At 36.3% G+C, this 57,671-nt stretch carries 55 protein-coding genes and 1 other RNA gene (2 of these 56 cut by a window edge); 42 read left to right on the plus strand and 14 right to left on the minus strand.

Features of this window, described 5'->3' with window-relative positions; genetic code table 11:
• Positions 1-338, plus strand: the 3' portion of a protein-coding gene (locus M3175_RS09810) for a hypothetical protein (RefSeq protein WP_251518443.1). Its footprint begins 220 nt before the window's first position; the window shows 338 of its 558 coding nt (coding positions 221-558); the start codon falls outside the window, past its left edge; its stop codon occupies positions 336-338.
• A gap of 235 nt (positions 339-573) precedes the next feature.
• Here the strand turns inward: M3175_RS09810 and M3175_RS09815 are convergent, their stop codons facing one another.
• Positions 574-1,101 (minus strand): hypothetical protein, encoded by a 528-nt coding sequence (locus tag M3175_RS09815; RefSeq protein ID WP_251518445.1) that lies wholly within the window; start codon positions 1,099-1,101, stop codon positions 574-576.
• An 804-nt stretch (positions 1,102-1,905) separates the two neighbouring features.
• On the opposite strand from M3175_RS09815, the gene fosM reads away from it, so the two are divergent.
• The 9 genes from fosM (at position 1,906) to M3175_RS09860 (ending at position 8,060) form a co-directional block, all read left to right on the plus strand.
• Entirely contained in the window at positions 1,906-2,331 is a 426-nt protein-coding gene (fosM, locus tag M3175_RS09820; protein ID WP_251518447.1) for a FosM family fosfomycin resistance protein, read from the plus strand.
• Positions 2,332-2,567: 236 nt separating this feature from the next.
• Positions 2,568-3,146, plus strand: coding sequence for a biotin transporter BioY (locus tag M3175_RS09825; protein ID WP_251518449.1), 579 nt, complete (start codon positions 2,568-2,570; stop codon positions 3,144-3,146).
• 697 nt (positions 3,147-3,843) lie between these two features.
• Positions 3,844-4,281: a YhfM domain-containing protein gene (locus M3175_RS09830; RefSeq protein ID WP_251518451.1), complete on the plus strand. Its 438-nt coding sequence runs from the start codon at positions 3,844-3,846 to the stop codon at positions 4,279-4,281.
• Positions 4,282-4,319: 38 nt separating this feature from the next.
• A complete protein-coding gene (locus tag M3175_RS09835) occupies positions 4,320-4,874 on the plus strand; it encodes a helicase (RefSeq protein WP_251518452.1) in 555 nt (184 codons plus the stop codon).
• On the plus strand, positions 4,855-5,307 hold the full coding sequence (locus M3175_RS09840) for a hypothetical protein (protein ID WP_251518453.1): 453 nt from the start codon (positions 4,855-4,857) through the stop codon (positions 5,305-5,307). Before M3175_RS09835 ends, M3175_RS09840 begins: the two co-directional genes overlap by 20 nt.
• A gap of 60 nt (positions 5,308-5,367) precedes the next feature.
• Entirely contained in the window at positions 5,368-6,078 is a 711-nt protein-coding gene (locus M3175_RS09845; RefSeq protein WP_251518454.1) for a hypothetical protein, read from the plus strand.
• Positions 6,079-6,260: 182 nt separating this feature from the next.
• Positions 6,261-6,806, plus strand: coding sequence for a DUF3231 family protein (locus tag M3175_RS09850; protein ID WP_251518455.1), 546 nt, complete (start codon positions 6,261-6,263; stop codon positions 6,804-6,806).
• Between the two features lie 299 nt (positions 6,807-7,105).
• On the plus strand, positions 7,106-7,351 hold the full coding sequence (locus M3175_RS09855) for a hypothetical protein (RefSeq protein WP_251518456.1): 246 nt from the start codon (positions 7,106-7,108) through the stop codon (positions 7,349-7,351).
• A gap of 289 nt (positions 7,352-7,640) precedes the next feature.
• The gene (locus tag M3175_RS09860; RefSeq protein ID WP_251518457.1) at positions 7,641-8,060 is read left to right on the plus strand and encodes a hypothetical protein; all 420 of its coding nucleotides are present in this window, start codon (positions 7,641-7,643) and stop codon (positions 8,058-8,060) included.
• Positions 8,061-8,128: 68 nt separating this feature from the next.
• Here the strand turns inward: M3175_RS09860 and M3175_RS09865 are convergent, their stop codons facing one another.
• Complete coding sequence (locus M3175_RS09865; RefSeq protein ID WP_251518458.1) at positions 8,129-8,380, minus strand: hypothetical protein; 252 nt, start codon at positions 8,378-8,380, stop codon at positions 8,129-8,131.
• A gap of 198 nt (positions 8,381-8,578) precedes the next feature.
• Here M3175_RS09865 and M3175_RS09870 point away from each other — a divergent pair, with 198 nt between their 5' ends.
• Positions 8,579-9,004 carry a hypothetical protein gene (locus tag M3175_RS09870; protein ID WP_251518459.1) on the plus strand — a complete coding sequence of 142 codons (426 nt, stop codon included), beginning with the start codon at positions 8,579-8,581 and terminating at the stop codon, positions 9,002-9,004.
• A 95-nt stretch (positions 9,005-9,099) separates the two neighbouring features.
• Here M3175_RS09870 and M3175_RS09875 read toward each other — a convergent pair whose 3' ends face one another.
• Together M3175_RS09875 and ssrS are read right to left on the minus strand one after the other, a co-directional pair.
• The gene (locus M3175_RS09875) at positions 9,100-11,268 is read right to left on the minus strand and encodes a sensor domain-containing phosphodiesterase (RefSeq protein ID WP_251518460.1); all 2,169 of its coding nucleotides are present in this window, start codon (positions 11,266-11,268) and stop codon (positions 9,100-9,102) included.
• A gap of 256 nt (positions 11,269-11,524) precedes the next feature.
• Positions 11,525-11,721: non-coding RNA, 6S RNA (gene ssrS, locus M3175_RS09880), on the minus strand.
• 215 nt (positions 11,722-11,936) lie between these two features.
• Between ssrS and M3175_RS09885 the strand changes: the two genes are divergently transcribed.
• The 4 genes from M3175_RS09885 (at position 11,937) to M3175_RS24890 (ending at position 15,132) form a co-directional block, all read left to right on the plus strand.
• Positions 11,937-13,511: a histidine kinase N-terminal 7TM domain-containing diguanylate cyclase gene (locus tag M3175_RS09885; protein WP_251518461.1), complete on the plus strand. Its 1,575-nt coding sequence runs from the start codon at positions 11,937-11,939 to the stop codon at positions 13,509-13,511.
• A gap of 139 nt (positions 13,512-13,650) precedes the next feature.
• On the plus strand, positions 13,651-14,040 hold the full coding sequence (locus M3175_RS09890; RefSeq protein ID WP_251518462.1) for a thiol-disulfide oxidoreductase DCC family protein: 390 nt from the start codon (positions 13,651-13,653) through the stop codon (positions 14,038-14,040).
• A gap of 15 nt (positions 14,041-14,055) precedes the next feature.
• Positions 14,056-14,940: a TIGR01777 family oxidoreductase gene (locus tag M3175_RS09895; protein WP_251518463.1), complete on the plus strand. Its 885-nt coding sequence runs from the start codon at positions 14,056-14,058 to the stop codon at positions 14,938-14,940.
• A gap of 66 nt (positions 14,941-15,006) precedes the next feature.
• The gene (locus tag M3175_RS24890; RefSeq protein WP_285852233.1) at positions 15,007-15,132 is read left to right on the plus strand and encodes a hypothetical protein; all 126 of its coding nucleotides are present in this window, start codon (positions 15,007-15,009) and stop codon (positions 15,130-15,132) included.
• Between the two features lie 108 nt (positions 15,133-15,240).
• On the opposite strand, the gene M3175_RS09900 is transcribed toward M3175_RS24890, so the two are convergent.
• Entirely contained in the window at positions 15,241-16,167 is a 927-nt protein-coding gene (locus tag M3175_RS09900) for a LysR family transcriptional regulator (RefSeq protein WP_251518464.1), read from the minus strand.
• A gap of 132 nt (positions 16,168-16,299) precedes the next feature.
• Between M3175_RS09900 and M3175_RS09905 the strand changes: the two genes are divergently transcribed.
• Positions 16,300-16,878 (plus strand): LysE family translocator, encoded by a 579-nt coding sequence (locus tag M3175_RS09905; RefSeq protein WP_251518465.1) that lies wholly within the window; start codon positions 16,300-16,302, stop codon positions 16,876-16,878.
• A 91-nt stretch (positions 16,879-16,969) separates the two neighbouring features.
• Here M3175_RS09905 and M3175_RS09910 read toward each other — a convergent pair whose 3' ends face one another.
• A complete protein-coding gene (locus M3175_RS09910) occupies positions 16,970-17,476 on the minus strand; it encodes a VOC family protein (protein ID WP_251518466.1) in 507 nt (168 codons plus the stop codon).
• Between the two features lie 19 nt (positions 17,477-17,495).
• A complete protein-coding gene (locus tag M3175_RS09915) occupies positions 17,496-17,777 on the minus strand; it encodes a toxin-antitoxin system YwqK family antitoxin (protein WP_251518467.1) in 282 nt (93 codons plus the stop codon).
• Between the two features lie 382 nt (positions 17,778-18,159).
• Between M3175_RS09915 and licT the strand changes: the two genes are divergently transcribed.
• From licT to M3175_RS09950, 7 genes are all read left to right on the plus strand, one after another.
• Positions 18,160-18,990, plus strand: coding sequence for a BglG family transcription antiterminator LicT (licT, locus tag M3175_RS09920; RefSeq protein ID WP_251518469.1), 831 nt, complete (start codon positions 18,160-18,162; stop codon positions 18,988-18,990).
• A 254-nt stretch (positions 18,991-19,244) separates the two neighbouring features.
• On the plus strand, positions 19,245-21,188 hold the full coding sequence (locus M3175_RS09925) for a beta-glucoside-specific PTS transporter subunit IIABC (protein ID WP_251518471.1): 1,944 nt from the start codon (positions 19,245-19,247) through the stop codon (positions 21,186-21,188).
• Positions 21,189-21,257: 69 nt separating this feature from the next.
• A complete protein-coding gene (locus M3175_RS09930) occupies positions 21,258-22,736 on the plus strand; it encodes a glycoside hydrolase family 1 protein (RefSeq protein WP_251518473.1) in 1,479 nt (492 codons plus the stop codon).
• A 229-nt stretch (positions 22,737-22,965) separates the two neighbouring features.
• Positions 22,966-24,366 carry a glycoside hydrolase family 1 protein gene (locus M3175_RS09935; RefSeq protein ID WP_251518475.1) on the plus strand — a complete coding sequence of 467 codons (1,401 nt, stop codon included), beginning with the start codon at positions 22,966-22,968 and terminating at the stop codon, positions 24,364-24,366.
• Positions 24,367-24,455: 89 nt separating this feature from the next.
• Positions 24,456-25,337, plus strand: coding sequence for a DMT family transporter (locus M3175_RS09940; RefSeq protein ID WP_251518477.1), 882 nt, complete (start codon positions 24,456-24,458; stop codon positions 25,335-25,337).
• A gap of 562 nt (positions 25,338-25,899) precedes the next feature.
• On the plus strand, positions 25,900-27,069 hold the full coding sequence (locus tag M3175_RS09945; RefSeq protein WP_251518479.1) for a glucose-1-phosphate adenylyltransferase: 1,170 nt from the start codon (positions 25,900-25,902) through the stop codon (positions 27,067-27,069).
• 190 nt (positions 27,070-27,259) lie between these two features.
• Entirely contained in the window at positions 27,260-27,724 is a 465-nt protein-coding gene (locus tag M3175_RS09950; RefSeq protein ID WP_251518481.1) for a DUF3291 domain-containing protein, read from the plus strand.
• Positions 27,725-27,799: 75 nt separating this feature from the next.
• Here the strand turns inward: M3175_RS09950 and M3175_RS09955 are convergent, their stop codons facing one another.
• Both M3175_RS09955 and M3175_RS09960 read right to left on the minus strand, forming a co-directional pair.
• A complete protein-coding gene (locus tag M3175_RS09955) occupies positions 27,800-28,021 on the minus strand; it encodes a helix-turn-helix domain-containing protein (protein WP_251518483.1) in 222 nt (73 codons plus the stop codon).
• Positions 28,022-28,030: 9 nt separating this feature from the next.
• On the minus strand, positions 28,031-28,507 hold the full coding sequence (locus M3175_RS09960) for a DUF2975 domain-containing protein (protein ID WP_251518485.1): 477 nt from the start codon (positions 28,505-28,507) through the stop codon (positions 28,031-28,033).
• Positions 28,508-29,069: 562 nt separating this feature from the next.
• Between M3175_RS09960 and M3175_RS09965 the strand changes: the two genes are divergently transcribed.
• The 6 genes from M3175_RS09965 to M3175_RS09990 all read left to right on the plus strand — a co-directional run bounded on the left by M3175_RS09965 (position 29,070) and on the right by M3175_RS09990 (position 34,889).
• The gene (locus M3175_RS09965) at positions 29,070-30,068 is read left to right on the plus strand and encodes a hypothetical protein (RefSeq protein ID WP_251518487.1); all 999 of its coding nucleotides are present in this window, start codon (positions 29,070-29,072) and stop codon (positions 30,066-30,068) included.
• Between the two features lie 41 nt (positions 30,069-30,109).
• Complete coding sequence (locus M3175_RS09970) at positions 30,110-30,553, plus strand: SRPBCC family protein (protein ID WP_251518489.1); 444 nt, start codon at positions 30,110-30,112, stop codon at positions 30,551-30,553.
• A gap of 84 nt (positions 30,554-30,637) precedes the next feature.
• Positions 30,638-31,153 (plus strand): PD-(D/E)XK nuclease family protein, encoded by a 516-nt coding sequence (locus M3175_RS09975; protein WP_251518491.1) that lies wholly within the window; start codon positions 30,638-30,640, stop codon positions 31,151-31,153.
• 36 nt (positions 31,154-31,189) lie between these two features.
• Complete coding sequence (locus M3175_RS09980; RefSeq protein ID WP_251518493.1) at positions 31,190-32,017, plus strand: hypothetical protein; 828 nt, start codon at positions 31,190-31,192, stop codon at positions 32,015-32,017.
• 141 nt (positions 32,018-32,158) lie between these two features.
• Positions 32,159-32,413 carry a hypothetical protein gene (locus tag M3175_RS09985; RefSeq protein ID WP_251518494.1) on the plus strand — a complete coding sequence of 85 codons (255 nt, stop codon included), beginning with the start codon at positions 32,159-32,161 and terminating at the stop codon, positions 32,411-32,413.
• 559 nt (positions 32,414-32,972) lie between these two features.
• Positions 32,973-34,889 (plus strand): 3'-5' exonuclease, encoded by a 1,917-nt coding sequence (locus M3175_RS09990; protein WP_251518495.1) that lies wholly within the window; start codon positions 32,973-32,975, stop codon positions 34,887-34,889.
• A gap of 122 nt (positions 34,890-35,011) precedes the next feature.
• Here the strand turns inward: M3175_RS09990 and M3175_RS09995 are convergent, their stop codons facing one another.
• Positions 35,012-35,371, minus strand: a complete 360-nt coding sequence (locus tag M3175_RS09995) for an ABC transporter ATP-binding protein (RefSeq protein ID WP_251518496.1) — start codon at positions 35,369-35,371, stop codon at positions 35,012-35,014.
• A 121-nt stretch (positions 35,372-35,492) separates the two neighbouring features.
• Between M3175_RS09995 and M3175_RS10000 the strand changes: the two genes are divergently transcribed.
• From M3175_RS10000 to M3175_RS10010, 3 genes are all read left to right on the plus strand, one after another.
• Positions 35,493-36,362 (plus strand): hypothetical protein, encoded by an 870-nt coding sequence (locus M3175_RS10000; protein WP_251518497.1) that lies wholly within the window; start codon positions 35,493-35,495, stop codon positions 36,360-36,362.
• A 61-nt stretch (positions 36,363-36,423) separates the two neighbouring features.
• A complete protein-coding gene (locus tag M3175_RS10005; RefSeq protein ID WP_251518498.1) occupies positions 36,424-38,487 on the plus strand; it encodes an McrB family protein in 2,064 nt (687 codons plus the stop codon).
• Positions 38,459-40,927: a restriction endonuclease-like protein gene (locus M3175_RS10010; RefSeq protein WP_251518500.1), complete on the plus strand. Its 2,469-nt coding sequence runs from the start codon at positions 38,459-38,461 to the stop codon at positions 40,925-40,927. The genes M3175_RS10005 and M3175_RS10010 overlap by 29 nt, the downstream gene beginning before the upstream one ends.
• Before the next feature lie 617 nt (positions 40,928-41,544).
• On the opposite strand, the gene M3175_RS10015 is transcribed toward M3175_RS10010, so the two are convergent.
• Entirely contained in the window at positions 41,545-42,501 is a 957-nt protein-coding gene (locus tag M3175_RS10015) for an NAD(P)-dependent alcohol dehydrogenase (RefSeq protein WP_251518503.1), read from the minus strand.
• A 354-nt stretch (positions 42,502-42,855) separates the two neighbouring features.
• Between M3175_RS10015 and M3175_RS10020 the strand changes: the two genes are divergently transcribed.
• The 10 genes from M3175_RS10020 (at position 42,856) to M3175_RS10065 (ending at position 54,830) form a co-directional block, all read left to right on the plus strand.
• Positions 42,856-44,526, plus strand: coding sequence for a DUF2075 domain-containing protein (locus M3175_RS10020; RefSeq protein WP_251518505.1), 1,671 nt, complete (start codon positions 42,856-42,858; stop codon positions 44,524-44,526).
• A gap of 304 nt (positions 44,527-44,830) precedes the next feature.
• The gene (locus M3175_RS10025) at positions 44,831-45,148 is read left to right on the plus strand and encodes a nucleotide pyrophosphohydrolase (protein WP_251518646.1); all 318 of its coding nucleotides are present in this window, start codon (positions 44,831-44,833) and stop codon (positions 45,146-45,148) included.
• A 12-nt stretch (positions 45,149-45,160) separates the two neighbouring features.
• On the plus strand, positions 45,161-45,550 hold the full coding sequence (locus tag M3175_RS10030; RefSeq protein WP_251518507.1) for a YkvA family protein: 390 nt from the start codon (positions 45,161-45,163) through the stop codon (positions 45,548-45,550).
• 1,025 nt (positions 45,551-46,575) lie between these two features.
• The gene (locus M3175_RS10035) at positions 46,576-47,913 is read left to right on the plus strand and encodes an ABC transporter substrate-binding protein (RefSeq protein ID WP_251518509.1); all 1,338 of its coding nucleotides are present in this window, start codon (positions 46,576-46,578) and stop codon (positions 47,911-47,913) included.
• A 92-nt stretch (positions 47,914-48,005) separates the two neighbouring features.
• Positions 48,006-48,896 carry a carbohydrate ABC transporter permease gene (locus M3175_RS10040; protein WP_251518512.1) on the plus strand — a complete coding sequence of 297 codons (891 nt, stop codon included), beginning with the start codon at positions 48,006-48,008 and terminating at the stop codon, positions 48,894-48,896.
• Positions 48,897-48,914: 18 nt separating this feature from the next.
• Positions 48,915-49,802, plus strand: coding sequence for a carbohydrate ABC transporter permease (locus M3175_RS10045; RefSeq protein ID WP_251518514.1), 888 nt, complete (start codon positions 48,915-48,917; stop codon positions 49,800-49,802).
• 70 nt (positions 49,803-49,872) lie between these two features.
• Positions 49,873-51,216: a NosD domain-containing protein gene (locus M3175_RS10050; RefSeq protein ID WP_251518516.1), complete on the plus strand. Its 1,344-nt coding sequence runs from the start codon at positions 49,873-49,875 to the stop codon at positions 51,214-51,216.
• A 9-nt stretch (positions 51,217-51,225) separates the two neighbouring features.
• Positions 51,226-51,531, plus strand: coding sequence for a glycoside hydrolase family 32 C-terminal domain-containing protein (locus M3175_RS10055; RefSeq protein ID WP_371321681.1), 306 nt, complete (start codon positions 51,226-51,228; stop codon positions 51,529-51,531).
• A complete protein-coding gene (locus tag M3175_RS10060) occupies positions 51,524-53,272 on the plus strand; it encodes a cache domain-containing sensor histidine kinase (RefSeq protein ID WP_251518520.1) in 1,749 nt (582 codons plus the stop codon). Before M3175_RS10055 ends, M3175_RS10060 begins: the two co-directional genes overlap by 8 nt.
• Before the next feature lie 13 nt (positions 53,273-53,285).
• Positions 53,286-54,830: a response regulator gene (locus M3175_RS10065; RefSeq protein WP_251518522.1), complete on the plus strand. Its 1,545-nt coding sequence runs from the start codon at positions 53,286-53,288 to the stop codon at positions 54,828-54,830.
• Positions 54,831-55,090: 260 nt separating this feature from the next.
• On the opposite strand, the gene M3175_RS10070 is transcribed toward M3175_RS10065, so the two are convergent.
• The 3 genes from M3175_RS10070 to M3175_RS10080 all read right to left on the minus strand — a co-directional run.
• Positions 55,091-56,644, minus strand: coding sequence for an ABC-F family ATP-binding cassette domain-containing protein (locus tag M3175_RS10070; protein WP_251518524.1), 1,554 nt, complete (start codon positions 56,642-56,644; stop codon positions 55,091-55,093).
• A 383-nt stretch (positions 56,645-57,027) separates the two neighbouring features.
• Positions 57,028-57,555: a permease gene (locus M3175_RS10075; protein WP_251518526.1), complete on the minus strand. Its 528-nt coding sequence runs from the start codon at positions 57,553-57,555 to the stop codon at positions 57,028-57,030.
• On the minus strand, positions 57,552-57,671 hold the 3' portion of the coding sequence (locus M3175_RS10080; protein ID WP_251518528.1) for a hypothetical protein. The gene runs 363 nt beyond the window's last position; 120 of the gene's 483 nt are visible here — the last part of the coding sequence; its start codon lies beyond the right edge, outside the window — the gene reads right to left on this strand; the stop codon is at positions 57,552-57,554. The genes M3175_RS10075 and M3175_RS10080 overlap by 4 nt, the downstream gene beginning before the upstream one ends.

Raw genomic sequence — 57,671 nt, forward strand, 5'->3', positions numbered from 1 at the left:
TAAACGACGAATATAACCCCGTTAGTTCAACCTTTATCCCAAAACAAGCGGGAGTATATATGATTATTGGTAGCATTGGATTTCAAGCAGCAATGCCAGCTAATTATACTGTGAGAATATTGATTGTAGTAGGAGAAACCGCAGTAGTTTTTGATAACGATTTTTGGGGCGAAGAATTGACTTTTGGTAATATTGCAAGTGTTTCTGGTATCTTACGATTATCTGCGGGAGATGAAGTACGTATCTTTGCCAATAGTTCCACAGATGGAAATTCAATACCTCAAGGTACTATAACACACTTTGAAGCAGCAAGAATATCATCAATTTTTAACGATTGATTAAGCTCCATGTTCTTCCGTCAATCACCAAGCAGAAAAAACTATTTAAGCTTATTCAACAATAGGTAGCTTATAAAATACAGAGCTTGGAAAATTTCCGAGCTCTATTCTTGAAATTTCAACACTAAGCTTCACAGTTCAGGTTTACTAAATTCATTGGGTAACGCAACAACTATTGGCATTGATTCGTTTGGAGAATTAATGCCTATATTTTTTTACTTTTGAAATTAGTACCTCATGTATCCGTTTTATTAAAATAAATTAAATCTGAAAGTTTTGTTTGATGAAAAAGGGTTTTTATCCATAAATAGAATGCTATATATGCACTTTGAACTACAAGGTATATCGGAAAACTATAAAATAAATGCCAACCATCAAAGGTAAAAATATGTGCTTTTATTGTTATAAATTCAAACCCAACAGCTAACATCGAAGAAACAATGATGTAAATGAGTAACCCGAAACTTCGAAGGTTCCATTTATCAAAACCGTATAGAAAAAAATAACCAAAGGGAGCGTAAAAAAACCATAATAGAAAATCGAACAATTCAAATTTCGAAGTATCATTTATATCGTAAAAGTCAAATGGTTTTGTTGCTATCATGGTATCCAAGATAATTGGAATAACCATACAAAACATCAATATAAGAGTGGATATTGTATGGGGAAATCGTTTTGGCAGCAAAATTATTAATAGGATTGACACAAGCAGTCCAATGATGATAAACCATTCATTTATGTCATAGTTTTGAGGTGAATTCATTTTTTTAATACCTCTTGTTTAAATAATTTGTGAAAAAAGAAATAAGTAACATATACACAAAATGCCAACCCTGAATACAAACCAATGGAATAAGTCATTGCCCAAGAATTTGTATGGGTGACGATTTTAAATTCATCAAGAATATAATCTAAACTACACATATAAAGGATAAAACCTAGCATATTAATAACTTTTCGTCCTATAGAAGCAAGAGAGGAATTTACATCGAATAACCATACTATTGAAAGGGGAACGATTAACAGTCTGAAAATTTCGTACGCAAGAAATCCATGATTATGATCGGGTATTTTTATTAGAGAGTAATTTAATATAGATAAAAATGCTATGTTGTTATAAATGAAAATTGAACTCATCCATACAAGTATGATCTCTAACATGTGCATTTTTTTCTTTTTTAAGATAAACGCTACTGTTAGAATAACTCCATAAGAAATAATAAGAGACGTATACATATTCGTTTTTTATGCCTCCAATACCAGTAAACAAAAAAGCTTTTAGTTAGGATTAATAATATAAATAATAATTAGGTAATGGCATTAAATAATTAATATCTTATCCATTTATGGGATAGTAATAGCCCTTTTTTAACCTGTGTTCACAGCTTGCTATTAACTTTTCCATTTATTCTAGCTTTTATTAAATCACTTCTTATAATCCAATGCTGGTCCGTAAGTGTAGAAAGCATAGGTTTACAAATGTGTATAAAAATTATTATTGAACGGTATTAAAATTTGTTTCCTTTGTGTGATGGTTATATAAAAAAGTCTAAATGGAGGCGTTATGGTGTCGGTAAAAGGTCTTAATCATTTTTTATTTTCTGTATCTAATTTAGAGGATTCAATAGAGTTTTATACAAATGTGTTTGATGCTAAGTTGTTAGTTAAAGGGAGAAGCACCGCCTATTTCGATTTAAATGGTATTTGGCTTGCCCTAAATGAAGAAAAAGAGATTCCACGAAATGAAATACACCATTCTTACACACATATAGCTTTTTCAATTGAAGAAATAGAATTTGATAGTATGTACGAAAAACTCAAGGAATTCAATGTAAATATCCTAACAGGTCGTCCAAGGGACAAAAGGGATAATAAGTCTATTTATTTTACTGACCCAGATGGTCATAAGTTTGAGTTTCATACAGGTACTTTACAAGACCGGATGGAGTATTACAAAAAGGAAAAAACTCATATGGAGTTTTACAATGAATGATTTTTTGGGGCTAGAAACAGGTGTTTTGTAAGGAGTGTACTTTAAAGAGGCTTCCTTTAAGTGATTATGACTTTATATAAGTTATAGAGTGGATAAGTGAATCAATGTTCATTTCAAATTAAATCCTCGGAGGTGTAGACTGCACCTCTTTTTTTGTTGACAAATTTCCTGAATATTAATAAAGTTTTATTGTTAACTAAAATAAAATGTAGTTTACAATTAAAGGAGAGAAACAAATGAATGATCAACAATTGAAATTAAGAATGATGATTGTGACAGCACTTTTTGCTGCAATCATTGGCGTAATGGCTCAAATCACCATTCCACTTCCGCTCGTTCCAATTACAGGGCAAACCCTTGCTATTGGGTTAGCAGCAACCATTCTAGGTTCTCGTTATGGAACACTATCGGTCATTTTATATTTAATTATTGGTTCTGCAGGAGTACCCGTATTCGCTGAATTTTCAGGTGGGGTTTCAAAGCTTATCGGACCTACTGGAGGTTATTTAGTTGGCTTCATTCCAACTGCCTTCCTCATCGGGTGGTTTATGGAAAAAAGAGGCTTCAATTTCAAGAATGCTGTGATTGCCAATAGTATTGGAACGCTCGTTACTTTGGCATTAGGCACTGCTTGGCTAAAAGTGGCTGCCGAGCTTTCTTGGTCCGCTGCTTTGGCGGGAGGATTTACTCCATTTATTATTGTTGGGTTAATCAAGGCTATCCTTGCTTCGTGGATTGGTATCTTGGTTCGAAACCGGTTAATTTCTGCTAGACTATTGTTTTCAGAAATTAAAGACCAAACAAAATCAGCTTAAAAACTAATGAAGGGAATTAGTAAAAAACTTAAATAGCTTATACAATTATTTGTATAACACTAATTAAAATTACTTATTGAAACGCTTCAGCCCATTGATATTACAGGGTTTGAGGCGTTTTTTTTTTGTTAGTTTGATGGTGCGCGAAACGCCCGTTAACATTAAAGAACTGGTTTTTAGAAAACCACGTTTTTCTTTGGCTGGCTCTGTAATTATTCATTGTTGTTTTCGTATAGGTAAGAGAATGAATAGGCGGAGAATTTCCGGCTAATGTATCTAGAGGAAGCTTAAGAAGCAGAAATAAGCGGAGGAATTCCGGTTATCTTCTCTAAATAAGCCCAAATTCAAAGATTTGACTTACATAAGCGGAAAAACTCCGCTTATTCTTAAGGAAATAGGGGTATTTCCCAATTTAGTCGGAATTTTTCCGGTTATTTTTCAACCATAGTGAAATCAACATCAGTTTTGTAAAGCCTGGGCTTAAAATTCATTATACATAAGGTGGCACATTTAATTGCAGAAAGAGCAGTAACGGCAAAAGTAATCCATCCAGTCAGTTTGATCGTTATAGGGATTAGAGCTATTTAGATGCTAACAGAGGACTAGTGGAAGCAGAATTTATCCAAAAGTAACATTTAAATGGTTTCACTCGTCTAATGAGTAAGATGTGAATAACAAAATTTGGAGGTACTATACGTTGAGAAAAGTTATTCTTAAGGCATTACCCTTACTTTTTATATCTGTACTTCTTTATGGCTGTCAATTTAACGAAAATATATCTACTAATTCGGCAACCGAAAATTTATTATCAATCGACAGCGATGTTAAAAGCGTCAGTATTTCAAAAACAAAAGGCTTCCATGAAATCACCTTTTCTGATCAAAAATCCCTAGAAGCCTTTCATGACATCTTTTCAAGTGCAGGAAAAGAACCAGGAATAGTAAATATGGCTGACCCTGAATTTTACTTGAAAGTCAATTATGACAATGAAAACCACCAAGATTTTTATGTGTGGATAGGTGAAAAAGGGCAAAGAAGTACATTTATGAAGACGGAAGATACACACACCATTTATACGGTTTCAGAAGAGAAGACCGATCATTTGATTGAGTTAGTTCAACTTTTACTTAAATAGATTAGATGACCAAAGAATTTGGTGAGGAGTGATGGCAAATGCGTAACCCAAATGAAAAGACATACCCTGACTGCTCGTTTATCTCGAGAACAATCGAGGTTGGCGGCCTTCCAAAAGGGGAACTTATTGAGAAATTGCATCAATCCTCAATCTTAATTAATGAGTATGGAAAGAGGCTGTTGGCTGATGATCAGTTTACGACGTCCAAAACAAAGTACTGCCTGGAAACCGTTGAACTAACCATAGGGAATCTTGGCTTTCCTGAGGGAGCTACAACGGATCAGATCTTTAAAAGAGCGAAGGAACTGGGCTTAGAATTGTGTCCAATTGAACTAGGCCCTTACCTAAGATTACAGTATCTGGATCAACCTGAAGAGTTGTCAGGAAATCCATTACAGAAACATCAAGCGCCATCAGGCTCGATCACCATCGCATCTGAGAAACTTACTGATGATGATGATTTTCCAAAAGGCTTTTATTTGAGACGAATAAACGGTGTATTTTGGTTACGTGGATATCTGGCAGACCATCTGCATGTTTGGAATCCAGAGGACCATTTTATCTTTGGAAGAAGTGAAAAATCATCAAGGTGAGGTGAATGAACTGAGGAAGATTCTAAATCTATGCTTTCTCTTGTTATTGGTTTCCTGTCAAACGGTAAGTGATAGTTCTCATATTACGGAAAGTGACGTTGTACAGGTACTACAAGAGAATGGTATTCAATTAGTTGAAGTAGATTTTCCAAGTGGGAACGCTTACGGGTCTGAATTAAGAAATGTTCTACCAGGAACCTATCTGCTAAATGAGAAACCGTTTTTTATTTATGAATTCGAAAATGAAAAGGACATCGAGAAGGGGATCAGGGAATTTGCTAAGAAAACCGAAACAATGGAATTGGTTTCTTCAAGTCTATTTGAAAAGAGAAATATTTTAATTTTTTATGTACATGAGCAAGATTTTGATTCGGGAGAAATTCCATTTGAAAAAGAAATACAAGAATCATTAGATCGAATAAGTGAGGGATAAAAAGATTTAAAGATTTTATAACGACCTTTCTAACGAATAATTTTTTATAGGAGAATAACGATGAAAATTCTCAAAAATTTGGTCATAATTATTTTATCTACTATCCTTCTCAGCTCTTGCAATGATGATGTACATTCAAATCAAGATTGTCCTGATGGTGTCATTGAGTGGGTTGATATGATCATGATTCAAGATATAAAATATCAACATCATATCCCGGAACCTGCTGACGCGGATACTCCTATTACCATTGAAAAGGGTAAAAAACTTGGAGAAGTGACCTATAAAATGGGTGATAGTGCTTGTAGTAATCATGAGATGGGAAATGGAGATGCCACTTACCTACATGCAGGTACAGCCATTTATGAAATAAAAGGATATCCTTCTACACTGGCTATTACTGCAGATGATAAGGTGTATATTGTTGATACAAACGAGAAGGCAAAAACAGCAGGCGAACTTTACCCATTAGAAGAATTAGTGAAAAATATATACTTTGAAAGTACGGAAGATGGTCGTCGCATACATACTTTCTCCCAATCTTCTAAGGATAACTTCCTCAATGCATGGTCTAATTTAAAATTAGAAGATAAAGAAACACTCAACATAACGGGACAACAAGATGGTAGTCGAGTTTTTCTAGAAATCGAACTTAACAATGGTGTTACTTTTAGAGAAGTCTATTGGGCGGAATCCAACACATTTCGTTCGGGTGTGGTGGGGAATAAACAGATTAAGGATCTTATTGAATATGAGTTATCGAATCTATAAGTAAGTAAATGAGTAAATGGGTCATGGGGACAGGTACACTGTCCCTTTAAACTTTAAACGAGTCAGGATAGAAACTAAACATTTCTAGATTAAGCATATCAAGTAGCTGTCCGTTCCCCCTGAATAATAACGATTAAAATGACAAAAATTATGGAGGATGTAGGAGTTCAGGAGGGAATATCATGTTAAATATCATAGAAACCATCATGGATGCTATGAAATCACAATCAGACCAGGACAAAGACCAACCTCTTCACGTTGGAGAGGTGATGTCTTGCTGGATTTATTTATCAGGCCTTGAATTAGCCAAAGTATCTGTTCAAGCAGGGATCAATACCACATCTGATGAGGAATTAAAAACCATTCTTGAAGAAGATATGAAATTAGGGGACAGTCAAAGACAAAGACTCCATGATTTCATGGTGAAGGAAGGGATTCCGTTACCTTCTGCCCCGGAAGATATGCCAAAATCAGATTCTAACAGTATTCCTCTTGGCGTTAAATTAACGGATGATGTACTGGCAAATGAATTATCTTTAAAAATTGTTAGTTTAATTATGCAAGCTGCAACGGCTGCATCCCAATCCATACGTACGGATGTAGGGTTAATGTTTATTCAGTTTCAAGCAGAGAAATTTGCATTTGCAACTAGACTTAAACATTTAATGCGGAAGCGCGGTTGGATCAAAGTCCCACCTTTTTACCTTCCACCAGGTACCCAGAATTAATACAAGCTTATTTAAAAGAATTTATGTCTTGAAGCCTGTTCTGTTTAAGAATGGGTTTTATTTATTGTTCTTATTCTATTGAATGGGAAAAGGTCAAAAAAAGAGGGAAGGTAGTCAATAAAATATTATAAACATCGAACCCGCCTATGAAAAAATGAAAACGCCAACAGAACATTCAGTGGGAAAGGAGGTTACAAGTACGTAATCATTTTCATTCTGATGACATCTTCTTAGAACAACCTTTAGGCAGCTAAATTTATTGTACGAAGGGAAGGGAAGAGTATAAACATGACTAGAAAATGAAAAACGTTAAAAAAATCATCGGAAGTATCTTTGTGACTAGCATGCTGGTTGGATCTGTGGCATTTGTGGATACCACCGAGACTAAGGCGGAATTGACGACAAAATCCTTTACGATCGACGGGAACAAGGTAGATCAATTCAACCGTTTTAAAGGATTTGGGACCGTAACAGCCAATAACACCTCACGTCTCATCTCATGCTGGATTACAAGGAGGAGCATCCGAAAGAATACTGGGAAATGATGCACAAGCTGTTTAATAAAGATACCGGTGCAGGACTTACGCATGTCAATACAGATCTTGAACAAAACAAATACACCGAAGATAGTTGGAAAACCTTCCACAAATCCCTACGAGGATTGGGTTATGGGGACAGGTTCACTGTCCCGTTTTTTGTTCAGAATGATTAGGGAATTTTGTTGATTATTAATGTCTCATTTGAAAAGTTGCTTGGGTATATGTTGTAGTCGTTGATAAGAATTCATGAGGATGCAAAGTCTAACTGTAAAAAAAATTTATGGGAGTGAGCATCGTGAAGAAAGTGATAATTGTCCTGTCTATTTTATTATTGTTTACCATTGATAGCTTGGTGCATGCTAAACCTCCAGAACCAAAGGAGGTTAAGCCGTATGAAGATGATTGGTATGTTACACCAGAAGATATTATTCGAGATATTATTTTTCCAGCTATTGATAAAAGGGTAATAGAAGAGTATGGAGGAAAAGACGCTTCTGGATTTGGCTGGCAGCAACGGAGGATTGTTAATATTGTTTATAACAACAATCATTCTTATGATATTTCCTTAAGAATCCAAGTCCCTGATAGTGAAAATAATCCATTTCAATATACAGAAGACTTCGTTAAAGTAAGAGTATCTCCATCTTGTGATAGTCCTAAGATTGGATGTAGTCATGGCTTTAAGGTAGAGGTTTTAGATTATGAACATAAGTAACAGGAAATGGTGTTGCCTTTCATTGGTAGCACCATTTTCGAAACGACCTCCAACTTAAGAAGACATCGTCAGTGAATGCTATTATACTCACTTCCAGCTTTAGGTTTCGTAAAAATCTTCCCATTGTTTAACTCACACCAATTGTCTAACTCATCATACGTTTCCTTGTTTCCGTATTTTGCTATAAAATCATCCTTTGTTTCAAAAACTTCCATAATTCCTTTTTCTATTAATGTGACCATTCGAAAAGGATTTAGTTCAAAAACCTTAGAGACAGCTATTAATTCACCTATATGAACAATATTAGCTATATTTTCCATGATTGCATCTCCTTTTAGGTTAAAGATTTTGACTTTGGTTTACCTAATTTATTCCGTATAACAAGATGATAATTAAATAATATTGGTATAACTTTAGTAAATTATTCAAGTATTTGTTACGTTTAGCCATGGAATTTATTAAGGTTTGTGTAATATTTTTACATTTTCCTTGTACTATGAATTAAGGAGGGGAATGATATGAAGCGCCTTACTAAGTACCTTTTTGTGACAGTCCTATTTGCGATTATTTTATTCATCGGAGCATTCATTCAGCTGGAAATACAAGAGTACCAACGTTCGAATTATAGGATGGTTCCATTGATGTCGTTTGTGAGCTTTTTTCCGATACTAATAGGCATGTTTCTTCGTGTACCCGGTTTGATCAGAGATATAAAACAAAACAAGTGCAGGGGAATCGATTGGGTTAAAGTACTCCTTATGGGTATTCCATCTTTATACATTGCGTTGTACCCATTTTTCTTTTCTATAGGTATACCCGTAACGTTTGTCTTTTTGACTAATCTTCTCCTTGGAACGAGTTATGTTACGACAACGATTGCTGGAGTTGTATCTGGTTATATTTTGCTAGGAAGTCTCAAAAGGAGTGTTAATTCGAACAAATAAGTCTAAATATTCCAATACACAAATCGCTCATCTTAAAAAAGAAAAAACCCGATCAAGTGACTTTAGTAAGTGTCAACTTTATTCGGGTTAATTGTTTATTTTTCACGTAAATAACTGAGAAGCTCGTCCTCACTAAGAGGATAGCTAAAATAGTAGCCTTGAAGCATGTCACACCCGTTATCAGTTAGGAATTTTGCTTGTTCAGATGTTTCTACACCTTCCCCAATAACCTTTAACCCTAATTTATGCGCCATAAAAATAATCATGGTGGCAATATCTTGATCCTCTTTATTTTGGGAAATATCTTTAATGAAAGAACGGTCGATTTTTAACGTGTTAATAGGAAAAGACCTTAAATAACTAAGGGAGCTGTAACCTGTTCCAAAATCATCAATGGAAATAGAAACACCGAGAGTCTTTAATTCCTTAAGGATCGCCGTGGTTAGTTGGACGTCTGCTGTCATACTCTCTGTAATTTCGAAATGCAATCTTTCAGGGTTAATCCGCTTGTTTCTTATGATGTTAGCTACCATTGACACAAAATTTGGTTGATAAAACTGGCGGATGGATAGATTCACGGCTACGTTGATATGGTGATATCCTTTTGACGCTAACATCTGCAATTGTCTACAGGCTTCTTCCATAACCCATGTACCAATTGGGATGATCAATCCATTTTCTTCTGCAATAGGAATGAATTTTGCAGGCGGAATCCAGCCCATGACGGGGTGATTCCAACGCAACAATCCTTCAATTGAAAGGACTTTATTAGACTGTAAATCAATAATTGGTTGGAAATAGAGTGATAACTGATTTTTATAAAGAACCTTACGCAACTCGTTCTCTATCTTGAGTTGTTCTTCTTGCTCTTTGTCCATATTCATATCATAAAACCGAAATGTGTTTCTACCATCCTTCTTGGCTTGATACATGGCAACATCGGATTTTCGAATTAACTCACTTTCATGTTGTCCATCCTCTGGATACATACTAATCCCGATACTTGGAGTCACAAATATTTCTTTCCCATTGATCTGAAAAGGGGTAGATAAAATATGGAGTATACGATATAAAATTTTCTCTACTTCATTTCTTTTGATATTGTCGAGGAGTACGATAAATTCATCTCCTCCTTGTCGTGCAGCTGTATCATGAAGACGGATACTAGATTTAATTCGGTCGGCTACTTCCTTTAATAGGAGGTCTCCATAGTCATGACCGAGTGTGTCATTGATGACTTTAAATCGGTCCAAATCAATGAATAAAAGTGCTGAGTTTTTATTCTTCCCAAGGGCGTACGAAGTTTGCAGATCAAACAGTCGGCGATTGGGAAGACCTGTTAATTCATCATGATAGGCCATATAGTTGATTTTTTCTTCTGATTCATAATGTTGGATGGCTAGACTGGTTAAATATGTAGCCTTTTCAATAACCATCATGTCCATATGGTTGGGTCTTTTTGATTCGTGATAATACACGGCAAATGTTCCTAATGTTCGAGAATGATTGTCTAATACTGGATATGACCAACATGCGCGTAAATTATTTTTAAGGGCAATGTTTCTATGTTCATTCCATAGGGAATCTTTTTCTATATCTTCCACTATTACGGGTCTTTGACTATAGGCAGCTGTACCGCATGACCCGCTCGCTGGACCCACACCTACTCCGAGATGAATGAAATGGTTATATTCAAGAGGCAAATTAACGGCTGATCCTTTTTTAAGGATTCCGAGATCATGATCCATTAATAATATCGAACACAGACTTCCAGTCAGTACATCCTCCATTAAAAGTACAATGGAATCTAACACGTCCTTAAGCGAGAAGCCTTTAGCCACCATTTCCAACACTTTATTTTGACCGTCTAGAAGTTTTTTCGTTCTCTTTTCTTCTGTAATGTCCTTTGCATATCCAACCACACCTTTTATTTCGTCATTTCTAATAATCGGTATAGCTGCTACGAAAAGGTTAACAACATGACCATTTTTATGAATAATGGACGTCTCAAATCTGGATCTTTCACCGTTTACAGCTGCTCTACTAACATGATGCACGGTGAGAGGCAGATCCTTTTCTCTAATCAAAACTTGAAAGGGTTGACCAATCATTTCTTCTTCTGTATAACCAGATATCTCTACAAAGGCATCATTAATAATGGTAAATCTTCCTTCAAGGTCCATACCGTAGCTGGCATCTTGGTTATGTATAAATAAAGTATTATACACTTCAATGGCAGCCTTACTATCGATTAATTTCTTCATTACTCTCATCCTTTAAATAATCTAAGGCTATTTTACTACAATTCCTTTTTCGTAATATAGGGTATGAGTTGACATTGTTGTTATATTATGGAAAAGGGAATGTTGAATGGTTAAGGAGTTAATGAGTATCAATGGAGCGTTATGTGTATTCGTGTGGAGGCTACTTCAGTCATAAAGTGAAGGTTAGGAGAGTCGAGGGGAAGAACTTTTTAATAGAAAAGAACCAGTATCCAAAGGGAAGCTGGTTCTTTCATATGTATCTGCCGCATTTGCCGTATAAAGGTATAAGAAAGTTTTAAACCACCACTCCTCAAAGTGGGTGTTCGCAGAAACATTCCTGCCTGTCCTCCTTGTCTTATAGACGGAGACTTGTCATTCGTGTTTCGATGTTAAACTCCCTATTACAGCTTAAAGGTTAAAACTTTATTATGAATACGAACAATGCAGCTGATGTCATTATATTACTATTAATGGTCACCATAATCAATGGTAATCCTTCCCCATACATCCTCAAATTTTCTCTTGAATTCGTGCGAAAGATCACCCTAAAGTCCTGTATATCAGACTTCAATTAGATACATTTTTTCAACTGGATGATAAAAAGTTACGCCATCTATGGTTCTTTTGTGCTACATTATAGGGAAAATACTTTTCTAAGAGGTACACCAGTGAATTCGGAATTAACCGCTTATATCACTCTTATTGCTACATCCAGTGTATTAAATTTATTTCTATTTTTTTATGTGTTTTTCAATCGTCATAAGTATATGAAAATTGCTAAATTGTTTTTATTTTATACCGCAGCCACTACGATTTATTGTTTGGGTGCTGCCTTTGGCATGATGGGTACAACCGTAGGACAATTAAAGTTTTGGACGACGATTCAATATGTTGGTATGCCATTTTCTCCGCCTTTGAGCTTATTGTTTACGATGCAGTTTTTGGGTATGAAAGTTACTAAAAAAAGGGTGATTTCTTTTCTGATCATTCCTTTGATAAGCTTAGTGATGGTGGCGACAAATGATTGGCATCATCTTCATTATCGAGTGTTCGAAGTCGATCCAACGCTCGGAGCACCTTATATTCATTTGGAGATTGGTCGCTGGTATGTGGTTCATGGTATTTTTACCTTCTCATGCTTATTTGCGGGATTTGTTCTCATACTTGCCCATTGGAAGGAAACAGCCAAAACGTATCGTCCTCAATTGATCGCTCTTATGTGCGGACAATTAGTACCGATGATCACAGCTTTTGTTTATTTGATCGGATTAACACCTCCAGGGGTGGACCCAGTGCCAATGGTCAGATGGCTGGCGACGCTCTTTTATTTATGGGCCATAAGCTCCTCACGCCTATTTACGATTATGCCGATTGCTAAAGATGAGATTTTTAATAGCATTAATGATGGGGTCATGGTGTTGGATGATTCCAATCGATTAATAGAGTTTAATACAGCATGTAAAAAGATGTTTCCTCAATTAAATAAGTCCATGTTTGGAAACGACCTTGAACAGGTGTGGCATGGGCTGTCGGGAACATCGATTCCTTTTAAACTAGACGGAACGGAGCTTCACCAGGAAATCGAGGTTATAACGGATGAGAATTCCAAGAGAATCTATCAAGTACGTACCTCCATGTTGCAGAATTCGAAAAATCACGAGGGATTATTGATTATTTTTACGGATATAACCGAAGTTAAAAGATTGCAGCTTCAATTGGAGCACCAAGCGTATTATGACGAACTCACACAAATCTACAATCGACGTGCGTTTTTTCAGAAAAGCGAACAAGACTTTGAAACAGCCATGAAAGAACAGGTTGATTTTACGGTAATCTTAATGGATATTGATTATTTTAAAAAAGTGAATGACACCTTTGGACATCATGTGGGGGATCAATTACTCATTCATGTTGCAAAGGCTTGCCAAATCCAATTACAAGAAGGAGACATCTTTGCCCGTTATGGTGGGGAAGAATTTGTCTTTGCACTGAAGGGACGTACAAGCATAGAAGGGGAAGTGTTCGCCAATAACATCCGGGGCTATATAGAAGCACACCCGCTAGAATCAAATGAAGGAGAGATTCCTGTTACGGTCAGCATGGGAGTGGCTGAAGCAATGAAGGAGACGGGGACGACGCTTTATCAGCTATTAAATCAAGCGGACAAAGCCTTATATTCGGCGAAAGAGAAAGGGCGAAATCGGGTTCAGCTGTATTTAGAACACTCGCTTGTGCGAAATTGAGCATTAGAAAAAGAAACTACATTGAAGACATATAGCTAGTAGAGGAAGGCTAGGTGAATATATTCACCTGGCCTTTTTCTTTTATGTTAAAATATTCCTATCAACCAAAATGATCCTTCTATTGAAAAGAGGTGAGGGGATGAACAACATTATTTTGTTCGATGGAGAATGTAACTTTTGTGATCATAGCGTTCAATTCATCATCAAAAGAGATCAAAATGCCGTATACAAATTCACCTCGCTACAAAGTGAAATAGGGCAAGAAATCAAAAGAAGGTACCAAGTGCCGGAACATATCGATAGCATAATCTTAGTAAAAGACGATAAGTGTTACTTTAAGTCTGCAGCAGCTCTTCAGATCAGCAAGCACTTATCAGGCGGTTGGAAGCTCTTATACATACTTTCCATCATACCAAAACCCGTACGTGACACTTTCTACGATCTCCTTGCCAAGAATAGATACAAATGGTTCGGAAAAAAGGATCGTTGCATGCTACCGACACCAGAGATAAGAAAACGCTTTTTATAGAGAGGGAGAGGGCCTATGAAAAAAGTGGTGATAGCCGGGGGAACTGGTTTTATTGGCGAATACTTTCAAAAGAAATTCAAAGACCAAGGATACGAAGTGAAGGTTATCTCGAGGCAAAAACAGCATATTTCATGGGAAGACAAGGAAGACATTGTGGAAGCTCTAGAGGATGCTGAACTTTTAATTAACCTTGCAGGTAAATCAGTCAATTGCCGATACAACACGGTAAACAGGAATGAGATCATGAACTCAAGGGTGAAGACTACAACGATTCTTGGAGAATCAATACAAGCGTGTACCAATCCACCTAAGACATGGGTAAACTCCAGTACAGCAACGATTTATCGACACGCAGAAGACCGTCCGATGACGGAAGAAAACGGAGAAAAGGGTTCAGGTTTCTCGGTAGATGTTGCAACCACTTGGGAGAAAACGTTCTTCTCCTTTGACCTTCAGAACACACGACAAGTTGCCCTACGTATAGCCATCGTGTTAGGGAAAGACGGTGGAGTCATGACTCCTTACAGAAATTTAGTGAGGTGTGGTCTAGGAGGACACCAGGGGAACGGAAAGCAAAAGTTCAGTTGGATTCACGTTGAAGACTTATTCCAAATTGTCTTATTTATAAAAGATAGAGAAGATCTAAGCGGGGTGTTCAATTGCTCATCCCCAGCCCCTGTTAGCAATGACGAGTTCATGAATACCCTTAGAAAGACCATGGCAGTCCCGTTTGGATTACCTAGTCCAAAATGGATGTTAGAAATTGGTTCCATCCTCATCAAAACCGAAACAGAATTAGTGTTAAAAAGCCGTTGGGTGCTTCCTGAGCGATTACAAAGTGAAGGCTATACATTTGTCTACCCAACCCTTGATAGGACTTTACAGGATATTTTGAACTAAGGGTAAGTAAAGAGGAGTCGATTCCATGAGTAAAGGTTCCACACTATCATCCACCATAGGTGAGGCATGAAAAATTTACTGATTATCGCTTTAGTAATATTGGCTAGCATCGGACTCGGTAGTTGGTTTCTCACTTCTGATTTTGAAATCGGTACATTCGACGCTAGATTGGGTGAAATAATGCTAGATTAATAAAATAACTACCTGAAAAGGTGTCATTAGCATCGGATAAATATAAAACAAGTCTATAAGAAGTGGATTTCACAACTGAAATCGCACGGCTTTTAGACTTGTTTACTATTAATTGATTAGTTCTGCTATATTATTTCCCAATGACATTATTTTTTTCGTTTCCGTAGTCGAATGTAAAACCAGTTCAACAAATGCTTCTACTGCCGGAGAGAGCCATTTTTTCTTTTTTATCAGCATATGAGAATAAATAGGATCGAACTTTTCGTTATGACTAACCATTTTTAGTTTTCCACTATCTATTTCTTCTTTGACCGTAATGTAAGGTAATACGGCAAACCCGATTCCACTCATAACAATCTTTTTGATTGCTTCTATACTCCATAACTCCATTGTTTGAAAGTTATACAGATTCTGCGTTAAAAGATAGGTTTCAAACATGGTTCGATAACTACACCCTTCTTCATTGGTGATAAAAAAATGGGTCGTGTTCTTTTTTTTATATTCGTCAAAATGATCTGGACCATCCGTACTAGTCACAAGGACGATTTTTTCCTCAGATAATAAATAATGCAAGCATTTTTCTGGCTCTATTTCTGGATAGACCATGAAAGCAACATCTGCTCGTCCACTAATTAAGTCAATTTGGTTTTGCCCGCATGTGCCATTACTAAGTATGATTTTGACACGAGGATATTTTAAGGAGAATTCCCTAATGATGGGACCTAATCTAGAGATAGTCAAAGACTCTGGTGCAGCTACTTTTATTACTCCTTTAATCTCTTGTGTACTTCGCATGTTTTTTATCTGTTCATGAGTAGCAAGTAAATCTTCAGCTAGAGGTATTAGCTCTCTACCAATGTGAGTAAGCTGTAATTTCCTTTTTACATAAGTAAACAGTTCTCCGCCAATTTCGTTTTCAAGCGCCTGTATATGAGATGTAATCGTGGATTGAGTATAACCTAACTTCGAAGCAGCTCTTGTATAACTTCCTATTTCTACAATGGTCATAAACGTGATTAAATGCCTAATTTCCATATCGGTACTCCTCAAGTGAAGGTATTATCGAAAAAAATGATAATGAATTTTGCAATTTCAATTTTATTTATCGTTAATATCATCATACAATAAAGGCTGTTCCATAGTAAATTAGTAAATGAAGGTGGGTCTATGAATATATTAGCGTTTCTTTCGTATGTAATTATTACATCCATTACACCAGGTCCAAGTAATATCATAATGATGAATGAAGGTCGTAGATTTGGTTTTATAGGGTCATGGAAATTCAATAGCGGCATCTTGGCAGGGTTTGCGGTACTAGGAATTTTGAGCGGTGTATTTACAACAAGTGTATACAATTGGATACCATTAGTAGAGCCATATTTTAAAATAGCTGGTGCGGCATATTTGCTCTACTTGGCATGGATGGTGGGATTGCAAAAAAGTTCAGGGGAAGATTCTAGAAAGGTGAAATCTTCTTTCTTTTCTGGATTTATCTTTCAGCTCATAAATGTCAAAAGCATTCTGTTTTTCTTAACAGTGATGAGTGCTTTTATATTGCCGTTTTATCATTCTTATAAATCAATTGGCCTTTACTTAACTGTAGCTATTTTTCTAGGTTGGGTAGCGCTACTACTGTGGTCAGGCTTCGGCTCGATTTTTAAGAAATTCTTTGCTAAATATGACAAGTCATTTCGAGTGATCATGAGTTTGTTGTTGATATATTCAGCTGCAAGTATTTTTATTTAAACATTAAAATGAGGTTAAAACAGTGACAGGGTTCAATTGTCACTGTTTTGTGTGGCATATTCGATTAGTGTCCCTGTTTATCCAAACCAATTCAGTAAGAATTCCCTTCATATGCTTGTCTCAATTTCTCCATATCAATTTTAGTCTTCGTTTGGAGAAGGGCTTTCATAACTCTTTCCGATTTTTCAGGATTTTCATCACTAATCATCTCGTTAAGGGAAGCAGGAATGACTTGCCAAGAAACTCCGAACTTATCTTTCAACCATCCACAAACCTGTGCTTTTTCGTCTCCACCTTCAGAAAGTTTTTCCCAATAATAGTCTAATTCTTCCTGTGTTTCACAGTTTATAATAAACGAGATGGCTTCTGTAAATGTATAGGTGGGACCGCCATTTAACGCGACAAAAGGCATACCTTCCAATTCAAATTCAACAGTCATTACCGCTCCTTCTGTACGGCTTTCATGACGTTCATTTCCATAGCGGGTGATTCTACGAATGCTTGAATTCTTAAAGATGGACGTATAAAAGGTGGCTGCTTCTTCGGCTTTATGATCAAACCATAAATTGGTAGTAATTTTTTGGATTTTATTTTTCAACCCATTCACCCCTATGACATTATTTTTTATCTCGATTGGTGGTTTTGTATTTTTGACCTTTGCTATCATAAGTGATCCATTCACCAACAGGCTCACCCATTTCAAAATGCCCCGAACGCTTAATCGTTCCATCGGTCCGATACCATTCCCAATAGCCATCTGGCAACTCTTCAATGATTTTTCCTTTTGACCATATCGTTTTTCCGTTTGCATGGTATTTGATCGTATAATCATCATTCACTTCTAGTTTCTTTTCCTTCACACCGTTAGGGTGTATTATGTCACATTTTTCATTTTCCATGACGAACCTCCGATACTAATTTTATAAATTATGATTACAATGATACCGTTATCTATTATACAATCTAAATCATGTTGTTCGCTCATTCTATGCTAGGAGGGAATAGAAAGGCGTATTCCTTATCGAGAAGTTGCATCTTTCCTCTATCAAAGATTCTCCTCACTCTTCTAAATCGATCGATAGAGTTCAACGGATACTATACACTTGTGAAATAATTATATAAATATAACTTTCCCTAGGGGTGCCACAACTGAATTACGAATGAACGGCTTATATTACTTTTAATTATAATTGACACTACATTTCAACCTTAATTATACTTAACAATTAATAAATACCTGAAAATAGATTAGTAATTTCACAGTGAAAGGTGGTGTCAGTAATGAAAGTAGCTAAAGTCATTAATAACAATATCATTAGCGTGATCAATGAACAAAACAAAGAATTGATGATCATGGGAAGAGGAATTGGATTCCAGGTAAAAGCTGGTGATCCTGTCAATAAGGGAAAAATTGAAAAGATCTATACGCTTGACAGCAAAGAAGTGTCGGAAAAATTTAAAACCCTTCTTCGCGAAGTCCCGATTGAAGTAATGGAGGTTTGTGAGGAAATCATCCGATATGCCATAACGGAGTACAATAAAAAACTAAGCGACATCATCTATGTGGCTTTAACCGACCATATCAATTTTGCGATTGAACGGAAAAAGGAAGGCTATGAAATCAAAAACGCTCTTATGTGGGAAACGAAGAAATTGTATAAAGATGAGTTTTCTATCGGGTTAGAAGCGATCAAGATGATAAAGGAAAAGCTTGATATTGAACTTCCCGAAGATGAAGCAGGTTTCATTGCCCTTCATATTTTAAATGCTGAGTTGAACGATGATGTGTCGAACATCATGACCATCACTAAAGTCACCCAGCAGATTTTAAGGATTGTAAAATACCATTTTCAGATCGACTTTGATGAAGATTCATTAAATTATTTTCGTTTTATCACCCACTTAAAGTTCTTTGCTCAACGAATGCTGAATCAAACCTATATTGAAAATAAAGATGATTATTTATTTCATATCGTAAAAGAAAAGCATCCAAATGCATTTTCTTGTTCGGTAAAAATTAACGATTATCTTCAAAAAGAATATCAATACGCACTTACCAATGATGAGATCCTTTATTTAACGATTCATATTGAAAGAGTGACTCAACGTTAGCTTGTTCAAAATATAGACATGTTTTTTTGGAAAAGTAAGGGTTTACATTTTGATAGGATTATATTATATTAGTTTCAACAGCAAAATATTCGACCGTAATAGGGTTGTTACTGGTAAAGCAGGCAAAACCTAAGTCACTTATACCATAAGACAATTGTCTTATGATGTAGGAGATTTAGGTTTTTTTTTATTAATTTCTTCACGGTCTGAAGCATTTGCTCGATAAACAAAAATATCTTGGGGGTGTAATGTTCATGAGGTATGAAAAATTAGCAAAAGACATCATTCAAAATGTTGGAGGAAAGGAAAACGTAAAAAGTGTTGTTCACTGTATTACACGTTTGCGTTTTAAGTTAAAAGACGAAAGTAAAGCAAACACAGAAGCTTTGAAAAGCATGGATGAAGTTGTAACCGTTATCAAAAGTGGCGGACAATACCAAGTAGTAATAGGGAATCATGTACCAGACGTTTACAAAGTAGTTGTGGCTGAAGGGGGATTCGCATCAGCAGCTCAAGTAGATGCAGACGATGAAAACGAAGAAAAACAAAGTTTGTTCAATCGGTTCATCGATGTGATTTCAAATATTTTCTCTCCTGTGTTAGGTTTGCTAGCAGCAACAGGTATTGTTAAAGGTTTAAACGCTGCATTTGTTGCACTAGGTTGGATCAGCAATGTACCAGTTAATGCTACAACTGGTGCGGTGGAATCTACATATGGTATCTATGCATTATTAAATGCAATTGGTGATGGTTTCTTCGTATTCTTGCCCATATTCTTAGGTTATACAGCAATGAAAAAGTTTGGCGGAACTCCGTTTTTGGGTATGGCCATTGCAGCGGCGCTTGTTCACCCAAGCCTTGCAGGTATTAAAGCACTCGAGCCGATCATGACAATTTTTAAAGGTACGATGTTTGAATCACCTATCCAAATTGAATTTATAGGAATTCCTGTCATTTTAATGAGTTATACATCTTCTGTTATTCCCATCATTCTATCAACCTTCTTCGCTGCTAAAGTAGAAAAATGGGCAGCAAGAGTGATTCCAGCAGTTGTAAAATCCTTCTTTGTACCACTTCTCACATTGTTAATTATTGTTCCTTTAACCTTCTTAGTTATTGGTCCTGTGGCTACTTGGGTCGCAAATGGTATCGGACAAGGGGTATTGTCAATCTATAATACCGTTCCGATTGTTGCAGGACTTATCTTAGGTGCGTTCTGGCAAGTATTTGTAATCTTTGGCGTTCATTGGGGACTTGTTCCTATTTATTACAATAACTTAGCTGTAATGGGTTACGATTCATTCATTGCCTTAACGTTTGCAGCATCTTTTGCTCAAATCGGTGCAGTGTTAGCTGTTTGGTTAAAAACTAGAGACCAAAAATTAAAATCTCTAAGTCTTCCAGCATTTATCTCAGGTATATTTGGTGTAACAGAACCCGCTATTTATGGGATTACATTACCACTTAAAAAGCCATTTATCATGAGCTGTATCGGTGGTGCGGTCGGTGGAGCAATCCTTGCAGTCATGGGTTCAAAACTATACGGTGCAGGCCCGCTTGGAATATTTAAAATACCTTTGTTCATTGATCCAACAGATGGTCTTACAACAGGTTTCTGGGGTTCCATTATTGCGATGGTTGCAGCATTCTTCGTTGCTTGTGTTCTTACTTTACTGTTTGGCGGAGTGAATAAACAAGCAGATCAACAAGTGTTCAGTGAAAACAAAAATGCAATTAAAGGTTTAAGAAGCGAAGAAATCGTAAGTCCGATTGCCGGTGAAGTAATCGCTCTTACAGAAATTCCAGACCAAGTTTTTGCATCTGAAGCGATGGGGAAAGGGGTGGCCATTGTCCCTTCAAATGGACGTGCTGTGTCTCCAGTAAACGGTGTTGTTACGACTCTTTTTAAAACGAAACATGCCATCGGAATTACCTCTGACAATGGTGCTGAAATCCTAATCCATATCGGTATGGATACGGTCCAGTTGGAAGGTGAACACTTTACAGCTCATGTAAAACAAGGCGATAAAGTAAGTGTGGGTGATTTGTTAGTAGAATTTGATATAGAAAATATCCAAAAAGCGGGGTACCAAGTCGTTACTCCAGTTATTATTACAAACAGTGCAGATTACAGTTCAATCGATGCGATAAGAGAAAAGATCGTTAGTGAAAAACAAGTTTTAATTCGAGCTGTCTAGTTGAAATGAAAAGACAATATAGTACCGACCGAACGGTATCATATTGTTTTCCTACGGGAGGTTTAAACGTTGAAAAGTTATTCTGACTTAAAAAAATTCCCTGAAAATTTTCTTTGGGGCGGGGCAACTGCTGCCAATCAAATTGAAGGTGGTAGTGATGTTGGGGGCAAGGGGCTTTCTGTTGCCGATGTATATACATTCGACGGAAGCATACCGAAAGAGCGCTGGACCGACCAATGGCATATGATGACTCAAAAGCAAGTAGAGGAAGCACAGGACCCTTCAAGTCAAAAATATTACCCAAAACGTCACGGAATTGATTTTTATCATCATTATAAAGAAGATATTGCCTTATTTGCTGAAATGGGATTTAAAGTGTATCGCATGTCACTGGCTTGGACTCGTATTTTTCCAAATGGCGATGAATTAGAGCCGAATGAAGAAGGACTGTCATTTTATGACCGAGTATTCGATGAATTGAATCATTATGGAATTGAACCGCTTGTGTCGTTATCCCATTATGAAATGCCTTTACACCTCGCAACAGAATACGGAGGTTGGGTCAATCGAAGAGTGATTGAATTTTATGTTCGGTTTGCCACCACCGTATTTAAAAGATATAAAGATAAAGTGAAATATTGGATTCCATTCAATGAAATAAATTGTGTGAAACACCATCCTTGGACAAGTATAGGGGTTGTCGAAGAAAATCACCCGCATCTTGAACAAGCAAAGTTCCAAGGTGCCCACCATCAATTTGTTGCTAGTGCAAGGGCGACAAAAGTATGGAAAGAGATGAATCCAAACGTTCATGTAGGAACGATGATTAGTTACCAATTACTTGTTCCTTACAGTTGTGACCCGGACGATATCCAAAAAACAGTCGAAAAACAGCGCGAATCCCTGTTCTTTACTGATGTTCAAGCAAGAGGCTATTATCCAGCTTACACAGCGAGAATGTTGGCAGAAAAGAATGTTGTACTTGAAACAGAGCCAGAAGATGAACCAATTATGAGAGAAAACCCGGTTGATTTCATTTCATTCAGTTACTATATGTCAAGTGCTGTCAGTGCACATCCAGAAAAACTAGAAGGGGCGGTAGGAAACTTAATCACCGGTGGAATTAAAAATCCCTATCTCCCAGCAAGTGAATGGGGATGGCAAATTGACCCTAAAGGCCTGAGAGCAGCGTTAAATCAGTTGTATGATCGTTACCAAAAACCGTTATTTGTTGCAGAGAACGGGCTTGGTGCGGTTGATGTGGTCGAGGAAGACGGTTCAATCCATGACGATTACCGGATTAATTATCTGCGAGCGCATATTGAGCAAATGAAAGAAGCCATTCAGGACGGCGTCGATGTATTTGGTTATACCTCTTGGGGATGTATTGACATGGTCAGTGCTTCAACGAGTCAGATGTCCAAACGTTATGGCTACATCTATGTTGATAAGCATGACGATGGTAGTGGAACATTAAAACGCTCGAAGAAAAAGTCCTTCCACTGGTACAAAAAAGTAATTGAAAGCAATGGGGAGAATTTGGATTAACTTTTTATTAAAGGAATGTAAGTAGAGAAGATCATACATCAGGATTGTTACTGTTCAATCAGGCAAAACCTAAATTTTCTGGAGCGGGGGTTCGTTTACCCTTTTTCAAGATCATTTAGGTTTTTGTTTTATCATTCGATTGGTACCAAAAAGTGATAGCTACAAACGACGAAGACCTAGAATGAAAATTTCGTAGATACATAAAATGGCCCTATTGGAGGAATGTCAAATGACAACTAAAAAAGCAAGCTTTCCAGAACATTTCTTATGGGGGGGAGCGATTGCTGCTAACCAAGCGGAAGGTGCCTATCAAGAAGATGGAAAAGGGTTAAGCATTGCTGACCTTATGCCAGGCGGTCTTATGAAAGGGATCCAAGAAAATAGCAGTGAATTTAATCTATACCATGAAGCCATCGACTTTTATCACCGTTACAAAGAAGATATTGCTTTAATGGCTGAAATGGGATTTAAAGCATTCAGAACATCCATTGCTTGGAGCCGAATTTTCCCAAATGGCGACGAACGAACTCCGAACGAACAGGGACTCCAGTTCTATGATCAATTGTTTGATGAATTAATCAAAAATGGAATAGAACCGGTTGTTACCATTTCCCACTATGAAACACCATGGCATTTAGTCAAACATTATGATGGTTGGAAAAATAGAAAGCTTATCGAATTTTATACACGCTATTGTGAAACCATCTTTAAGCGATATAAAGATAAAGTGAAAATATGGATGGGATTTAATGAAATGAACAATGCGCATACCATTACTACCGCAGCTGCTGGCATTGTAATAAGAGAAGATGAAAATCGACTGCAAGCAATCTATCAAGCTAGTCACAATATGTTCGTAGCAAGTGCAGTTGCAACAAAACTATGTCACGAAATTATTCCTGATGCTAAAATGGGTGCAATGTTATCACTAAGTGGGGTTTATCCAAATACTTGTCACCCAGATGATGTCTTTGAAGCATATGAATTAAGACGCCGTTCCCTATTTTACAGCGACGTACTTCTACGCGGACAATATCCAAATTATATTAACCGTATTTGGGAGGATCATCATGTTCATGTTCAGATGGAAGAGGGAGATTTAGAATTAATCAAAAAGTATACGGCTGACTATCTAGGATTCTCTTATTATCGTACGACAACACACAAAGCAGGCACGCCATTTATCGGGCACACAGGAGGAGTTCTTGGTACTCCAAACCCTTATTTAGAATCTACTCCTTGGGGATGGCAAATTGATGCAAAGGGCTTCCGATATGTATGTAATGAATTATATGATCGTTATCAAAAACCACTTTTTATTGTAGAAAACGGGATGGGTACGAACGATGAAGTGGTAAACGGAGAAATCAATGACGATTATCGAATTGATTATGTGAGAAAACACATCGAAGAAATGAAGGAAGCCGTACGCGATGGGGTGGATTTAATGGGTTATACCTACTGGGGTCCTATTGATATTGTAAGTGCTGGAACGGGTGAATTAAAGAAACGTTATGGTTTCATTTATGTGGATCGAGATAATGATGGAAACGGAACACTTCAAAGAATGAAGAAAAAGAGTTTCCATTGGTATAAAACCGTCATCGAAACCAATGGCGAAATCTTATAAAATATAGAAATAGTACAAAGTAGGATTGAAGGTGCACTATAGGGTGAACCTTCCTTTTAATATAGTGGAGGGATAATAAGGGGGAAATCATGAATGGAATGATGCTGTTTTTATGTATAATTTGGGGTTTTAATTTTGTAATTATGAAAATGGGTAATGACGTGTTCCCACCTGTTTTGTTTGCTGCCTATCGCTTTTTACTGGGGGCCATCGTACTTTTTGGGTTAACCTGGTTTAAAAAAATTCCTCTTCCGAGTAAAAGGGAATTAAAATGGTATATTCTTTGCGGGTTTCTGCAAACCACTTATTTTAACATTGCCATCCAAATTTCTTTGAATTACATAAACGCCGGACTTACTGCTGTTTTAACCTATAGCATGCCATTATTTCTTTCATTTTTGGCTCATTATTTCATTCCTGGTGAAAAATTAACGGTTACGAAAACAGGTGGAATCTTAATCGGAATACTTGGGTTGTTCTTAGCTATGGATATTCATTTTGGAGGGATTATATGGGCTCCCATTCTTGCGTTAAGCTCTGCCATAACATGGGCGCTGTCTAGTTTAATTTTCAAAAAGAAACTACAAGGCTGTGATTCTATTCAATTTACAACTTGGCAAATGGGCGCGGGAGCAATGGGCTTATTTCTGTATTCTTTTAGCTTTGAGCATGGGGAATCCCATTGGAGTCTTATGGCGATCGTTTATCTTTTATATTCCGGAATTTTAGCTTCTGCATTAGCTTTCGTGATCTGGTCTAATATTCTTTCTAAAATGGAAGCCAGTAAAGCATCCATATCTTTGCTCATTGTACCCTTAGTTGGGACTCTTTCAGGATTCCTATTTTTAAAGGAAGATTTGAATCCTATTACATTAATAGGAATCATTTTGACACTTACAGGAGTTTGGGTGGTAAATAACGCAGGCTCTGCCCGTTTCCCATTACAAAAGACATCCTCTCTTAATCGGTAATAAGATAATTGCTGAAGATTTACGAAAACTTGTAAAAGGAGATTAGGTAGCTATACTACTTAATCTCCTTTTTATTGAAGGGAAAAGTTCAAATTAAATGGCTTTTGTACACGTAGCTAATTAGGTTAGCAAAAATATGGTAGGCCATCCGGTACATGAGCTCTAATTGAAGTTTGTTTGATAAGTAGGAATATACCTTTAGCTCTCTATTTTTGTAAAGATTTCCAACTAAGAAATTTAAAATGTTCACAAATTTGACATCAATTCTTAAATTCTTTTCATTGAGATTCGACAAGATCAGAGAGGGTTTTTGAATTAATTATGATAGTACTAGCTTGTGAGGAAAAATATACAACGAATACTGTCGAATGAGTCTTAATTAGTCGTTTTTTCTTGATTTAGTACAGTTCCGCAGTTTGTTAAAATGAGGGACAGAATTGTTAACAAGCTTTATATAAGATCATCTTCTCAAGGCTTGTCATATACTTCTTCTCATTCGACTCATCTATTTCGTCTATTAATATGAAGGCATATAGATTTATAAAAAAACAGGGAGGTAATTATGAATAGTAAAAATTGTATTGCTATGTTATTAGCTGGTGGCAGAGGCTCCAGATTAAAAGAATTAACTCAATATATTGCCAAACCTGCCGTTCCCTACGGGGGAAAATATCGGATTATTGACTTTGTGTTAAGCAACTGTCGCAATTCCGGTATAAGTACTGTGGGTGTATTGACTCAATATCAACCTCATATTTTACAAAATTACATAGGTGATGGCAAACACTGGGATTTAAACCGAAGGGACGATGGAGTGACTATTCTTCCACCTTATCAGTGTGATGTAAAAGAAAGATGGTATGAAGGGACGGCTCATGCCATTTATCAAAATATACAATATATCGAGAGTCATAACCCAGAATTTGTTTTGGTTGTTTCTGGAGATCACATTTATAAAATGGATTACAACAAAATGTTGGAACAACATAAAGCCACAGGAGCAGATGCAACCATCTCGGTGATCAATGTTCCATGGAATGAGGCCAATCGCTTTGGCATTATGAATATAGACTCGAAAACCATGAAGATAGTAGAATTTCAAGAAAAACCAAAGCAACCGAAATCGAACCTCGCCTCCATGGGCATCTATATTTTTAATTGGAAAATATTAAAAGAATATTTACTAAAAGAAGAGGCCAATCCTTACTCATCAAAGGATTTTGGAAAAGATATCATACCAGCCATGATTAACGACAACTGTCAGCTTTATAGCTATAAGTTCGATGGGTACTGGAAGGATGTTGGGACGATTGAAAGTTACTGGGAAGCAAATATGGATTTACTTTCTGCAGAAACCAATCCATTATTACTGGATGAAGAGTTGAAAATTTATACACATGAATCCACCCAGCCACCATTGTATATGGATGCGACCGCTTCTATCACCCAATCTCTAGTGGGTGAGGGTTGTAAAGTGTTTGGAAAGATAGAAAATTCTGTTCTCTTTAGCGGGGTGAAGATTGGTAAGGGAGCCATGATTAAAGATTCTGTCATCCTGCCAAATGCCATCATTGAAGATAATGCCGTGGTGAACCGAGCGGTAATTGGAAGCAACACGGTGATTGAAAAAAATGCAATGGTTGGGGAAGCAAAAGCATACAGTGAGATTACATTAATTGGAGAGAATCAACTCATTAAAAAGGATGAAAAAATCAAAGAAAAAGCCATATAACCAACCTTTAAATACATAGTTTAATATAAAGATTTACTTGGGATAAGGTATTTGCACACCTAGCAAACCAAGCTAGAATAGAGTATTCACCCTCAGAAGGGAATACTCTTTTTTTCTAGAAAATAAAAAGGATAAGGAATCACCTCACATAAATATATATAACTAGAAACTGGTAAATGGAGGGTTGTTTATGGCCTATGTGTCGATCTATACCGTTGGCAGGCTACATCATCCGTTTGAGCACCCGGCCTCCCGTGACTTTTTTGAAGTGGGAAATCATGTCTTTCGTCAGGCAAGGAGATCAGGAATGATAGAGGCATTCCCATCGGATGGAGTTCCATTCCCTGAGGAAGCGATAAAGGGAGAGGGATATCCGGTCCTTACCCTAACCGTATGGAGAAACCTCCAAGCGTTGTATCGTTTTACATACTCCGGTCGCCATAGTCAAGCATTGCGAGATCGAAGCAAATGGATGGAGCCTTATCAAGAAAAGCATCTCTCCTATGTTGTGTGGTGGACAGAAGAGCTGAAGGATGTCTCTTGGGAGGAGGCTTTTAAGAGATACAAACATTATATAAAAAATGGACCTAGTCCTTTTGCGTTTGATTTCAAACAGGCATTTGATGAAAAAGGGGACACTTGCTCGGTAAAGTAGGGAGTTTTATATGATAAAAGGATAGATTGAGCATAGAAGTACCTGCTCATCCATCCTTTTTTGTGTTTGAATATCCTACTCTTGAGAACCCTCTTCACTTCGATACTCCAAAATATCTCCAGGCTGACAATCCAACGCCTTACAAATCGCCTCTAAAGTGGACAACCGAATCGCTTTGGCTTTCCCATTTTTTAAGATAGAAAGATTCGCCATCGTGATCCCAACCCTCTCTGAAAGCTCGGTTACACTCATTTTGCGCTTCGCCAACATCACGTCAATATTAATTATAATCGCCATGTTCTCACCTCAGACCGTTAAGTCATTTTCTGATTTGATATCAATTGCTTCTTGTAACAGTCTTTGGAGAACCGCAGCGAAGACCGCGATGACCAGGGAAGCAAAAATAGGAACCATTCCGACGATAACGAGGCCTGGTGCATCGTCTAGTTCGGCAACGAAAAAGACAAATGGCAGAACGACCACATACAACCCACTGAAGGTCATGGAACAGAATTTGATTTTTTGTAGTGCCTTCACAGACAACTCAGAGAACGCTTCGTTTCTGTCAATATAGTTCAACAGCTTAAACGCCTGATACAACGCACCGAAAAACGGGAGGACAGATACATACATCCCAATAACAATGGGATACAGGATGTGGTCATAACTTGGATTAAAGGGATGTTGCGGTAACCAAGTTAACCCAAAGATCCCTAATGCTAGAACTGGAATGGCAATAAGAACAAGTGCCATACGTAAAAATAGTGTTGACCCTCGCTTCATAATAAAACACCTCACTAATTTATTTATATATTGATTCTAATGTATTATTTATCGTTTTACAATAAGTAATTATTGTTTTTTATTTTTGCTGTTTTAGACAGGAGAATAAATGAAGAATCATACAAAGGGGGTTCAAAAACGGACTACCCATTCTTTGATACTACGAACTTACGAAATAAGCAGAGCAGACTGCATGAATCAAAAGCGAGATGAGGAGTGCCATAGGAGTTGTTTTACTCTGATCGAAAAAATCAGAAACTTGCGATGTCAACAATGGAACATTATATAGGCGATTTGAAGATGTTGAAGGATGTTCGAACGGTCGCTAGGGAAATCGAGAACCAGCAAGGCTTTCGTTTCTAGCACTGATAAAATGGTTTGTATGAAAGCTGTGGAGGAGTAGACTCTAGCACGAAGAAACGAACAGAAAATAAAAAATGAGGTGAGTAATGATGAAAAAATGGTGGAGTGTTTATCAAATTTATTTTCCAGTATGAACCATATTCATTATGGTATCCTAGATACAGTGATGAACAATTAATTATGTTGGTAGGGAGAAAATATGTACGTTCTAAGCGGTAGAAAAAAAGCAGAGAAATTAGAGGCAGTCACTTTTACGGAGTTAGGGATGCAGGAAAGTGATCTCGAAGAAATACTAAGAAATAGTATTGATATGATCTGTGATGAGGAAGAATCCATGTTGATTGTGGGCCAACAAGTGAAGAATGAAAAGAACGGCAGAAGTGACTTAACGGCCGTTGATAATAACGGAAATATGGTGTTAATAGAGATCAAGCGGGACCGTAAAGACATTGAAGGTCGGAAAGAGGCTTTCGAATTTCAGGCGATCCGCTATGCAGCCAGTTATGCGACCATTGAGAGCCCAGATGATCTGGTGAAAAAAGTCTACGCACCCTACATAGAAAAATATCGTAGTGAATTCGAACTTGGTGAGTTAACTTCTTTTGAGCTAGGCATCCGAAAATTAAATGAGTTCTTAAGAGTCAACGAGGCGGAGAAGAGTTTTAATCAAAAGCAAAAGATCATATTAGTGGCTTCAGACTTTGATGAACAAACCCTTTCTGCTGTTTCTTGGTTAAATAGTAATCAAGTGGATATGAGCTGTTATAAGCTGACTCCTTATAAGGTAAAGGATAACATTTATTTGCTGAAAGAAAAGCTGTTACCGGTTACGAATTATGAAGACTATTATGTGAACCTCATGGACAAATCATTAGCTGTTTCTATAAAGAGGAGCAAAGGCGGTACACGAAGAACGCTACCGAAGATAGATGCCATGCTTGAGTGGGGAGTGGTAAAAGAAGGAGACGTTATTGTGGCCAAGGATCGAGGCAATGAAGGCGTGCTTATGGCTAATGGGAACATTAATGTGAATGAAGAGGAACAATCGATGCAAGCATGGTTGAAGGAGATATACGGATGGTCTAGTGTTCAAACGTATGTTTTTGCCATCCATAAAGAAAGCGGAAAGTCTCTATCACAGATTCGCGAGGAATATATGGCTCGGCAAGCAGTAGAGGCGACTGAAGATCCTTTTTGATTATGCGATAAGGATAAAAACGAAAGAGAGTTGATTACGAATTGAATACACAGTTAACGACAAAATTTAAAATACATACCTCCGCTAATGAAGTATTTGAAGCGATTGTTGACCCAAAGAAAATAGGGAACTACTGGTTCACTTCCAGTTCGGAAAGATGGGAACAAGGAAAAAAGATTACCTTGAGATATGACGAGTATGAAGCAGAAGGGGTTATTAAGATAGTAGAAATCGTGGAAGGGAAGAAGATCGTCTATTCTTGGGGAGAAGAACACGGAGAAGTATCGACTGTTACCATAGTATTAAAAGAATTGGATCAGTCGACAACGATGATTGAAATAACCGAATCTGGCTTTAAAGATGATGACCCTGATTTAGTAGCCAAATTGCTGGGACAAAAAGAAGGTTGGGTCTATATGTTATCCTGTTTAAAGGCTTATTTGGAAAATGGGGTAAATGATTTAAGAGCTTCGTTAATTCACTAACAAGTCATTATTTCCATAGAACTGGTTTAAGCAAATCCTGATAAAACTATAAAAATATATTTGTGAAAAATGGGGAGAATCATGATGAAATCACTAAAACGAATGCTGTATGAATTAACGATGGATAAGGAATTTGTCGCCTTAAAATTCCTGATTGACCGCCCGAATGTGTTCCATGTTGTGGGGGCTACTCATTTAGAAACCTGGCATTCAAGATTCTTAACTTGGCTACTGGATCCAACCGAACGACATATGCTAGGGTATTATCCTTTTCAAAGATTCTTAATGGCCGTGGCCGAATCGGCGGATGAAAACTTGGATGATATTACGGATCTCGCCATGCTGAATGTAAATCAATTCAGACATCCGGAGGTTATCGCAGAAAAGGATATTAACAAACTAGATATTGATGAGCAAGAAACCCTCGAGGAATCTGAAAAGAATGACGACAAAGGCAGACTAGATGTCTTCTTTAAGGTAAATATCGTCGATGAAAAAGACCCTAGCCAGGAGAAAAGATTAATCCTAGCGGTCGAGCAAAAGGTCTATGCCAGAGTGGACGTGAATCAATGCAACAAGTATTTAAGAAAATTCGAATAGAAATTCAAAGACGAAACGTTCCTGCTGGTAGGCTTAGTGCCAAAAAGCCAAATCAAAGAATCCAATGAAGCCATGTTTGGCAGCTCCAAATGGAATGGAATCGACTATCAGCAACTAGTAGACATCGTACTTATGCCATGCCTGGATAACCCAGATTTAAGCATTTACGCCAAACCGATCATTCAGCAGTATGTAGATGCCCTACGTATGCCTTATAAAGGAAAACGTGAAAAATTAGCAACGATTGAAGAAGAACGCATCCTCGTTCGCTCCATTTATGACCGCTTTGAAGATGTGTTTAAAGCCATTACGAACATATCAAATGAAGACGACAGTGAAGAGAGAAACTATGTGAACACAGTCGTAAACGAAAACTATGGGGAAGTGTTCAGAACCATCAAATGGATTCTGAACGAGGAAAACGATGTAGAAGAGCTATGGAATTTCTCGACGCCATTCCAAAGAACGATACATAAAAGATGGGACGAGCTTCATATTGTTATTAATTATAGGGGAGAAGTAATGGATATTTATGGAAAAAATGTTCCGGAACTTTGGAAAAAGACTTTACTGTGGATTGAAGAACAAAACCTTCCTCTTCACAAACATATAGAAGAGGGCTTTATTCTCGGAGGTGGGGACAACGGAAAGCGTTATGCATTAGCATTGCAGCCCATCCATAAAAGTAGAAAAAAATTCTCCTCAATCCATAAATATGAATCAATCATAACAGGTGAGACATACTTCTTGGAAACCAAGATTAATACAGAAATGGGTATGTTAACAATTGCTAAATTATTAAAAAATCTAGGTGTAGCGGTGGAAACTCCGTTGCTAGAGAACAGTGGAACTGTTCTAGTATAGACTTTTCTAAAACCAGATCCCATATTATCTAATTGGGCTGCTTATTCTTTGATAAGCAGTCCTCTGAAAGCAGACTTGATCAGTTATCACCAGACCGAATTTGTCCGTAATCAAGCAAAAATGAAGCTAAAGGAGAGACTAGTGATTACACAAATCGAAGCAATTCTCGAAGCATTTAAACATTTAGGTGTCGTTCAAAGTAAAAAAGAAATAGATGAATGGATACAAAAAAATTATCAAAAAGACTATAAAGATACAGGTACTGCTATGGCAGATATGGTACCTGTTACACATAGAGGCAATAATAGCTCAAAAGTACCATCAAGGTTCCGTATTTTGCTAAGAATATCAAGAGGATGTTACTGTATCATTCCCGAAAAGAATAATAGTTTTTAATAATAAGAGAAAAGCGTTTTTCCACCAAAAGGAGAAACGCTTTTTTTTATGGTATTGTAGGGATACCGCTTAAACACATAAAGATTACTAAACTGCGACCCATTCTTCCTGACAGTTTCATATACAGTTATAATGCCAAATTTAATCGCCTTTTGAAGCATCCGTTTAAAGGATGATCGTGAAATCATACCAAGTTCACCCCGATCCTCATAGATACTCTTAAGCATCGTACCTATCTTCGTTTTTACAAACTCCCGGCACCTTTTCAGCAAAAGGGATCAGTTATTGTAATGCAATTTGCTCATTTCTTGTGAAATGACTCTACTTTTATACACTACCATCCATAAAGTCACATGCTCACGAAACTCCTCAAGATGATTAAACTGCGAATAATCCACAAAAGCCTCGATTGTACTAGCCTTGATGACATATGCTTACACCTCCTTTTATTTCTGAATATAAGGAAGTGGTTCAAAAGGACAGGCTATCTCTAAAATATGTAAAGAGCTGCGACTTTTGTTGTATAATGGAAAAAAAGCGCACTTTATGGAGTGGTAACATGGCCTACACGGTACCAGAAACAATTCGTTCTACGGCAACAATGGGAGAAAGATTACTATTTCGCACCCTTAAAACGTATTTGCCGGAAGATTACATCGTCTATTACGAGCCTGAAATTCAAGGGAAAAGACCAGATTTTGTGATAATTGGCCCAGACCTGGGGATTGTAGTATTAGAAGTAAAAGATTATACAAAAAATACATTGTTACAACTTAACCATGAAGAATGGACATTACTGACCTCTTCTGGTGAGACAACCACGACAAAAAATCCATTAAAGCAAGCTAGGGAGAATATTTTTCACTTAGTTGATAAGTTAAAGAAAGATAAAAACCTAGTGAACCTGGACGGTAAATATAAATACCAACTCAAGTTTCCATTTGGGTATGGTGCGGTCTTTACGAGGCTGTATCAAAAAGAATTTATCACGGATGGATTATACTCCATTATTGAACCACAGTTCTGTCTTACACGTGATGAAATTGATCCGGAAAAAGAAAACTTCTCAGAGGAGATTTTGTTCGAGAAGATATCCAATATGTTTATTGTTCCTTATCGTTTAAGAGAGCCTTTATCCAAGCAAGAAATTGATGCGATTCGTTACCATCTATTCCCTGAAGTGAGGATCAGTGCAGAATTCAAACAGCCAGTCCCTTACCAAGATCAGTTGCTGCTTTCCTTACACGATATTAAAGCAATGGACTTACACCAAGAGAATCTTGCAAAGCAACTTGGGGATAAGAATAGGTTAATCCGAGGAGTTGCAGGTAGTGGGAAAACTTTAATCCTTGCGAGTCGTGCGAAAATGCTTGCGAAGCAACATCCGGATTGGAAAATTCTCATTCTCTGCTACAATATCTCACTTGCTAGGAGCATCGAACAAATGATTGTTCATATGATGAATGAACCTGACGACTTGTTTGATTTAGATTTCTCTTCGGGAGAGGGAAGGGTCATTAACAAGCATAATGTAACGGTGAGAAACTTTCATGCTTGGTTAAAGAACGATCTCAAGATAAGTGAAGATAAAATTCCGGCAGTCATTGAGAAACTTGAAGCGAAAGAAGCCATCATGCCAATGTATGACGCTATCTTAATAGATGAAGGCCAAGACTTCGAGTCAAGTTGGTTCGGGCTAGTGAGCCAACTACTAAACCCTAGTACCAAATCTCTACTATTAGTGGAAGACCGTGCCCAGACCATATATAAAAGAAAGAATACTTATTTAAAAGATACCGGGTTGAGTTTTCAAGGACGATCTAAGGTATTAAACATTAACTACCGTAACACCGCACAAATTGTGAAATTCGCGTGGGATTTCTACCGTTCGCATTCATCACTAAAGGAGAAAGTGGTCTCACATGATTATGAGGGAGAGATTATTGCTCCACAAAGTACGAAGCGAAAAGGATATGAACCCGCCATTCTTAAAGCAGACAGCTTTTTTAAAGAAGCTAAAATTGTTGCTAAGCAGATCAAAAAACTAAACGAAGCGAGAAAAATTCCTTTCTCAGAGATGCTTATATTGTATCGAGTAAAACGAACACACCAGGTTAATTATGTGGATGTACTGACTAGAGCATTAAAAAGTGAAACTATCCCATACTACTGGATTACTGAAAATAGTGAAACGAAACGTAACTTTGATAAGGATTCGAATACGGTTAAGATCAGTACGATCGACAGTAGTAAAGGCTTAGATTTTCAAGCAGTCTTTATTGTTAATGTTGATAATATGCCATTTCAATTAGAAGAAGATAAAAATAGAGAAGCATCTCTTCTTTATATCGGGATGACTAGAGCAAAGGACCTTTTATGTTTATCCTATTCTGGTGATTCGGAGTTTACTAAGTATTTCGATCAATTAAAGCAAGCTCAAAAGACTAATACGCTTCAAAAAGAACAATCCAGTTAAAAGGGTAAAGAAAGGCTGTTAAGTATAAATTTGTACTTTAGGTAGATTGGATATGATAAAAAAATTTTACCTTGTTGAAGTTGAGGAGTAAAAGCCCCGAAAAAACTTCGGGGCTGCACTTGTTACTTTCGTATTAATACTCCCTTTTTCTCTAAATTAATGAGAGCACCTTTGTTTCTATACTTACTATAAGCAACTAATCGGTTTAAATCTTTGACTGTTAATTTTGATGAATCAATACCAAGTATGTAATTTCTGTTTAACTTTTCAACCAAGGAAAGTGCAAAAATTCTTTGCTTTTCTGTAAGTGTATAATCTTCATCGGATAGTTGCTTGTTTTGAGCATTAATTAATTCTTGGTGTTTTTCTTCAAGAGCTTGAATTTTAGATAGGATTTCTTCCTTTTCGAGATCCTTAGCAGAATTATTTTCAACCACCTTTAGAGTTGGTTTTTTAAATATATCAATTATTTTTTTAATCATCAATAAACTCTCCCTTTTGTACTACAGGTAAATGTACCTAATATATTAATAGATTATGTTGAATGAAAATACAAGAGCTAACTAAAAATTAATTCTTAATGTATATATACTGGAGGAAAAAATGGATTATCTAAAATTAAACAAAATTACATTAAAAGATTATCCCGGAGTAAATGAAATATGGGTTCAAAATGTAATCGCAAATGATCCTTCTATAATTGGGTTGGGTGATATAGAACTTAAGGACAAAGAGAGAAAACAACCAAGGGCAGGTCGTTTAGATTTGTTGTTTCAAGATGAGAATAATAAAAGATACTGTGTAGAAATACAGCTTGGAAAAACCGATGAGAGTCATATTATAAGAACGATTGAATACTGGGACATTGAGAAAAAGAGGTACCCGCAGTATGAGCATGTCGCAGTAATTATTGCTGAGGATATTACGAGTAGATTTTTAAATGTAATTAGTCTATTTAATCGTAGTATACCGATTATTGCCATTCAAATGAATGCAGTAGAAGTAAATAAACAGATAGGATTACAATTTGTGACGGTCCTTGATGAAACAGCGCTACAAACATATAGTGATGAAGAAGAGATAGCCCAAACAGTCGTTGATCGAACGTATTGGGAGGAAAAAGCTACACCAGCTACTGTTGCTCTTGCCGATAGTTTATTGGAAATTATTCATGAGGAAATTGAAACGAATATTAACTTGAAATTTAATAAGTTCTATATTGGATTAGAAAGAAGAGGTCTTACGAATAATTTCATAACCTTTAAGCCTAGGAAAGATTACATAATTGTTCAACCAAAACTAAGCAAAACTGAAGATTTTGATAACATTCTCGAAGAATTATCTTTGGATGTTCTTGATTACGACACAAAAGGCAAATGCTATAGAATACGAATGAAACGAGAAGATATTAAAAATCACAAAGACAAAATCGGTCAATTATTTATAGAGGCCGAGAAATCATTTAATAATTAAAGAATAGATATTGTTTGGAAAAAATTTATACAAGAAAAGTATTAAGAAGTTGGTGTTCTAATTGATAAAGGAAGTACGAAGTTGGTCTAAGCCTAATATTGTCAATTTAATTGGAAGAAAAAAAGTCGATTGGTCCATATTTGAATACGGTACACATATTCCAATAGAGTTTCATGATGATTTTGCTATTGCTAATGCTAATCATTTCTTAAAGGTTGGCGAAAGAGTTGACATCAAGTTATTAATTGAGGATAAGTCATTCACTATACAATTAGTAAATTTTAGGCGCAAAGACTCCGATAAAGGGTCTCTACAGCTCCGATATGATACAAATCGTCTTCTTAGAGAGTATCTAATCAGCACTTTTAACACTTCTTATAAATATTTAGAAAATAATAGAGAAGAAAAATCGAAAAAACCGGTACATACCCCTAAAGAGATTGAAGAGTCAATCGATTTTTTACAAACGGATGAACCTTATGTTTATCGAGTGATACTAAATACGAGTAAGGTTTTTTCATTTTGGTGGGTTAACCAAGGCCAAACACACAAAGAAGAAAGGGAAAATGAGTTTTTGTGGGCTCCACAAAAATCTAAACAGGGAATACCTCTCCCACATCATGTAGGTTTATTAAAACCAAAAGTTGGAGACATAGTATTCTGTTATTCTTCCATGGAAATCAAATCTGTAGGTATTGTACAATCGGAGGCGGTTGAAGCGCCAAAACCCTCAGTCATTGCCACTCATAACTGGGAAGAAGATGGGTATTTAGTAAAACTTAATTATTTTGACATCAATCCTACTATTAGGAAGGAAGATATTCCTTTAGAGTGGAGACTTGAAGAAGGTGGACCTTTTGATAGAAACGGTAACCTTAAGCAAGGATACTTTTTTGAGTTAACAGAAGTGTTTGCTCGAAAGATATTCAATTTATTTAAGGAAAGGTTTCCAACGGAGGTACGGAATAAGTTGCTAGAGTATAAGCCTACAGAGCAGACAATACAAATTACTGAGAATCCAAAAACGTATTTATCTAACGCAGATCTCGTTAATCATATATATACATATATAAAAGCAAAAGGATTTTATTATAAAAAAGTAGAAGTAATCAATCTATTCCTATCCTTAAAAACAAAGCCTTTTGTCATTCTCTCAGGCATTTCTGGAACTGGAAAAACGAAAATGGTTCAATGGTTTGCGGAAAGTGTAGGAGCTACCGAAGAAAATGGACAATTCGCTTTGATTCCGATTCGTCCGGATTGGAATGATGGCTCAGACCTACTAGGATATGTAGATATTAAAGGAGAGTTTAAAGAAGGACCATTGACGAAAGTAATAAAACGAGCAGAGAATCATCCTGATCTACCTTACTTTGTGCTATTAGATGAAATGAATTTAGCACGTGTTGAGTATTATTTTAGCGATATCCTCAGTGTCATGGAAAGCCGTAAGTGGAAGGATGGAGATATTGTTTCTTCGACTTTACTTTCCGAGGAAATAGCAGGATTCGACTTGAAACTTCCGAATAATCTTTATATCGTTGGTACAGTCAACATGGACGAAACAACCCATCCCTTCAGTAAAAAGGTATTGGACCGAGCTAATACCATTGAGTTTAATCGGATTGATCTTGGTAACCTTTCATTTTTACACGAGCAAGAGCAAGTGGATCCAATTGTAAGTGATCAAGATTCATTTGCTTCGACTTACCTCCATTTAAAGGATCTTTATGTAAAGAATAATCGGATTGTTGAGTTGATAACAACCGAGTTAGAACAAATGAACGCCGCACTCCAGTTAATCAATGCACACGTTGGTTATCGTGTACGTGATGAGATTTGTTTCTACATGGCATATAACGAAGAGGCAAACCTGTTGGAACTCTCCGAGGCGTTTGACCATTGTATATTACAAAAGATTTTACCTCGTATTGCTGGAAGTGATATGAGGGTCGAACAACTTCTCAAAAAGCTTTATGTCCAATTTACTAACAAGCAGTATGAGGAAGAGATAGAGTTATCTGATCACGATTTACAAAGTGCGAAATACCCGAAAAGTGCCGCAAAGGTTGTGGAAATGCTAGGGAGGTTAAAAGATGGCTTCACTTCCTTCTGGATCTCGTGAAGATGTTGAATTAGTTAAGGTGGAAACAGATGACTTAACTTTAGTGTTAAAAGGAAAACCATATCATGAACGGTATGAAGGGTTAAAGCAATATCGGAACATGGATTACCATGATGTGATGGAATTCAATGTCGAAGGAGTAAATATCCAGGAGATTAAAGTCTACGACATCAACGAACAACAGATGGTCAATCCAGTAAATCTACGACCCATCTTTTTCGAAAATGGAGTGTATCAGCTAGTCGTTTGGTCGAAAACAGGGCAGGAATTAACCTTCTATCATGAGCATCCTTTATTACGGCAAGCTGTTTCAGCAATGGAATTTGGAACTCAGTCCGTGCTTATGGGTAATCTGCAATTCCAGAATGAAGTGGGTTTTACAACCTTTGATATTCTTCAGGAAAACAAAAAGCTATTAGAAGTTACACTAGAAATTTTTCCATCAAAGCTTGATTACAAAAATGACTACAAGAAACTTCTAGAGGAAGTAAATGACGAGATTTATAATCTGGCCTATCATTTTATTCGAAAAACGTATTTAGGAGCGTCAGTTAAACTGGAGGGAAAACCAACAAGAGCGGAGTTTTACCGATTAATTTCTGAGCATTTCCGTCAGTTTACACAAGCCATTGCACGCATTGAACATCAGCCACATCATACACTTCAAAAAACGTATGAAAAGGCTAGAGGGGATCAACTCAAGAAAATTGATAGTACAAGTAGGGCATACCTGCGAAAGAGATCCAACTTGTTTGTTGAAGTTGAAAAAGGAATCACTATTAATAGTAAAAACTTGATGCCTTATGAGGGGTTAAAAAGTAAGAAAGAGTTAACTTACGACACACTGGAAAATCGGTATGTTAAATGGATGATGGAGAGATTGATACATAAGCTAACTGATCTATTAGAGACCGTTCAAAAGATGAACAAATTTATGGTAGAACCCGATCCAGATTTAAAAGAGAAAATAAAAAAAATGATTATACAACTTCAAAATAAAATGAAGAATCATTTCTGGTCAAGAATCGGAAAGCTGGACCGGTCCGTAATGAGTCTCGTATTACAAATGGCTCCAGGCTATCGAGACGCTTTTCAAATTTTCTTAACGGTGTCAAAGGGACTTGCCCTACAAGGCAAGCTGTACCAGATGTCAGTAAAAGATGTAGCTACCCTTTATGAGTATTGGACCTTCCTAAAGCTTGGACAGATATTGGGACGAAAATATACTCTCGTGAGTCAGGACATTATCCAGGTGAACAGAGAAGGGTTATTTGTGAATCTGGAAGCAAATCGAATGGCCAAGCGTGTATTTAAGCATCCCCTTACTAATGAAGAGATCGTGTTAACCTATCAAAAGTATGAGGGGAAACTACCTACCATTCCACAAAAGCCTGACACGATGTTGAGTATTGAGAAAAAGGGAAAAGACTATACATTTAATTATATTTTTGATGCCAAGTACCGTATCGACTATGCACAAGAGGGTAGCTACTATAAATACCGATACAAAACCCCTGGTCCTATGGAAGATGATATTAACACGATGCATCGTTATCGAGATTCGATAGTTGCTGAAAATTACGGACCATTTGAAAGAACAGCTTTTGGAGCGTATGTTCTGTTCCCATGGTTTGATGAACATACCTTTCAAAATCATCACTTTTATCAAAGTATAAATAAGGTTAACATCGGTGGGCTTCCTTTTCTGCCAAACGCAACAGAATTAGTTGAGAAATTTGTGGAATGGTTAATCAATAAAAGTCCTGAGGAAATTCAAAAGGAAGGAATTTTGCCAAGAGGTACATTAGAGGAATGGAAATCCAGTCTAGACGAAATGGTATTAGTTGGACTTGTCTCAAATGGTGAGGAGTATCTCCGGTTTATTAAAGAAGGATACTATTCTATCCCGGTTAGCAAATTGAAAAAGGGTTGGCAGGAAGTGAAGTATGTTGCTTTATATGTTAAGAGTGGAATAGAGCAGCAGGAGAATGGGATCAAATATTATGGGGAAATAGAGGAAGTTACGACAGCTAAAATAAAAGACACAGACTACATAAAGTTTTATATATCAAATTGGATTACGTTAAAAAGCATAATAAAACCAGTTGGATATGGAATATCGAGTTATATCTTAACTACTTTAAATAGCTTAAAGGAATCTACTGAGCTTCCGGAATTATTTATGAAGTCTAGTGAGGAAATGATTATTTGGAGAATGTTGAGGAGGATGTCCGACAAAATAGTTCTGAATTTAGATAATGTTAATGTGGATTATGCAAAGCAGGTAACTGACTTTAAAATAAATAATATAAAGGTAAGTTCTAATAGGATAGAACAGAGTATTAAATTTACCAGCAAACATAAAGCGTTTGAAGTTGCTAAGTATGAATTAATAAAGAATCCTAGTAGGGTTTTTAAATTGCTGAACACCTTATTTTAAAGCCTACTCTGTTAACGTTTTATCGATTTTACGACTCAAAATCGTTTTCCTCTGGAGTGTCAGTTCGACCCAGACCACCGGTATCTAAGTCAATTTTAATAGGACAGAGTTACAAATCTCTAAATTGATTAGTAACTCTGTTTTTTATAAAAAATAATATATGTTGATATGATAAGTCCTTCATATAATAAATATAATAATAGTAAAAGGAAGGATTTATTTCATTTTAATAATCTAAGCAGTTGTTACTAATAACGTTAATTAGTTCATAGTACAGCGAATGATTTCGATTACCCAGTGATTTGTTTGCCACAGCTCAATCGATCGGTTGCAAAAAGAGGTGAAATCAATGTGTGGAGCAGGGGGGATTTTACAAGAGAACTAGGGTTTAGTGGGTGTATACCTTAACTGCATTGTTACATAAAGAACAATAATGATTGACTGCACACCGATTAGCAATCGCTTAAAAATAATTATCTAGTTACTAATCTGTGTGCGGTTTTGTTTGCTATCCCTGACACTAAAAAACCGACAGATAGATGTCGGTAAAATACATAATTAACTACACCCTTTGATTAATAGTTCAGCTTCAATAGACACAAGTACCAGATATAAATTTATTCCTTAATTTTAAGAACAATCTTCCCCTTTGTACGACCATTTTCAATGTGCTGGTGAGCCTCTACAATCTGTTCCAAAGGAAAGCATTTCTCAATAACGGGTCTTAATTTTTCTTCCTCCACAAGACTGCATAAAAAATCTAGATCGCTATTATTTGGTTTCGCAAAATGAATTTTTGCTTTCTTCCCACCGATGAATGAACTTATCATTAATTGAACCGGGTGATATTTAGGGTAAAATAGGTGTTCAGTAATATAAACACCATTTTCGGTTAAAGAGCGTATACAACTGAAAAATGTCCGCTTCCCAACTGCATCCAGAATCACATCGTACTTCTTTCCATTATCTGCGAAATTTTCCTTGGTATAATCAAGAACGTAATGCGCCCCAAGTTCCTTAACCCAATCGAGATTGGAGGTACTACAAACAGCCGTCACCTCAGCCCCAAAGGATTGTGCAAGTTGAACAGCAAAGTGCCCAACACCACCTGATGCACCATATATTAAGACTTTTTGTCCTTTTTTAACCTGTGCTACATCACGTAATGCTTGTAGCGCAGTTTGACCAGCACATGGTATAGCTGCTGCTTCTTCAAAAGTTATGTTTTTAGGCTTATGACTTAGGAATATCTCACGCGAAGAGACATATTCAGAATGGGACCCGAAACAGCTTCCAAAAACATGGTCACCTATCTTAAATCTATGTACGTTTTTACCGACTGCCTCAACCCTACCCGCAACATCTATACCCAGTATGGAATTTTTAGGTTTTATTAGTCCATTATCTAACCTTGTAGGTAAATAGCCCTTTCGGTACAAATAGTCTAAAGCATTCACCGATGCACTGTGTACACGAATCAGTACTCTATCATCCTCCTTAATGGAAGGCTGTTCGACATCCTTTATCTCTATTACTTCAGGGGGACCATAGGTTGAATATATTGCTGCTCTCATCTGCATTACCTCTCCTTAAGTATTCTTTTATTCCTTTGGTTAGAACTAGTCATCTCACGTTAATCTATGCTTTTTTGTATAAAAATAGGGATATACAATCACAGTTGTAATTTTTCTATATGAAGACATATTATGGTTATTTCTATATATTCATCTAATTCATTTATATGACCTTAAGTAATCATTTTTGATGTGATTTTGAAGGAGAGAAGCCTACTGACTATCACACGAGTCACCTTAAACCTTTATAAACTCTTTTGAATTTGAAAAAGAATATAATTGTAAATGCTATTATTGTTATATGGTAAAATATTCATATAAATCATTAAAAGGTAATATGAAAGGTATTTCTTAATGAATACATTAGAAATCATATCCATGCCATTTACTCATACTTCAATAGAATCCTTACAAGGTAAACCTTATTCCGATTACCCAGTGGTATATTTATTAAACAATCACACGATGGTTTACATTGGAGAGTCCGTAGCGGTAAGAAACCGAATGAAGAATCATATGAATAATCTGGAAAGAAAATCATTGAATCAAATGACATTGATTGTTCATGAAAAGTTCAATCGTTCAGCAACCTATAATATTGAAACGAAGCTTATCAATTATTTTTTGGCAGATGAACGCTATAAGCTTCAAAATAAGAGTCAGACAGCTGATAGTGTAAGTCACAATTATTATGATAAGCCGTTTTATAATGAAAAGTTATTTAATGAATTATGGGACCAGTTAAAGGAAAAGGACTATGTTACCCACTCAAGAGAAGTCATAGAAAATAAAGATATTTTTAAATTATCTCCTTTCAAAGAGCTTTCGGCTGAACAAATAGAGTTGAAGGAAAAAATGATTGAGGTTTGTGAAAAACATATCAAGGACGAAGAACCATTTGTTTTCCTTGTTAAAGGTGAAGCAGGTACGGGTAAGAGTGTGGTTTTAAGCGCCGTATTTAATCGGATTCAAGAGTTAGCAAAGGAGAAATCTTCCGCTCTTCATAACAGTAATAACTTTTTATTAGTCAATCATTCGGAAATGTTAAAAACGTATCAAAAAATTGCGGGGAAGGTAAAGGCGCTTAAAAAGAATCATTTTGACAAACCGACTCCTTTTATTAACAAACGAAAAAAAGCTAACGAAAAAGCTGATATTGTATTTGTAGATGAAGCGCATTTATTATTAACCAGACCAGACAGCTTTAATAATTTCAAAGAGAATAACCATCTAGAAGAGATTATGAAACATAGCAAAATTGTCATTTTGGTATTTGATGAGAAACAAGTGTTAAAAATGAAAAGCTATTGGGATAAAAATAAGCTACTCCGTCTTGTAGATAGTCAACATTCGGAAGAATATATATTAAAAAATCAATTTCGCATACGGGCTAGTGATAAAATGATTCGCTGGCTCGACCATTTTATCGGTAAGAAGATCACACCTATTCCTGAAAAAGAAGAGTTTGATTTTCAAATTTTTGATTCAGCAGCTAAGATGTATAAAGAAATACGTGAGAAGAATAAGAAATATGGCTTAGCAAGAATGGTTTCAACATTCGATTATCTTCATAAAAAAGATGGTGAGACTTACTATATAGAAGAAGATCAATTTAAGTTGCCATGGAATACGACTGAGGGAGATACCACCTGGGCTGAAAGGGAAGATACCATCAGGGAAGTTGGCTCTATTTATACGATTCAAGGGTTCGATTTGAATTATGTGGGTGTCATTTTAGGACCATCGGTTTCCTATGATGAGGAAAAGAATGAACTAAAGATTATTACAGGAAATTATAAGGATACGGAGGCTTTCAGGGGGAAAGATGAATTTGATGATCCTGAAAGTATAAAGGAACAAATCATACTAAATTCGATCAATGTTTTATTGAAGAGGGGAATAAAGGGTCTATATCTATTTGCAAGTGATCCTAAATTAAGAGCACATTTATTAACACTTTATCGTAATCGTACGAAGAGTGATGAACAGATGATGGTTGCCGAGGAAAAAGGTGACTACCATTAATATTGTTTTTAGGATTAAATCCATACATATGAGCAAGTAAGAAGGGGCGGTAACCTTGGAGTATTTGGATTCATTTACTAGTGGAGATCGTAACAGATTAGATAAAATAATTAAAGAATTAAAAGAAAAGCATCCTGAAATCGAATGGCAAACCAAATGGTCCGACAGTGAAGATATAAAAGGCAATCCAACCAGTTCAATTTCATTGATGGTTCCATCTTCCCAATATGAAGAAGCAGAACAAATTTTCCAACAATTAAAGGATGAAGGATTTGATTTCGAATCATCCATCTTTGATCCTTTAATGGAGGAAATCGTAGACTTCCGAGATGAAAGAGATTGGGAGCAATTTCATAATCCAAAGGATCTAGCCATATCTCTTTCCTTGGAAGCAAGTGAATTATTAGAAAACTTTCAATGGAAAACAAGTGAACAAGCAAGAGACGACAAAATGGATGATATTACTGATGAACTAGCAGATGTGGTGATCTACGCATTGCTACTATCAAATGAACTGGAAATAAATTTAGAGCAGGCTATTAAAGAAAAGATTCGTAAAAACAGACAGAAGTATCCAGTAAATAAATCTTTTGGATCAAGTAAAAAATATACTGAATTATAAAGGGGAAGAAAGATGACTAACTCAGAAGAATTCCAAGACTCCGGAAAACACTTTTCTGAAGAAAAGTTTTGGGAGAAATTAAAAAAGTTTGCAAAAAAAGCAGGTTCTTCCGTTGTGTATGCAGTATTACTATTATACTTTACGCTTCAAAAACCAGAAGTGCCAGTAAAGGCAAAGACCATCATCATTGGAGCTTTGGGATACTTTATTCTTCCGTTGGACTTAATTCCAGATATAGCGGTAGGAGTAGGGTATACAGATGATTTAGGCGCTCTAGGAGTTGCGTTGTTCCAAGTGGCTATGTATATCGATGATGATATTAAGAATAAAGCAAAAGAGAAATTAAGCGAATGGTTTGGAGATCACGTTGATACATCTGATATTGATGGAAAGATTGGTTAATAAGCATGAAAACTAGGGATTATGCCCTGGTTTTTAAGTGTTGAAATAGTATGCCTTCACCATCCAGCCATATGGAGTGCTGTTCACTGCTGCTTTTAAAAAATAAATGAAGTGGCAGATTTAAAAAAGTCTCTTTTTGTAAAGAGGCTTTTTTGTTTTATTGTTGCATAGCAATAGACCCGACAATCCAGGATGTCTAAAAAACCAGTATCTTTTTTCACGAAGGAAAAGTGGTAGCTTTCTCGAGCCCAGCTGTACTTCGCTCTTCTCTCTACGATACGTTAACATCCAATTGCTGTTGCTCCTGTGCCAAAGCATATTCAAAGAAGCTACTGTTCAGCTCGTTGCAAAGTCCATGATGCCTTTTCGAAGATGCCAATCATGTGTTTGCAAGTCGTGCTTAGGCTCTTCGTGTTTCCTTTATCTCTTATGCCCTGTGCCTGTCACCTCATCGAAAAAAGTGGAACAAGCTTCTAATTATTCTGGGATGCTTGTTATTGAAAAAGTTCTAAATATATATAACCTTTTCTAAAAAAGTTAGAATTTTATTAAAACACCTTAATTATTACAATAAGAGTGTAGAGAGGATTTACAAAAACGATAGAGGGGGCAAAAGGAAATAAAGATAATCATTTTTACTCCAAGGAATGTAAGCGTTATCAAAATTTTTGAAAAATAAAAACAATGGAGGAGAATGATCGATGAATGTATAGTAGCCTAATAGTCCATTAGGGAGATTACTATTTATTAGGAATGCAAGTTCAAAACACGAATATAGTTATGACCGCACAGGGGGAAATAGAGATTTTGCAATAGTGGAACCTGGTGCAACTCGAACTGTTGTTTTACGATGCCATTTGCGGATGGTGTGAAAATTCAAATAATCAGTGAAAGTGAAGAAAAAAGTAGAGAACTTATTCTATTATGTAGATTATGAGGCATATGACAGCAAGGACTTCATGGTACAGGGACCGAAGATTAGTTTGTGGGATAGATAATTTAATTAATAATTAAGGGGGCTTGTTGTGGTGAAGAAAAAAGGGATCTTATCAATGGTTTCATTATTATTAGTATCATCTCTCTTATTATCGGGTTGTTCAGGAGAAAAAACGGGAAGTTCAGAAGCAAACGGGGATAACAAAACGATTACAGTTCTAGTTGAAGGGGGAAGCCCGGCCTTTAAGGTAGCAAAAGAAACCGCAACGGAATTTAAAGAGGAAACAGGTTATACAGTTAAAATTGAATCCGTTCCCTATACCGGAGTCTATGACAAACTTAAGGCTGAGGTAGCTTCACAGGCAGGAGCATTCGATGTTGCAACCATCGATATACTTTGGTTTCCTGCTCTAGCTGGCGGACTTTTACCGTTAGAAGATCTCATGACAGATGACCTTAAAAATGATTTATTCCCAGGATTAGTAGAAGGTGGAAGTTATCAGAATAAGGTTTATGGAATGCCGGTATGGACGAACGCCAAAAATTTAATCTATCGTAAAGATCTTTTCGAAGATGAAAAGAACAAAGCTGATTTCCAAGCGAAGTATGGATATGAGCTACATCCGCCAACAACATGGGATGAATATAGTGATGTTGCCAAGTTTTTTACTAAAGATACCGATAATGATGGAAAAGTGGATATGTACGGAACAACGGTCTTTGGTGCGAACAATGGAGATGCGGTAGCCAGCTGGTTAGATCATGCAGCCCAAGCAGGTGCGAAACCTTTGGTAGTTGGTGATAAAGGCAAAGTTCTTGTCAATACGAAACCGTATGTTGATTCTTTACAATTCTTAGTTGATCTTTTGAAAAAGGATCAATCGGTTCCATCAGGTGCACTTGAAATGGCATCTGCTGAAACATCTGAGCTATTTTGGAATGGAAAATCTGCGATGATGCTTGCATGGGGTCACTTTTATGTCCCTTCAAATGACTCTAAACAATCAAAGGTAGCAGGAAAAGTTGGAAGTGCTCCAATGATTGGCGGCGGAGCAGGAATAGGTGCTGTCCCAGGCCCATGGTATCAGGTTATTCCTAGTTCTTCCAAAAAACAGGAGATCGCCAAGGAGTACCTCAACTTTATTTATGAAAAGAATGAACTATTTATGAAATCATTAGGCGTAGCAGCGAGAAAATCTGTATTTGAAAGTTATAGCACGCAGCAGGGCTATGAACATTTGAAACCGCTTATGACGACATTAAGCGGACCACAAACACAAAATCGACCTGCTATTAAGGAATGGCAAGAAATTGAAAGTGAAGCACTCATTCCAGCCGTACAATATGCACTTTCCGGTGAAAAAACACCTCAAGAGGCACTTGATTGGGCAGCAGATGTAATTAAAGATTTATTACCGCCACAGTAAAATAATATGTTTGTATAGAACCTTTTCATTGAACTATTTTTTCAATGAAAAGGTTCTAAAAAATACCATTTTGATAGAAAGGAGCGGTTTTCTTGAGACTGAGAAATGGGGCATTATCGACGGTCTTTTTCTTTCCTGCTGGGATCTTTATGTTGGTATTTCTGGTCTATCCAATTTTTCTCTTAATTAGAGACAGTTTTTATAAGATTGATATCATTAATCCTTCATTACGAGAATTTGTCGGTTTTGCAAACTATACAAACTCGTTGACTTCCGAACGTTTTTTAAAAGCCCTCTTGAACACAGTGGTATATATAGGAGTAGCGGTTGGTTTCGAATTTATCATAGGGCTTATCCTTGCTTTGCTTCTCAGCAATGCTTTTAAAGGAAGCCAATTTATTCGGACTCTATTGTTAAGCCCGCTTATGCTGGCACCTTTAGTCACAGGGATAATTTGGAAATTTATGCTTAATGATCAATTCGGCATTATTAACTGGGGGCTTTATAAACTTGGAATACTTTCTGATCCGCATCAAATACTCTGGTTATCAGACTCACGTTTTGCACTCTATTCTACGATTATTGCAGACATCTGGTTAACAACACCTTTCATTATGCTCGTTCTATTAGCAGGGATTAAAGGCATTCCTATTAGTTTATATGAATCTGCTGATATGGATGGGGCCAATAAATGGCATAAATTCCGTTACATTACTTTTCCTTCTCTTATCCCAGTCGCAACTGTAGCCTTATTAATTCGTATTATTGATGCTGCAAGAACATTTGATATTGTGTGGGTGCTAACGCAAGGAGGACCAGGTTTTTCTTCCGAGTTGCTAAGTACCTATATGTATAAGACATTGACCCGATATGGAGAAGTGGGGCAGTCAAGTGCCATGGCCGTCATTTTTATCATCATTTTATTAGTCCTAAGTTCTTTCTTCATTACAAAAATGTGGTCACCTAGGAGAAGGCATTCATAAGGAGAGGTGAAATAGATCATGGCCCACATGCCAATAAAAGAAACGATTGTTGAAAAACCAGTTAGTCTTACTAGTTTTCGTTTTAAACATAAAATATGGACGCTGATTGTATTGGTGGTCACCTGTTTATTGGCTTTATTATTCCTAGGTCCGTATCTCTATCTGCTATTAACATCATTGAAACCTTCCGCCGAGGCAGTGACTGCACCACCGACTTTATGGCCCTCGAAATTTTCAATAGAAAATTATAGGAAAATGTTCGATTACTTGCCTATAGGAAAGTATTTTTTAAATAGCTTAATTACGGCCGGTGCCAGCACCATTTTAAGCGTATTCTGTGGTGCGATGGCTGCTTATGGAATTTCTAGGTTTTCTTCCATAACAGGAAGTTACTTTTTGTTATTTACGTTAGTGATTAGAATGGTACCAATGATTAGTATTGCGATTCCGATGTATATGATTGTAAAAAGTATGGGCTTGATTGATACCCATTTTGCCTTAATCTTGGTGTATACCAGCTTAAATGTCCCATTTGCCATTTGGTTAATGATAGGTTTTTTTGACTCGGTTCCAAAGGAATTTGATGAAGCCGCAAGAGTGGATGGATGCAGCTGGATCGGGGCCTTTATCAGAATTATTCTTCCGGTGTCACTTCCTGGACTGGCAACGACTGCTATCTTTACTTTTATGTTAGCTTGGAATGATTTTTTGTTCTCTTTACTCATGACCAGTACAAATGCCAAAACGGCGACAGTAGGAATTTCAGAATTTTTAACTGCTTATAATCTTGATTTAGGGCCAATGACAGCTGCGGCGATCTCATTTAGTCTGCCTGTTATGATATTTTCCTTTTTCGTACAGCGTTATATTGTAAGTGGCATGACTTTAGGAGCAGTAAAAGAATAATGACTTAATCTTGAATCAAGGAAAAAGTAGTTTATGAACAAACACACTAAATTGATAGGAGAATTCATTTATGGCTAGTAAAAATTATTACGACGTAACAGAGTGGCCAGTCGGTAATCCGTATGAGGATATTGGTGAGGTAATTAATAGCATTATAGCAGATATTAAAAGTAGGCAAACGGACACTGATGTGAATAAAGGCGGAAAGCCGGGTGCGGTTATCTATATTCCACCGGGAGATTATCATCTTGGCAGTCAAGTAGTTATAGACATCAGTTATCTTAAAATTATGGGTTCTGGACACGGGTTTACATCTTCGAGTATTCGTTTTAATACTTCTGAGAATGAATGGGCGGATTTGCATGAATTGTGGCCGGGAGGAAGTCGCATACTCGTAGATATTCCTCTAGAAGTAAATGACGAGGAAGATAAAGGAGCTGCATTTTATGTTGAACGAAGTGGAAATCCCCGAATAAGTTCGGTAGAGTTTTCTAATTTTTGTATTGATGGATTGCATTTTATTGAAGATGGTGGAGGAGAAACAAATCCGGAAAACACATACACTAACGGGAAAACGGGTATTTATGTTGCAAGTGCTTGTGACTCATTTCGGATTACAGGCATGGGGTTTGTGTATTTAGAGCATGGAATTACTATTTATCATGCAGATGCACTGACTATACATGATAATTTCATAGCTGAATGTGGTAACTGTATAGAACTACGAGGTTGGGGTCAGGCTTCAAAAATATCCGATAACTTGATAGGAGCCGGTTATAAAGGATATTCAATTTACGCTCAAAATTTTGGTGGACTTTTGATTACAGCGAATAATATTTTTCCACGGGGTGCGAGTAGTATCTATTTTGATGGTGTGACACGTTCTAGTATCACAAATAATAGACTTCATTCATTTTATCCAGGAATGGTGGTATTCAGGGAAAATTGTTCGGAAAACTTGGTTTCTTCAAATCACTTTTTACGTGATCATGAACCTTGGACTCCTTTTCTGGGAATTGACAATGGTTTAAATGATTTGTTTGGTCTCCTCTATATCAGTGGCAATAATAATTCTGTAATTGCTAATCACTTTTCTGAAGTAATTAATACTCAGAACATCAAGCCGGTAGGTGCAACACCAGTAATCATACGTATTGTTTCGGGTAGTGGAAATTATATTTCTAATAATCATGTTGTTGCCACGGAGGTTCATGCCAAGATAAGTGATTCTTGTTTCTCTGCGCAAGTAGAAGCTTTGTTGACTACCGAAGCATCAGGGCCACTTACCGTAACAACAGTATTGGTAGAAAAAGAATCGCTTCAAAATACGATTCTTGATTCGGGAAGTGATTCACAGGTTGTTATGGACAAAACTGTAAATGCATTCAGAGCCACTCCAACGCCAGGAGCATAAATAATATATATTCAACTATGTTTTTGTGGGTTTGATTTAGCTAAGGAATTTGGGATAAAAGTGTTGAAATCAGCCAAAAAAGAAACCGTGATAAGGTATAATGTTGAAAAAGAGGAAATGTACATTGATAGAGGAAACTCAGGTGAAACCACTTTTAATGGATTCTTTCCATCTATCAATCATGAAGCGGTTAAAGCACCAAGGCATCGGATAAAATTTCATGTATTTGTCAATCGTTCCTTGATTGAGGTATTTGCAAATAATGGGGAAATGATCATGGACAAAATTAATAAACTGGAGAAACATAATGGCTAAACTAATGAGACTCATAGAATCTCCAATTAAGCGGAAGATTATCTTATTAGCACTGTTTTCAGCACTAATCCCTTTACTAGTTATTGGTCCTTTAACGTTCATTTATTTTAGTAAAGTTATAGAAAATAAAGTGTCTACCACGATTGATAACTTTTTAACGATTGTCGATTGGAATATTAATGCTTTTGTAAGCAATGTAGAGAATTTATCGAATGACATCTTTCTATCAAATGAAATACAGTCTTATTTAACCTATAAAAAAACAGATGCGAAATTATACAGATTAGAAACGTCATCTTTAGAAAATTTGAATAATATTACAGTGGTAAATAACCCCTATATCAATGCGATTTACGTTGGGAATGAAAATCATGGCTTTTTGAAAGTAAACCGCGGGGAACGGAAGTTGAAATCTGACATCTATCAAGCGGTTATAAAGTCCAATATCTATCCGCGTTTACTCCATAGCCAGTGGCAGGGTGAATGGCTAAATGGCAGTAATTTAGAACTTGTGAAAGATAGTAATCAATCTTTACTTTATGGAAGAAATATTCGAGATCTTGGAACGAAGGAACAAAATGGGATTGTCCTGATCGATCTCGATCGATCTTATTTTGAAAATATGTTTAAAAATAGTAATCCACCAGGCGATATTTTAATATTGGATGATGATAAAATTCTGTTTTCAAGCAGCAATCGTTTCTCTTCCTCTCAGGTAGCCGAAATCATTCAAAGTCGTGAGAAAAGCGGAACAGAAAAAAAAGTGATCAATGGAACACGATATTTCTTTAATGTTCATACAAACAAGAAAACAAATTGGGATGTCGTCAGTATGATCCCCTATGAAAATATTGTTCACGAGGTTAACCAACTTCGATTGGTAACGATTTCACTATTAGTCATTGCATTAATCATCTCCTTAATTTTTGCTTTATTTATAACGAGGAGAATAACAAACCAGTTAAGTTTGCTGCGCATGGTTACGGAAAAAATGGAAAAACGAGAGAAAATAGTGGGTATTGATTTTAATAATGAGGATGAACTTGGAGAGATTGGGAAACAGATTGTTCACCTTTATAATTGGAATAATGATTTAACAAAAAGGTTATTTAAATCACAGATCAAGGAAAAGGAAGCAGAACTATTAGCCCTGCAAAGCCACATTAATCCGCATTTTTTATATAATACGTTGAACACCGTTTATTGGATGGCAGAAAAGGCAAAAGCGAAACAAATAGCTAAAATTGCGATTAACTTGTCAAAAATCTTTAAACTTACCCTAAATGATGGAAATCATATTACCTCTGTAAAGAATGAAATAGAACAAGTTAAAAGTTATCTGGATATTCAAAATATTCGTTTTGACCATAAAATTCACTACTCATTTACGATTGAACCTGAAATCATGGAAGAAAGTATCATTAAATTGCTGTTACAGCCAATTGTAGAAAACGCTGTTTACCATGGGTTGGAACATCAGGAAAGCGGTACTATTTTGATTGAAGGCACAAAGGTCGAGAAAGGTTTACTTTTCATTATTCGTGATACAGGAAAGGGATTTGACATGAATGCAGTAGATATTAACAAAAATGGTTATGCTTTAAAAAATATTAATGAACGATTGAAAATTTATTATGGAAAAGAATATGGATTAAAGATTGAAAGTGATATAGGAAAGGGAACTACTGTTTATCTTAAGGTTGGCCTAAGGAATGACGAAATCATCCATGACAATTTTTAAGGAGTTTTCTATTATGTATAAACTTTTAATTGTTGATGATGAAAAAATTGTAATTGAAGGTTTAAAATCAGCAGTTAACTGGCAGGAGCATCAGATTGAAATTGTAGGATCTGCATCAGATGGAGAAGAAGCACTTAAAGAAATCATGAATAAAGAGCCTGACATTGTCTTAGTAGATATAAGAATGCCTAAATTAAATGGATTGGATTTAATTCAAGAAACAAAGGCTCTTAATCTTGATACTGTTTTTATCATTATAAGCGGTTATTCAAAGTTTGATTACGCCAAAAGGGCTGTTCAACTCGAGGCTATCGACTATCTAGTTAAACCTATTGAAGTAGAAGAAATTGTTCATTCTATTAAAAAGGCCATTTTAAAAATAGAAAAGATAAAAAATGAAAAACAAGCAACTGTGCAGATTAATGAATATCAAATGGCTTTAGAAGAAAAGCGTGTCCTTGATTACATTTTAGGCCAAAGATTTGTTGTGCCGGAAAAGGACCAAAAGCTACAAAGTTTTTCTTTTTTTAACATCGGATTGAAGGGGTTTGACTGGGATGATTCAAATAACATTGAGAAAATTCAAGCTTCCTTAGAGAGTTTAAAAAGCCTATTGGAAAACAGGAAGATACAGAACTTTGTCTATACGATTGATAGTGAAATCGTCATCATGATTTCAAATGCTGGTTCAGAGCTAGGGAATGACTTGGTTCAGGATCTTGTGTCATTGCTCTTTCATGATATGAACATAAGACCGATGGTTGGAGTAAGTAATATCTATGTAACTATTTCGGACATAAAGAAAGCCTATAGTGAAGCAAAAGAAGCGTTGAAAAATGGTCTTTTTTCAAACCAGTTAATTACCTATTATAAAGAATTAGAAACGTTCAATCATTCCTTTGGTAATCGTATTATTGAAAAAATTGATACATTTTTTAATGGAAAAGGCCCAAACCTTCTTAGCAACATGAATCTTTTCATTGACAAAGTTTTTCTCGATTGTCAAAAGAGTAGCCTCCCCCCAGAAAAAACAAAATACGTCTGTTTTAAAATCGTTAATCATTTCTTGGAATATATCGAAAGTGAATATGAAATAAATAAAAGTGGCGGCGACCGATATTTAGTTTACCAAGAATTAAATCCACTGCAGTCTTTTGAAGAAATCAGAGTTTGGCTAGAACAATTTATTGGGCAATTCACTGCTAATTTAAATGAAAATCACGTGTCATATAATGAAAAATTAATCATCGATTTAAAAAGTTTCATTAATGCTAATTATAAAGAACCAATTGTCTTAGATGATTTAGGCAAGCTATTCCATAAGAACCCTGCCTACCTTTGTAACTTGTTTTCTAAGGCAGTTGGCAGCACCATCTTTGAATATATTACAAAGGTCAGATTAAATAATGCCAAAAAACTGTTAAGAACCACCAATTTAAAGGTATCCGAGATTTGTAAACAGGTAGGCTACGAAAATCAAAAATACTTTAATCAAGTATTCAAGAAAAATATCGGAACAACCCCAGGTATCTATCGTTCACAGCACATACTAAAGTAAATATTGGATGAGAGTAATTTGCTGGGGGAGAGCACATGAATTTATGTGCTCGGACGAGTGTGTAGTTAGATGGTAAAGGAATAATTACCCACAGAGTTGCTTAGTTGAGAAGGAAATCAGTTGTAATGTTGATAAACCCACCAACATCTAATGTGTTGTCAATTACACTTCACGCACGTTGAAGGTGTTCCTAACCTAATATTAAAATAATAGAAAAGGGTACCCAGTAAAATCTTACTGAGGTACCCCTTCATCTGTATTTAAAACACTTTCGTAGTCCAATCCTCACAATTCCAAATATCAGTCGCAATTTCACGATAGAAATCAGGTTCATGTGATACCATCAAGATACTTCCGCGATATGCCTTTAACGCACGCTTCAATTCTTCTTTTGCGTCCACATCCAAGTGATTGGTAGGTTCGTCTAGAATTAATAAATTCGTTTCTGTGTTTAGAATTTTACACAATCGAACCTTGGCTTTTTCGCCACCAGAAAGGACTTCGATTTTACTTTCAATATGTTTTGTCGTTAATCCACATTTTGCAAGAGCAGCACGGACTTCAGCCTGATTCATACTTGGGAACTCGCTCCAAATCTCTTCAATACAAGTGTTGTAGTTGGACTGTTTAACTTCCTGCTCGAAGTACCCGATGTATTGATACTCACCACGTTCCACTTTACCCTCAAGCGGATTAATCAACCCAAGAATACTTTTTAAAAGAGTAGACTTCCCAATACCGTTTGCACCCACGAATGCAATTTTTTGTCCGCGTTCCATTTTTAAATTCAGCTGGCGAGAAAGTGGTTCATTGTAACCAATAACCAAATCTTCAGCCTCGAAAATCCAACGACTAGAAGCACGAGCTTCTTTGAAAATAAACTCTGGTTTCGGCTTCTCTTTACCCAATTCAATAACTTCCATTTTGTCGAGCTTCTTTTGACGAGACATCGCCATATTACGGGTCGCAACACTTGCCTTGTTACGAGCAACAAAATCCTTTAAATCAGCAATTTCTTGTTGTTGACGCTTGTAAGCAGACTCTAGCTGTTGCTTCTTCATTTCATATATTTTTAAGAAGTTATCATAATCACCAACATAGCGGTTCAACTCTTGATTTTCCATGTGATAGATCAAGTTAACCACATTGTTCAAGAATGGAATATCATGTGAAATCAAGATAAATGCATTCTCATATTCCTGTAAATAGCGCTTCAACCATTCGATATGCTGTTCATCCAAATAGTTCGTAGGCTCGTCTAGTAATAGGATTTCAGGTTTTTCTAGTAAAAGCTTAGCTAGCAACACTTTCGTTCGTTGCCCGCCACTAAGATCATCAACATCTCGATCGAGTCCAACAGCGTCTAACCCTAGACCACGAGCCACTTCCTCAACTTTTGAATTAATTTGATAGAAATCATTACTATCTAACGTTTCTTGTAGCTCTCCAACTTCTGCAAGTAATGCATCGATATCGGCGCCTTCATCACCCATTTTTGCATAAAGTTCATTAATCTCTGCTTCAGCATCAAAAAGATATTGAAAAGCAGTACTCAAAGCGTCACGCATTGTAGTCCCTTTTTGAAGTACAGCATGCTGATCTAGATAACCAACACGAACTTTTCGTGACCACTCCACTTTTCCTTCGTCGGGTTGTAACTTCCCAGTAACAATATTCATGAAAGTAGACTTACCTTCACCATTTGCGCCAACTAATCCAACATGTTCGCCTTTTAATAGTCGAAAAGACACATCATTAAAGATTGCACGATCACCAAAACCATGACTTAAATTTTGTACGTTTAATACGCTCATTTTTTTAACCCCTTATCTAATGTCACATGAAGATATCTTACTAGATTTAGACTAGATTTTCTATCTTGAATTTTTTTATTTGCAAAATGTAATCCGATTATTGGGCTAAATTGAGTCTGCCTCTTCATTATTAAATGAGGGCATTTAATTATATTTACTTTAGCGTAATAAATTGGGTTAGAGACGGAAGGATTTTAAAAAACAATGTAACTCATCAACATCCCAAGGAGCCAAGCTCTATAGGAAGTTCATACTCTCTTTAAATTTCATTAACATATTTCCCTATTATGTTTCGGTGAAAATTCGTCTCCTAATGGATTAAAATTAACTTTAAAGCTACAGCTACAAAAAATCTGGAATTTGGGTGATTATTGCTTTTAAATCTAGACTTCCTTTGTTATATCATACTTTATCAACTTTTGTTTGCTATAAATTTTTTCAAAAAGAATGCCTGTTAAGTAGTAAAAAACGAGGCCAAAACAAATGTGAATTAGTGTAAATTTTGAACCAAATGAAGTGAGTTCATAGACTAGAACTGGTAATTTCACTGTTGACCAAGCACCTAAGAAAAACACTATATAGCGGACACTGGCTCCTTTTTTCAATAAGAGTACTGCAATTGGAAAGGCAATATAAAGAGGGCCTGCAGCTACCGTTGCTAATAATAAGGTGAAGAATACACCATATATACCTGATTTTTCACCCATATATTGAATAAGTGATTCTTTCTTTACCCACTGATCTAATAATCCCACTAATATGAATATAGGAGGAAGGAGGAATAACATATCCAAGATACTTTTACCAGTTATCTGAATGGTTTTCATAGCTATAGATTGATTTATAAATGCAATAATAAGAAGTCCTAATAATAAAATGAAAAAGAACCGATATCTTTTTAGCTTTTTCATGTCATTACCACCCCAATAATCAATGCAAATATAAGAGACATTATTATGGCAGAAATATTTCGAGCATAAGCAAAACTTCTTCCAAAAGTTTTTTGTTCCATAGATAAAGTTACAAG

Origin of the sequence: Robertmurraya korlensis (assembly GCF_023715225.1) — a bacterium.
Classification (GTDB): Bacteria; Bacillota; Bacilli; order Bacillales; family Cytobacillaceae; genus Robertmurraya_A.

Excerpts from the sequence above, each read along its gene's own strand:
- M3175_RS09815 (WP_251518445.1), bottom strand. The coding sequence starts at position 1,101 with ATGAATTCACCTCAAAACTATGACATAAATGAATGGTTTATCATCATT.
- M3175_RS09825 (WP_251518449.1), top strand. The coding sequence starts at position 2,568 with ATGAATGATCAACAATTGAAATTAAGAATGATGATTGTGACAGCACTT.
- M3175_RS09835 (WP_251518452.1), top strand. The coding sequence starts at position 4,320 with ATGCGTAACCCAAATGAAAAGACATACCCTGACTGCTCGTTTATCTCG.
- M3175_RS09845 (WP_251518454.1), top strand. The coding sequence starts at position 5,368 with ATGAAAATTCTCAAAAATTTGGTCATAATTATTTTATCTACTATCCTT.
- M3175_RS09850 (WP_251518455.1), top strand. The coding sequence starts at position 6,261 with ATGTTAAATATCATAGAAACCATCATGGATGCTATGAAATCACAATCA.
- M3175_RS09855 (WP_251518456.1), top strand. The coding sequence starts at position 7,106 with ATGAAAAACGTTAAAAAAATCATCGGAAGTATCTTTGTGACTAGCATG.
- M3175_RS09865 (WP_251518458.1), bottom strand. The coding sequence starts at position 8,380 with ATGGAAAATATAGCTAATATTGTTCATATAGGTGAATTAATAGCTGTC.
- M3175_RS09870 (WP_251518459.1), top strand. The coding sequence starts at position 8,579 with ATGAAGCGCCTTACTAAGTACCTTTTTGTGACAGTCCTATTTGCGATT.
- M3175_RS09875 (WP_251518460.1), bottom strand. The coding sequence starts at position 11,268 with ATGAAGAAATTAATCGATAGTAAGGCTGCCATTGAAGTGTATAATACT.
- M3175_RS09890 (WP_251518462.1), top strand. The coding sequence starts at position 13,651 with ATGAACAACATTATTTTGTTCGATGGAGAATGTAACTTTTGTGATCAT.
- M3175_RS09895 (WP_251518463.1), top strand. The coding sequence starts at position 14,056 with ATGAAAAAAGTGGTGATAGCCGGGGGAACTGGTTTTATTGGCGAATAC.
- M3175_RS24890 (WP_285852233.1), top strand. The coding sequence starts at position 15,007 with ATGAAAAATTTACTGATTATCGCTTTAGTAATATTGGCTAGCATCGGA.
- M3175_RS09900 (WP_251518464.1), bottom strand. The coding sequence starts at position 16,167 with ATGGAAATTAGGCATTTAATCACGTTTATGACCATTGTAGAAATAGGA.
- M3175_RS09905 (WP_251518465.1), top strand. The coding sequence starts at position 16,300 with ATGAATATATTAGCGTTTCTTTCGTATGTAATTATTACATCCATTACA.
- M3175_RS09915 (WP_251518467.1), bottom strand. The coding sequence starts at position 17,777 with ATGGAAAATGAAAAATGTGACATAATACACCCTAACGGTGTGAAGGAA.
- licT (WP_251518469.1), top strand. The coding sequence starts at position 18,160 with ATGAAAGTAGCTAAAGTCATTAATAACAATATCATTAGCGTGATCAAT.
- M3175_RS09925 (WP_251518471.1), top strand. The coding sequence starts at position 19,245 with ATGAGGTATGAAAAATTAGCAAAAGACATCATTCAAAATGTTGGAGGA.
- M3175_RS09935 (WP_251518475.1), top strand. The coding sequence starts at position 22,966 with ATGACAACTAAAAAAGCAAGCTTTCCAGAACATTTCTTATGGGGGGGA.
- M3175_RS09940 (WP_251518477.1), top strand. The coding sequence starts at position 24,456 with ATGAATGGAATGATGCTGTTTTTATGTATAATTTGGGGTTTTAATTTT.
- M3175_RS09945 (WP_251518479.1), top strand. The coding sequence starts at position 25,900 with ATGAATAGTAAAAATTGTATTGCTATGTTATTAGCTGGTGGCAGAGGC.
- M3175_RS09950 (WP_251518481.1), top strand. The coding sequence starts at position 27,260 with ATGGCCTATGTGTCGATCTATACCGTTGGCAGGCTACATCATCCGTTT.
- M3175_RS09955 (WP_251518483.1), bottom strand. The coding sequence starts at position 28,021 with ATGGCGATTATAATTAATATTGACGTGATGTTGGCGAAGCGCAAAATG.
- M3175_RS09960 (WP_251518485.1), bottom strand. The coding sequence starts at position 28,507 with ATGAAGCGAGGGTCAACACTATTTTTACGTATGGCACTTGTTCTTATT.
- M3175_RS09965 (WP_251518487.1), top strand. The coding sequence starts at position 29,070 with ATGTACGTTCTAAGCGGTAGAAAAAAAGCAGAGAAATTAGAGGCAGTC.
- M3175_RS09975 (WP_251518491.1), top strand. The coding sequence starts at position 30,638 with ATGAAATCACTAAAACGAATGCTGTATGAATTAACGATGGATAAGGAA.
- M3175_RS09990 (WP_251518495.1), top strand. The coding sequence starts at position 32,973 with ATGGCCTACACGGTACCAGAAACAATTCGTTCTACGGCAACAATGGGA.
- M3175_RS09995 (WP_251518496.1), bottom strand. The coding sequence starts at position 35,371 with ATGATTAAAAAAATAATTGATATATTTAAAAAACCAACTCTAAAGGTG.
- M3175_RS10000 (WP_251518497.1), top strand. The coding sequence starts at position 35,493 with ATGGATTATCTAAAATTAAACAAAATTACATTAAAAGATTATCCCGGA.
- M3175_RS10010 (WP_251518500.1), top strand. The coding sequence starts at position 38,459 with ATGGCTTCACTTCCTTCTGGATCTCGTGAAGATGTTGAATTAGTTAAG.
- M3175_RS10015 (WP_251518503.1), bottom strand. The coding sequence starts at position 42,501 with ATGAGAGCAGCAATATATTCAACCTATGGTCCCCCTGAAGTAATAGAG.
- M3175_RS10020 (WP_251518505.1), top strand. The coding sequence starts at position 42,856 with ATGAATACATTAGAAATCATATCCATGCCATTTACTCATACTTCAATA.
- M3175_RS10025 (WP_251518646.1), top strand. The coding sequence starts at position 44,831 with ATGGAGGAAATCGTAGACTTCCGAGATGAAAGAGATTGGGAGCAATTT.
- M3175_RS10030 (WP_251518507.1), top strand. The coding sequence starts at position 45,161 with ATGACTAACTCAGAAGAATTCCAAGACTCCGGAAAACACTTTTCTGAA.
- M3175_RS10045 (WP_251518514.1), top strand. The coding sequence starts at position 48,915 with ATGGCCCACATGCCAATAAAAGAAACGATTGTTGAAAAACCAGTTAGT.
- M3175_RS10050 (WP_251518516.1), top strand. The coding sequence starts at position 49,873 with ATGGCTAGTAAAAATTATTACGACGTAACAGAGTGGCCAGTCGGTAAT.
- M3175_RS10060 (WP_251518520.1), top strand. The coding sequence starts at position 51,524 with ATGGCTAAACTAATGAGACTCATAGAATCTCCAATTAAGCGGAAGATT.
- M3175_RS10065 (WP_251518522.1), top strand. The coding sequence starts at position 53,286 with ATGTATAAACTTTTAATTGTTGATGATGAAAAAATTGTAATTGAAGGT.
- M3175_RS10070 (WP_251518524.1), bottom strand. The coding sequence starts at position 56,644 with ATGAGCGTATTAAACGTACAAAATTTAAGTCATGGTTTTGGTGATCGT.
- M3175_RS10075 (WP_251518526.1), bottom strand. The coding sequence starts at position 57,555 with ATGAAAAAGCTAAAAAGATATCGGTTCTTTTTCATTTTATTATTAGGA.